General features: G+C 36.2%; 46 protein-coding genes and 2 riboswitches (1 of these 48 running past the window's edge). Of the genes, 33 read left to right on the forward strand and 13 right to left on the reverse strand.

Going from position 1 to position 57,671, the window contains the following annotated elements:
* The first annotated feature begins 177 nt into the window (after positions 1–177).
* Both ACERII_RS14455 and truA read left to right on the forward strand, forming a co-directional pair.
* Positions 178–1,875: a methyl-accepting chemotaxis protein gene (locus tag ACERII_RS14455; protein ID WP_373643225.1), complete on the forward strand. Its 1,698-nt coding sequence runs from the start codon at positions 178–180 to the stop codon at positions 1,873–1,875.
* Positions 1,876–2,141: 266 nt separating this feature from the next.
* On the forward strand, positions 2,142–2,894 hold the full coding sequence (gene truA, locus ACERII_RS14460; protein ID WP_373643226.1) for a tRNA pseudouridine(38-40) synthase TruA: 753 nt from the start codon (positions 2,142–2,144) through the stop codon (positions 2,892–2,894).
* Between the two features lie 302 nt (positions 2,895–3,196).
* On the opposite strand, the gene ACERII_RS14465 is transcribed toward truA, so the two are convergent.
* Complete coding sequence (locus ACERII_RS14465; protein ID WP_373643227.1) at positions 3,197–3,946, reverse strand: YqcI/YcgG family protein; 750 nt, start codon at positions 3,944–3,946, stop codon at positions 3,197–3,199.
* Positions 3,947–4,117: 171 nt separating this feature from the next.
* Positions 4,118–4,299: riboswitch (cobalamin riboswitch) on the forward strand.
* A gap of 194 nt (positions 4,300–4,493) precedes the next feature.
* Between ACERII_RS14465 and metE the strand changes: the two genes are divergently transcribed.
* From metE to ACERII_RS14490, 5 genes are all read left to right on the forward strand, one after another.
* Positions 4,494–6,785 (forward strand): 5-methyltetrahydropteroyltriglutamate--homocysteine S-methyltransferase, encoded by a 2,292-nt coding sequence (gene metE, locus ACERII_RS14470; RefSeq protein ID WP_373643228.1) that lies wholly within the window; start codon positions 4,494–4,496, stop codon positions 6,783–6,785.
* Between the two features lie 359 nt (positions 6,786–7,144).
* A complete protein-coding gene (locus ACERII_RS14475; protein WP_373643230.1) occupies positions 7,145–7,327 on the forward strand; it encodes a hypothetical protein in 183 nt (60 codons plus the stop codon).
* A gap of 194 nt (positions 7,328–7,521) precedes the next feature.
* Entirely contained in the window at positions 7,522–10,962 is a 3,441-nt protein-coding gene (locus ACERII_RS14480; RefSeq protein ID WP_373643232.1) for a glycoside hydrolase family 2 TIM barrel-domain containing protein, read from the forward strand.
* A gap of 18 nt (positions 10,963–10,980) precedes the next feature.
* Entirely contained in the window at positions 10,981–11,859 is an 879-nt protein-coding gene (locus ACERII_RS14485; protein WP_373643233.1) for a radical SAM/SPASM domain-containing protein, read from the forward strand.
* A 159-nt stretch (positions 11,860–12,018) separates the two neighbouring features.
* Positions 12,019–12,495, forward strand: a complete 477-nt coding sequence (locus ACERII_RS14490; RefSeq protein WP_373643235.1) for a divergent PAP2 family protein — start codon at positions 12,019–12,021, stop codon at positions 12,493–12,495.
* Between the two features lie 58 nt (positions 12,496–12,553).
* Here the strand turns inward: ACERII_RS14490 and ACERII_RS14495 are convergent, their stop codons facing one another.
* The gene (locus tag ACERII_RS14495; RefSeq protein WP_373643236.1) at positions 12,554–13,375 is read right to left on the reverse strand and encodes a DUF6612 family protein; all 822 of its coding nucleotides are present in this window, start codon (positions 13,373–13,375) and stop codon (positions 12,554–12,556) included.
* A 244-nt stretch (positions 13,376–13,619) separates the two neighbouring features.
* Between ACERII_RS14495 and ACERII_RS14500 the strand changes: the two genes are divergently transcribed.
* From ACERII_RS14500 to ACERII_RS14525, 6 genes are all read left to right on the forward strand, one after another.
* Positions 13,620–15,095, forward strand: coding sequence for a protein adenylyltransferase SelO (locus ACERII_RS14500; protein WP_373643238.1), 1,476 nt, complete (start codon positions 13,620–13,622; stop codon positions 15,093–15,095).
* A 167-nt stretch (positions 15,096–15,262) separates the two neighbouring features.
* Positions 15,263–15,472, forward strand: coding sequence for a hypothetical protein (locus ACERII_RS14505; protein ID WP_373643239.1), 210 nt, complete (start codon positions 15,263–15,265; stop codon positions 15,470–15,472).
* Positions 15,473–15,930: 458 nt separating this feature from the next.
* Complete coding sequence (locus ACERII_RS14510; protein WP_373643241.1) at positions 15,931–18,975, forward strand: efflux RND transporter permease subunit; 3,045 nt, start codon at positions 15,931–15,933, stop codon at positions 18,973–18,975.
* A gap of 93 nt (positions 18,976–19,068) precedes the next feature.
* Positions 19,069–19,509, forward strand: a complete 441-nt coding sequence (gene aac(6'), locus ACERII_RS14515; RefSeq protein WP_373643243.1) for an aminoglycoside 6'-N-acetyltransferase — start codon at positions 19,069–19,071, stop codon at positions 19,507–19,509.
* Between the two features lie 175 nt (positions 19,510–19,684).
* Entirely contained in the window at positions 19,685–19,855 is a 171-nt protein-coding gene (locus ACERII_RS14520; RefSeq protein WP_373643244.1) for a hypothetical protein, read from the forward strand.
* A 182-nt stretch (positions 19,856–20,037) separates the two neighbouring features.
* The gene (locus tag ACERII_RS14525) at positions 20,038–20,196 is read left to right on the forward strand and encodes a hypothetical protein (RefSeq protein ID WP_373643245.1); all 159 of its coding nucleotides are present in this window, start codon (positions 20,038–20,040) and stop codon (positions 20,194–20,196) included.
* Positions 20,197–20,356: 160 nt separating this feature from the next.
* Here ACERII_RS14525 and ACERII_RS14530 read toward each other — a convergent pair whose 3' ends face one another.
* Positions 20,357–20,926 carry a hypothetical protein gene (locus ACERII_RS14530; protein WP_373643246.1) on the reverse strand — a complete coding sequence of 190 codons (570 nt, stop codon included), beginning with the start codon at positions 20,924–20,926 and terminating at the stop codon, positions 20,357–20,359.
* A 98-nt stretch (positions 20,927–21,024) separates the two neighbouring features.
* Here ACERII_RS14530 and ACERII_RS14535 point away from each other — a divergent pair, with 98 nt between their 5' ends.
* The gene (locus ACERII_RS14535; RefSeq protein WP_373643248.1) at positions 21,025–21,963 is read left to right on the forward strand and encodes a phosphatidate cytidylyltransferase; all 939 of its coding nucleotides are present in this window, start codon (positions 21,025–21,027) and stop codon (positions 21,961–21,963) included.
* Positions 21,964–22,041: 78 nt separating this feature from the next.
* Here the strand turns inward: ACERII_RS14535 and ACERII_RS14540 are convergent, their stop codons facing one another.
* Positions 22,042–22,542 (reverse strand): hypothetical protein, encoded by a 501-nt coding sequence (locus tag ACERII_RS14540; RefSeq protein ID WP_373643250.1) that lies wholly within the window; start codon positions 22,540–22,542, stop codon positions 22,042–22,044.
* Positions 22,543–22,668: 126 nt separating this feature from the next.
* Between ACERII_RS14540 and ACERII_RS14545 the strand changes: the two genes are divergently transcribed.
* Positions 22,669–23,253, forward strand: a complete 585-nt coding sequence (locus tag ACERII_RS14545; protein ID WP_373643251.1) for a vWA domain-containing protein — start codon at positions 22,669–22,671, stop codon at positions 23,251–23,253.
* Positions 23,254–23,307: 54 nt separating this feature from the next.
* Here the strand turns inward: ACERII_RS14545 and ACERII_RS14550 are convergent, their stop codons facing one another.
* Positions 23,308–24,048: a gamma-glutamyl-gamma-aminobutyrate hydrolase family protein gene (locus tag ACERII_RS14550; RefSeq protein WP_373643252.1), complete on the reverse strand. Its 741-nt coding sequence runs from the start codon at positions 24,046–24,048 to the stop codon at positions 23,308–23,310.
* A gap of 315 nt (positions 24,049–24,363) precedes the next feature.
* On the opposite strand from ACERII_RS14550, the gene ACERII_RS14555 reads away from it, so the two are divergent.
* Positions 24,364–24,885, forward strand: a complete 522-nt coding sequence (locus ACERII_RS14555; RefSeq protein WP_373643253.1) for a sigma-70 family RNA polymerase sigma factor — start codon at positions 24,364–24,366, stop codon at positions 24,883–24,885.
* Positions 24,878–25,609 (forward strand): hypothetical protein, encoded by a 732-nt coding sequence (locus ACERII_RS14560; protein ID WP_373643254.1) that lies wholly within the window; start codon positions 24,878–24,880, stop codon positions 25,607–25,609. The genes ACERII_RS14555 and ACERII_RS14560 overlap by 8 nt, the downstream gene beginning before the upstream one ends.
* Positions 25,610–25,670: 61 nt before the next feature.
* Here the strand turns inward: ACERII_RS14560 and ACERII_RS14565 are convergent, their stop codons facing one another.
* The gene (locus ACERII_RS14565) at positions 25,671–25,877 is read right to left on the reverse strand and encodes a zinc ribbon domain-containing protein (protein WP_373643255.1); all 207 of its coding nucleotides are present in this window, start codon (positions 25,875–25,877) and stop codon (positions 25,671–25,673) included.
* Between the two features lie 228 nt (positions 25,878–26,105).
* On the opposite strand from ACERII_RS14565, the gene ACERII_RS14570 reads away from it, so the two are divergent.
* The 5 genes from ACERII_RS14570 (at position 26,106) to ACERII_RS14590 (ending at position 32,228) form a co-directional block, all read left to right on the forward strand.
* Complete coding sequence (locus ACERII_RS14570; protein ID WP_373643257.1) at positions 26,106–26,597, forward strand: YajQ family cyclic di-GMP-binding protein; 492 nt, start codon at positions 26,106–26,108, stop codon at positions 26,595–26,597.
* A gap of 244 nt (positions 26,598–26,841) precedes the next feature.
* Entirely contained in the window at positions 26,842–27,993 is a 1,152-nt protein-coding gene (locus ACERII_RS14575; RefSeq protein WP_373643260.1) for an MGDG synthase family glycosyltransferase, read from the forward strand.
* A 2-nt stretch (positions 27,994–27,995) separates the two neighbouring features.
* Entirely contained in the window at positions 27,996–28,952 is a 957-nt protein-coding gene (locus tag ACERII_RS14580; protein WP_373643261.1) for a metal-dependent hydrolase, read from the forward strand.
* A 422-nt stretch (positions 28,953–29,374) separates the two neighbouring features.
* The gene (locus ACERII_RS14585) at positions 29,375–30,754 is read left to right on the forward strand and encodes an MATE family efflux transporter (protein ID WP_373643262.1); all 1,380 of its coding nucleotides are present in this window, start codon (positions 29,375–29,377) and stop codon (positions 30,752–30,754) included.
* Positions 30,755–30,800: 46 nt separating this feature from the next.
* Complete coding sequence (locus ACERII_RS14590) at positions 30,801–32,228, forward strand: amidohydrolase family protein (protein WP_373643264.1); 1,428 nt, start codon at positions 30,801–30,803, stop codon at positions 32,226–32,228.
* 254 nt (positions 32,229–32,482) lie between these two features.
* Here ACERII_RS14590 and ACERII_RS14595 read toward each other — a convergent pair whose 3' ends face one another.
* Positions 32,483–33,367 (reverse strand): TetR/AcrR family transcriptional regulator, encoded by an 885-nt coding sequence (locus tag ACERII_RS14595; protein ID WP_373643265.1) that lies wholly within the window; start codon positions 33,365–33,367, stop codon positions 32,483–32,485.
* Positions 33,368–33,545: 178 nt separating this feature from the next.
* Here ACERII_RS14595 and ACERII_RS14600 point away from each other — a divergent pair, with 178 nt between their 5' ends.
* The 4 genes from ACERII_RS14600 to ACERII_RS14615 all read left to right on the forward strand — a co-directional run bounded on the left by ACERII_RS14600 (position 33,546) and on the right by ACERII_RS14615 (position 41,418).
* On the forward strand, positions 33,546–35,069 hold the full coding sequence (locus ACERII_RS14600) for an MDR family MFS transporter (protein ID WP_373643267.1): 1,524 nt from the start codon (positions 33,546–33,548) through the stop codon (positions 35,067–35,069).
* A 1,298-nt stretch (positions 35,070–36,367) separates the two neighbouring features.
* A complete protein-coding gene (locus ACERII_RS14605; protein ID WP_373643268.1) occupies positions 36,368–38,086 on the forward strand; it encodes an ABC transporter ATP-binding protein in 1,719 nt (572 codons plus the stop codon).
* Between the two features lie 5 nt (positions 38,087–38,091).
* Positions 38,092–39,939 (forward strand): ABC transporter ATP-binding protein, encoded by a 1,848-nt coding sequence (locus ACERII_RS14610; RefSeq protein ID WP_373643271.1) that lies wholly within the window; start codon positions 38,092–38,094, stop codon positions 39,937–39,939.
* Between the two features lie 159 nt (positions 39,940–40,098).
* A complete protein-coding gene (locus ACERII_RS14615) occupies positions 40,099–41,418 on the forward strand; it encodes a protoglobin domain-containing protein (protein ID WP_373643272.1) in 1,320 nt (439 codons plus the stop codon).
* Between the two features lie 72 nt (positions 41,419–41,490).
* Here the strand turns inward: ACERII_RS14615 and ACERII_RS14620 are convergent, their stop codons facing one another.
* Positions 41,491–42,714 carry a trypsin-like peptidase domain-containing protein gene (locus ACERII_RS14620; protein WP_373643273.1) on the reverse strand — a complete coding sequence of 408 codons (1,224 nt, stop codon included), beginning with the start codon at positions 42,712–42,714 and terminating at the stop codon, positions 41,491–41,493.
* 251 nt (positions 42,715–42,965) lie between these two features.
* Between ACERII_RS14620 and ACERII_RS14625 the strand changes: the two genes are divergently transcribed.
* Positions 42,966–43,421 (forward strand): cupredoxin domain-containing protein, encoded by a 456-nt coding sequence (locus ACERII_RS14625; RefSeq protein WP_373643274.1) that lies wholly within the window; start codon positions 42,966–42,968, stop codon positions 43,419–43,421.
* Positions 43,422–43,575: 154 nt separating this feature from the next.
* On the opposite strand, the gene ACERII_RS14630 is transcribed toward ACERII_RS14625, so the two are convergent.
* The gene (locus ACERII_RS14630) at positions 43,576–44,853 is read right to left on the reverse strand and encodes a tetratricopeptide repeat protein (protein ID WP_373643276.1); all 1,278 of its coding nucleotides are present in this window, start codon (positions 44,851–44,853) and stop codon (positions 43,576–43,578) included.
* Positions 44,854–45,058: 205 nt separating this feature from the next.
* On the opposite strand from ACERII_RS14630, the gene ACERII_RS14635 reads away from it, so the two are divergent.
* Complete coding sequence (locus ACERII_RS14635) at positions 45,059–46,123, forward strand: nitric oxide synthase oxygenase (protein ID WP_373643278.1); 1,065 nt, start codon at positions 45,059–45,061, stop codon at positions 46,121–46,123.
* Between the two features lie 40 nt (positions 46,124–46,163).
* On the opposite strand, the gene desB is transcribed toward ACERII_RS14635, so the two are convergent.
* Positions 46,164–47,291, reverse strand: a complete 1,128-nt coding sequence (desB, locus tag ACERII_RS14640; protein ID WP_373643279.1) for a Delta(10) desaturase DesB — start codon at positions 47,289–47,291, stop codon at positions 46,164–46,166.
* 532 nt (positions 47,292–47,823) lie between these two features.
* The gene (recQ, locus tag ACERII_RS14645; RefSeq protein WP_373643281.1) at positions 47,824–49,977 is read right to left on the reverse strand and encodes a DNA helicase RecQ; all 2,154 of its coding nucleotides are present in this window, start codon (positions 49,975–49,977) and stop codon (positions 47,824–47,826) included.
* A 180-nt stretch (positions 49,978–50,157) separates the two neighbouring features.
* Here recQ and ACERII_RS14650 point away from each other — a divergent pair, with 180 nt between their 5' ends.
* Positions 50,158–50,712 carry a hypothetical protein gene (locus ACERII_RS14650; protein ID WP_373643283.1) on the forward strand — a complete coding sequence of 185 codons (555 nt, stop codon included), beginning with the start codon at positions 50,158–50,160 and terminating at the stop codon, positions 50,710–50,712.
* A gap of 443 nt (positions 50,713–51,155) precedes the next feature.
* Positions 51,156–53,747: a winged helix-turn-helix domain-containing protein gene (locus ACERII_RS14655; RefSeq protein ID WP_373643284.1), complete on the forward strand. Its 2,592-nt coding sequence runs from the start codon at positions 51,156–51,158 to the stop codon at positions 53,745–53,747.
* Positions 53,748–53,834: 87 nt separating this feature from the next.
* Here ACERII_RS14655 and ACERII_RS14660 read toward each other — a convergent pair whose 3' ends face one another.
* Positions 53,835–54,242, reverse strand: a complete 408-nt coding sequence (locus ACERII_RS14660) for a DUF4870 domain-containing protein (RefSeq protein WP_373643285.1) — start codon at positions 54,240–54,242, stop codon at positions 53,835–53,837.
* A gap of 249 nt (positions 54,243–54,491) precedes the next feature.
* On the opposite strand from ACERII_RS14660, the gene ACERII_RS14665 reads away from it, so the two are divergent.
* The gene (locus tag ACERII_RS14665) at positions 54,492–55,184 is read left to right on the forward strand and encodes a response regulator transcription factor (RefSeq protein ID WP_373643286.1); all 693 of its coding nucleotides are present in this window, start codon (positions 54,492–54,494) and stop codon (positions 55,182–55,184) included.
* 224 nt (positions 55,185–55,408) lie between these two features.
* Positions 55,409–55,498, forward strand: a riboswitch (cyclic di-GMP riboswitch).
* A 32-nt stretch (positions 55,499–55,530) separates the two neighbouring features.
* A complete protein-coding gene (locus ACERII_RS14670) occupies positions 55,531–55,662 on the forward strand; it encodes an anti-repressor SinI family protein (protein WP_373643288.1) in 132 nt (43 codons plus the stop codon).
* Positions 55,663–55,726: 64 nt separating this feature from the next.
* On the opposite strand, the gene ACERII_RS14675 is transcribed toward ACERII_RS14670, so the two are convergent.
* Entirely contained in the window at positions 55,727–57,262 is a 1,536-nt protein-coding gene (locus ACERII_RS14675) for a methyl-accepting chemotaxis protein (RefSeq protein WP_373643289.1), read from the reverse strand.
* 179 nt (positions 57,263–57,441) lie between these two features.
* Between ACERII_RS14675 and ACERII_RS14680 the strand changes: the two genes are divergently transcribed.
* A protein-coding gene (locus ACERII_RS14680) for a hypothetical protein (RefSeq protein ID WP_373643290.1) crosses the window boundary here: on the forward strand, positions 57,442–57,671 show its start. 235 nt of this gene lie beyond the right edge of the window; only the first 230 of its 465 coding nucleotides appear in the window; the start codon lies at positions 57,442–57,444; its stop codon lies beyond the right edge, outside the window.

Raw genomic sequence — 57,671 nt, forward strand, 5'->3', positions numbered from 1 at the left:
CGGGTCTTAGTTGCCTAAGCATTACATTATAGTAAGAAAATAGATCATCTAATAATTATCTATTCATTTTAGATGCGTCATTAAATATTACAGTAAAAACTAAAAAAGACAATTCTATTGAAATATAGAAAACGCAAAACTATAGGGGCTATTAACATCGTTTAAGGAGAGAGCATCATGAAGGTAAAGTTGACGGTAGCAAGGAAATTGATAATTGGTTTTTTTACAGTACTAATATTATTTGGGATTGTATCAGTAATAACAAACAATGAATTTCATGATATAGATGGTGATTATACTGATTCAATCGAAGACCGTGGTTTAAAGTTACGTCTAGTAACAAATATGGAAAATGCAGTTCTATTAAAACAGATTGCTGTTAGGGGCTATTTAGTAACAGGAAATGAAGCTAACTTACGGAATTTAGAAAGTATAAGAGAACAGTTCCGAATAAATGCAGAAAAATATTTATCTCTTACCAATCTTACCGACTCAAGACAAATGGTAGAAGAGTATGTTGAATTAGAAGGACAATATGCTGAGGTAGCTCAAAAGTTAATAAATTATAGCAGACAAAATAATTCAAATCAGGTTGCAATTCTCATGAGAGAAGAGGGAGATGCTCTCACTACAAAAATTACAGAGGCGGGGGATAGTCTCCGCGAATTTCAGCTTCACCAACTTGCACTAACAAGTGATCAATTATCATCGAGCACAAGCAATGTAAGAAATTTCATCATGGGGATCAGTATTTTGGTTTTCATTGTAGGAACAATAATTGCTTTGTATATTAGTAGAATAATTGCTAAACCTGTTATTCTATTATCAGATGCTACAAAACAAATCTCAGAAGGTAATTTAACTATTGATGATGTTGTGGTAAAAAATAGAGACGAAATTGGAGAATTAGCTGTTTCATTTAATCAAATGAAAAACACATTACGCGAAGTAATTCTTGAGGTCAATACAACAGCAGAGAATGTTGCATCTTCAGCTGAAGAACTAACTGCCAGTGCAGAGCAAACGAGTTCAGCTACTAATCAAGTCGCTATTTCCATAGAAGAGGTTGCCAGTGGGGCTGAATTACAAGAAAAAAATACAGAAGAGAGTGCTAATGCTGTTGGAGAAATGGCTATTGGAATCCAGAGAGTTGCAGAATCAACTTCAAGTGTAGCAGAATCTGCTCAAGATACAACGCAGCAAGCAAGTAGTGGTAATAGTTCTTTGAAAAAAGTAGTGGATCAAATGAACTCTATTAATGCTTCTGCACAGGAAACTAGTGTAGTAATTCAGGAACTAGATAAAAATTCCGTAGAAATAGGTAAGATCATAGATGTAATAACAGGAATAGCAGATCAAACAAATCTATTAGCACTTAATGCTGCCATTGAATCAGCGAGAGCAGGTGAACATGGACGTGGTTTTGCAGTTGTAGCAGATGAAGTAAGGAAGTTAGCTGAACAATCAAAAGAAAGTGCAAATCAAATAGCTACTTTGATCGCAGCTATACAGCAAAGTACTTCACAAGCTGTAGTAGCCATGAATAGAGGAGCTTCAGAAGTGAGTGAAGGAATGAATCTAGTTGAAGAAACAGGAAAGAATTTTGAACAGATTCTATCATCTATTGAAAAAGTAAGTTCAGAAATTCAGGAAGTTTCTGCTGTAACGGAAGAAATGTCAGCAAGTGTGGAACAGGTGAATGCATCAATAGACGAAGTATCTAGCATAGCAAAAGTATCTGCACAGAATACTAGTGATATTGCTTCTGCTTCAGAAGAACAATTAGCATCAATGGAGGAGATTACTTCTTCTGCGAGTACTTTGGCAGAAATGGCAGAAAATATGAGGGTAATGATATCTAAATTCAGAATATAATTATTCAAAAGGCTTATGGTAAAGGACTATGTTGATTTTAATAATACCCCTCTTGGATAATGTCCATAGAGGGGTATTATATTAAACCCATTTAAACTTTTACTGAAACATCATCAGACTAAATGATAAAAATAATGGGGTAGCATTATTACACTTATGAAAATTAGGTGTTTGCGCAAAATAATAGTGAATTAATTAGGACTCCGTAGTTTATTCTGTTAACCTTATTGTTAGTAACGGAAATTACATAAAAAAAGGAGATAAACATGTTTAACTATAAATTACTTATTCAATATGATGGCGGGCGATATAAAGGCTGGCAGCGACTTGGTGATGACGAAAATACTATTCAAGGAAAAATTGAGAATGTATTATCGGAAATGGCTGGTTATAAAATTGAGATTATCGGCAGCAGTCGAACGGATGCAGGTGTTCATGCCCTAGCACAAATTGCAAATTTTAAGTTAGAAGAGGAAATGGCGGAGGCGGATATAAAAAAGTACCTAAATCGTTATTTACCACAGGATATTAGTGTATTAGATGTAACTAGTGTTCATGAAAGATTTCATTCTCGATACAATACAAAGGACAAGACATATGTATATAAGATCTGGAATGAAGAGCATACAAATCCATTTATTCGAAAACATAGTATGCATGTGGAAAAAAACTTAGATCTAGAAGAAATGAAAGAAGCTAGCAAACACTTCATTGGAGAGCATGACTTTACTGCATTCTCCAATGCTAAATCGAAGAAAAAATCCATGGTGCGAGAAATATATTCGATCGAACTAGAGGAAAAGGCTGGACTAATTGAAATAAGCATCCGTGGAAATGGGTTTTTATATAATATGGTTCGGAAAATTGTTGGTATTTTAATTGAAGTAGGTTTAGGAAAACAGGAAATTCATTCCATTGCAGGAATGTTAAAATCAAAGGAAAGATTTCCAGCACTCATGGCAGAACCACAAGGATTGTTTCTAGAGAAAATTAGTTTTTCGAGTAAAAACCTCAAATAACAATTTCTAAATAATGTAAAATAATCAGAAACAGAGTCAGAAAGCTTTGGACTCTGTTTTTTTTGTACGTTAGGAATTTTAGTTTCACTAAAGGATTAAAGTGTAAGAAAACTAAGCCTTTCGTCAATGAGGATTTGGCGATAAACCTTAGTTTTTCTTATTATAGAAATACCAAACCGAAATGTAAGATTGTAGTTATGTTAGTATTATGAATACTTCATCTATATGCCGAGTATTTGTCATCTTAGTCATACCGATTTTCTATACAATACATCATCCACTTTTTTTCACAGTAAAAATGACTAATCCTTCTTACTTGATTTCCATAGATGGCGAAAAGGACACTTCGTTAAAGAAGAATCATCATCTCGTAGAAAATATTGTTTCCACTCAAAATTATCACTTTCTCCATAGCTATTAAGATCAGGATGTATAGAAATAGAGTCATAGTTTTCAAGTCGAGCCCTTATATGATATTTTATATTTTGTGCATGGGTAGGAGAGTTATTGAACTCCGTTAAAACCCACCTCGGTGTGATTGCTAGCATCATTGTTGGAAAATATCTGCTTTTTCGATTTGTATGTGCTGGTGTGGCACAATACATAAAGTATTTTTCCCTATGAAAACAGAATTCCCAGAGGGAGTTATGAGGATCTGTAGGGATTTCTTCGGGCCATTTTTCTTTGTCCACGTTAGTTAAGTCACTTAAATGATTCCAAAATAATTGCTCATACTGTTCAATTGTGTAGGAGTCCTTCATCTCCTGTGGAATATCATAAAACACAATGAGTGATGTGTAGTTTCCTAGCTTTTTTGATGATTTCGAGAACTCCGTTAATACATGAGCTAATTCGTCTACCGTCTCAGTTTTCCTAGGATCGCCAAGAAAGCCATAGCAAAAATGATGTAAAGTATATCCGATTGTTGCCGGAATACAGGGAAACAGATTATCTTTATCTGTCATTGTTTCCTCAAACTTTTCTAGATAATATTTCTCTGTATTAGAAAGACTGTGGGATGAAAACTCGTCCTTTCTATATAATCGTTTCATTATACTCACCTCTGATTCAATTGATTTTACAATCTATTCAGAAAAGGAATCATATGGTGGATGTCTTACTAAAAATGGGCGTTTAGGTAGTTTATATTGCACTAATCTCATAGGAATAATATAAAATAACTGTATACAACATTTTATCTATATGATATAGTAAGTAAAATTACATATCGTGTAAGAATTGGTGCCAAGCAAAGGCTTGGCTTAAAAGGGAAGAACGGTGAAAGTCCGTCGCTGTCCCGCAACTGTAAATCGGAGCAAATCACGAAGACCACTATCATAATGATGGGAAGGTGTGAGGAGCATTGAAGATAAGCCAGGAGACCTGCCAACTTCTAGTACACACCAAATACCTACGTGGAAATAGGTGGTGAAATTAATTTGTACGACAAACGAGTTATGAGTTGCATGTGAAGCATGCTTTCTTAGGTGTACCCATTACTTGCTTGTATAGCCATTTCCCTTCCGTGGAGATGGCTTTTTGTGTTTGGAAAATATGTAATGAAAGAAAATAGTGCAAATATGAGGAGGAACTTTGGGAATGAAAGTAATTAGTACAGCTGTTGGATATCCGTATATTGGAGAGAATCGCGAATGGAAACGTTGTTTAGAAGCCTATTGGAAAGGTGAATTACAAGAGGAGACCTATCTAACAAACATGAAATCTATTCGATTGGAAAACTTGAAACGTCAGCAAGCATTGGGGTTAGAATTACTAACAGTAGGTGATTTCACCTTTTACGATCGTATGCTTGACCATGCGACTATGTTTGGGATGGTTCCTGATCGTTATCAGTGGAAAGACGACAAGGTAGATCTATCAACATATTATGCTATGGCTCGTGGGGCTAATAATGCAGTAGCTTGTGAAATGACAAAGTGGTTTAATACTAATTACCACTACATTGTACCGGAATATGAAGATCAACAACTTCGATTAACAAGAAACTATATTTTAGATTACTATCAAGAAGCGAAGCAAGAATTAGGAATAAATGCTAAACCAACGATAATAGGTCCCTATACGTTTGTACAGCTAACGAAAGGGTATGATGAAAAGTCGAAAGCTTTATTATATGTAAAGCTACTTCCTCTCTATGTACAATTATTGCAGCAACTTGTTGATGCAGGAGCAGAATGGATTCAAGTGGAGGAACCTGCTTTGGTCTTAAGTTTATCCGAGGATGATGTAAAGCTAGTGCAAGAAATTTATAAGCAAATAGCCACAGAAGTACCAAGAGCTCAAATCATGTTACAAACATACTTTGAGGGTCTTTCCGCTTATGAAAAATTGTCGCAATTACCTGTTGCAGGGATTGGGCTTGATTTTGTACATGGAAAAAAAGAGAATATGAACTCTATTCGAAAATATGGATTCCCTGAACAGAAAGTATTAGGAATTGGTATTGTAAACGGTCGAGATATATGGCGAGGCAATTTGGCAGAGATGTCAACGGATATAAATGCAATTGTAAAATTAACGAATGCAAAACATACTTGGATACAGTCTTCATGCAGTTTGCAACATGTACCTGTAACTACGAAAACGGAAACGAACTTAGATAAGACATTAACGAATGCTCTAGCGTTTGCAGATGAAAAAGTGTCCGAAATACTGGATGTTTCCATCTTCATAAAAGAAGGTGAGTGGTCGAATAAGAATTGCTTATCACAAAGTATGCAAGCAATCGATGCATTAGCAAATCATGAAAGTAGAAAAAATGAAGTAGTAAAAGAACTTCTATTACACGTGCAACCAGAAGATTTTCAAAGACCTATGTCTTATGTGGACCGCCAAGTCTTACAACAAAAAGTACTACAACTGCCGGATTTTCCAACAACAACGATCGGTAGCTTCCCTCAGTCACCTGAAGTAAAACGTACACGGACTGCGTGGAGGAAAAAAGAAATTACAGATGCAGTTTATGAAGAGTTTGTTAGAAAGGAAACAGCTCGTTGGATTCAGATCCAAGAAGATATTGGACTAGATGTATTTGTACATGGGGAGTTTGAGCGAACAGACATGGTGGAGTATTTCGGTGAGAAGCTAAGTGGTTTTGCATTTACTGATAATGCTTGGGTTGTGTCCTATGGATCTCGTTGTGTGAAGCCACCAATTATCTATGGAGATGTGGAGTGGACAGCACCAATGACAGTGAAAGAGGTAAAAGAAGCTCAGCAATTAACTTCGAAGCACGTAAAAGGAATGTTAACAGGTCCAGTCACGATTTTGAATTGGTCCTTCGTTCGGGATGATATTTCTCGAGATCAAGTGGCAAATCAAATTGCCTTAGCTCTAAGAGAGGAAGTCCGAGCATTAGAAAATGCAGGAATCGCTATTATCCAAGTAGATGAACCTGCATTACGAGAAGGACTTCCATTGAGGAAAGAAAATTGGGAAGAATATCTTTCTTGGAGTGTAAATTCCTTCAAGTTAGCAACATCTCGCGTGGAAAATGAAACTCAAATTCATACCCATATGTGCTATTGCGAATTTAACGATTTTATTGGTCCAATTCGTGCCCTTGATGCAGACGTTATTTCCATTGAGACATCAAGAAGTCACGGAGAATTGATACACTCATTAAAACAAAGAAACTATGAGCTTGGTATCGGCTTAGGGGTTTACGATATTCATAGTCCAAGAGTTCCAAGTGTAGATGAAATAAGTAAAATATTGAACGATGCTTTAGAGGTTATTACAAAGGAGCAATTTTGGGTAAATCCAGATTGTGGCCTAAAAACAAGAAAGGAAGAAGAAACGATAGCATCATTGAAAAATATGGTGAAAGCGGCACAGAAGTTGCGTAAAGAGCAAGAGTTAAGGGTCTAATTATAACAGCTATCCAGAAAATACACTAGTTAGTGGTAGTCAAATTTATCTAGTATTACTAATTTTGTTGGATAATATTCCATTCGCTCCAGTCCACTCCTTTCCTGTGGGGAGTTACCGAGCCACCTTCACGACTTCGTCACTACGGTGTCTCGCCTCTACTCTACTTCCCACTGGAGTTCGTGGACTTGCGCTCATTCCATATAAAGTGAAGAGTACTAACTATACTCATAACGTTTTTTCATCCGTCATGGTGAAAATTTTAACTTTCATGGAGGTCTATCATGTAATTTCCATTGTAAGCAACAACGTATATTCCTCTTGATAATTCTAATAATAAAGAAAAAGGAGGGATATTTATGGCGAAAAGAAGTGGGAAAACAGACGCAGACCAAAAGAATAAACAGGGATTTGACTCTAGTAAAACGGATTCTGAGTTCGCAAAAGAACCTGGAAGTGCTGCAGCTAACCGAAAACATAAAGAAAAAGCGAAAAAAGAAAAAGCATCCAAAAATCAGGGAGAATGGAAAGGGATGCACTAATTTCATTTTTAGAAAACAGTATGGGTGTAGAGATCAATACGATCTTGGAGCTCCTACTGTTTTTTGTTTGTGTAATCAATGTATAATAGAAACTACCATACAAGCATGGTAGTTTTATTTCGATAGTATTAATAGCTTACACAAACTAGATGGTGTCAAAAGGAATACAAACGGTTCGGTAAGGGAGATAGAATATGAGTGAAAATAACTTGAATAAAAAAGTTCTATTTAATGATGGTTGGGAATTTTCTAAAAGTAGTCTCGGAGTTTCGGATCATGAATCGTTACATTTTAAACCAATCGATGTACCGCACGATTGGCTTATTTATAACACATTGGATTTATATGAAAACAGTATAGGCTGGTATCGTAAAACATTTACATATACAAAAAAAGAGGACCATGTTCTCCTTTATTTTGATGGGGTCTATATGGATTCGTCTCTTTATGTAAATAAGCAGTTTGTTGGTGAATGGAAGAATGGATACTCTTCCTTTGAACACGAGATCACAGATGCTCTTGTTGAGGGAGACAATGAAATTATTGTGAAGGTTGTACACCAGAGTCCAAATAGTCGATGGTACTCAGGAGCAGGTATATATCGAAATGTTTGGCTTAAAACAAGAGCGAAAACGCACATCATCACAGATGGAATTTATGTTTCTACAGAACAGAGAGGTAATGACTGGTTTGTAGAAATCGATACAGAGTTAGAGATAGACCAAGATGTCCAACTATCACACGTTGTTTTTTATAAAGGAGAGCAAATAGCATCCTCTCACGCAACTGTTACTGCGGAAGGAGATTCAACTACTACGGACCGTCAATCCATAATCGTAAAAGATCCTTTATTATGGAATACAGACGATCCGAACTTATATCAACTTGACACGACATTGGAGCTATCTACTTCGGAAGTACTGGAAAGAGTATCTCAAAACCTTGGTTTTCGAACAATGGAGATGGACCCAAATAACGGTTTTAAGCTAAATGGGCAAAAAATGAAGCTAAATGGTGTTTGCGAACATCACGACTTAGGTGCGTTAGGAGCTGCGTTTAATACATCTGCGTTAAAAAGAAGGTTCCATATTTTAAAAGATATGGGTGTAAACGCTCTAAGAACAGCTCATAATATGCCCGCAGTTGAGTTCATGGATTTAGCAGATGAAATGGGATTCCTTGTTGTTACAGAAGCGTTTGATATGTGGGAACGACCGAAAACGCCTTATGATTATGCGAGATTTTTTAAGGATTGGGCATATAAAGATGTGAAAAGCTGGGTGTTACGAGATCGAAATCATCCAAGTCTCTTAATGTGGAGTATAGGAAATGAAATTTATGATACTCATGCAGATGAGCGAGGTCAGGAATTAACGAGAATGTTATTGGGGTATGTGAAGGAATTTGATCCAAAAGAAAATGCGAAAGTCACTATAGGATCGAATTATATGCCTTGGGAAAACGCTCAAAAGTGTGCAGACATTGTCAAAATTGCAGGATATAACTATGCGGAAAAATACTATGAGAAACATCACGAAGAGTATCCTGATTGGATTATTTATGGAAGTGAAACATCTTCTATTGTTCAAAGTAGGGGGATTTATCATTTTCCTTTTGAAAAATCCATTCTAGCTGACGATGACGAGCAGTGCTCGGCCCTTGGAAATAGCACGACAAGCTGGGGAGCAAAGTCGATTGAAGCCTGCATCTTGGCAGAACGAGATACGCCTTTCTCACTAGGGCAATTTCTTTGGACTGGATTTGATTATATTGGAGAGCCAACACCATATCATACGAAGAATTCCTATTTAGGGCAAATAGATACAGCTACGTTTCCGAAAGATTCGTATTATATTTATCAAGCTGCTTGGACTGATTATAAGACAAAACCGATGGTGCATCTTTTCCCGTATTGGGATTTCAATAAAGGTCAAATTATCGATGTTCGCGTTTGCTCCAATGCACCTAAAGTGGAGCTTCAGCTGAACGGGAAAACCATTGGAACGCATGATATTGATCATGAAAACGGTACACAACTTGTTGGATGGTGGAAGGTTCCATATGAAGAGGGAGAACTAAAAGCAAATGCGTATGATGAAGATGGAAATATTATTGCAACAGATGTGAAGTCATCCTTTAAAGATGCCAAAAAAGTGTGTTTACATGCTGACAGAGAGTTCATTTCTGCAAATGGTACAGACTTAATTTTTCTGGAAATATCAATGGAAGACGAAGCTGGAAACCCTGTACACAATGCAACAAACCGAGTCCGTGTGGATGTGACCGGAGCGGGTCGTTTACTAGGACTTGATAATGGAGATAGTACAGATTACGATGCGTACAAAGGCGTCAGTAGACGGTTATTTAGTGGGAAGCTAATGGCGATCATTGGGGCTACGCTTGAGTCAGGAAAAATAAAAGTAGAAGTATCATCGGAAGGGATGGAATCGAAAGTAGTGCACATCGATTCACTGCAAGTTGAGGGTGGACAGGTTATTGGTACGGCTCCTAAAAGTACTAATCAAGAAATCTCGGTTGTGATGGGGAAAGAGAATGAAATTCCTGTTCGAAAGATAGAAATCATTAGTGAATCTGGACAGGTGTTTGAAGAAACGAATAAAGAGATGGTTGTGCGAGCAAAATTATTTCCAGAAAACACTTCCTATCAAGAAGTGGAGTGGAGTGTTGTAAATGATGTAGGAATCGAGTCCAATATTTCAAAGGTAGAAGCCAACGGACTGGAAGCGAAAATAACTGCACTGGGAGATGGGATCTTTCGAGTTCGCTGTACAAGCAAAAATGGTACGGAAAAAACGAAGCTTATTTCTGAACTAGAAATGAAAGCAGAAGGACTCGGAACAGCATATAAGGATCCTTATGGCTTTATCTCTGCAGGTTTATATGATTATAGCAAAGGGGAAGTTAGTAACGGCAACGAACGTGGGGTCGCTACGAGTAGAGATGGAGAAACGCAAGTTGGCTTCCGAGAAATAGACTTTGGTAGCTATGGGTCTGATACCATCACCATCCCTATTTTTGCGTTATCAAGTGAAGAGTACCCCATCCAAATCTGGGAAGGTATGCCAGAAGAAGAGGGAAGCACACTTATTGCGGATGTTATTTATCAAAAAGAATCCAAATGGAATGTCTATCAAGAGGAATCATATCGCTTATCGAAGAGACTTCAAGGAATTACTTCCTTATGTTTTGTTGTGAATAAAAAAATTCATATAAAAGGCTTTTCCTTTGAGAAAAAGAATCGTGCCTTTGAACAAAATTCAGCTGCAGACTGCGATCATATATATGGAGATACGTATTTGGTAACAAATAAATCTGTTCAAGGAATTGGGAATAATGTATCTTTACAATATGAACAAATGGATTTCACAAGTGAAGGTACATCAACATTAGTTATCTATGGAAACTCTCCTATTGATAAAAATACGATTCATATTCGATTTGAGAATGAAGCAGGAGAGACCAATCAGCTTGTGGAATTTACACAGTCGGATGGATTTGAAGAACGAGTTTTCGATCTAGATAGCATCACTGGATTGCAAAAAGTTACTTTCATTTTCCTACCAGGCTCGAATTTCGATTTTGGTTGGTTCCGATTTAAACCGACTGAAGAGTAAAGAAGCGAGGAAACGCCATTGAAAAGGTTTAAGAAATTTTACGTGGAGATTACGAGTATATGTAATCTCGCATGCAGCTTTTGCCCTCCTACAGAACGGCAAAAACAATTTATTAGTGTAGAGGATTTTTCGAAAAGATTAGATCAAATTAAACCTTTTACAGACTATATTTATCTACATGTTAAAGGAGAGCCATTGCTTCATCCAAAGATTGATAAGCTATTAGATCTATGTCATGAAAAAGGATTTAAAGTTAACATTACAACGAATGGTACGTTAATTAATAAAAATAAGCATAAATTGATGAACAAACCTGCGTTAAGGCAGATGAACTTTTCTCTTCATAGCTTTGACGGGCATGCTGGGTCAAAGGATAAAGAAGGGTATGTTAGCAGTATTCTTTCTTTTATTAAAGAAGTTACGAGTGAATCCAATGTTATTTTTTCTTTGAGATTATGGAACCTCGCTCCAGATAATGCCACGAATCTAGAGAAACAGCAGAATCGTGACATACTTAGAATGATTGAAAGAGAATTTGACTTGGATTATAAGATTGAAGAGAAAGTTGTTCCTGGAAGTGGTGTGAAGGTTGCGGAACGTATCTATATCAATCAGGATTTGCAGTTTCAGTGGCCGGCTTTACATGAAGAAGAGGATGATGGAAAAGGCTTCTGTTATGGACTTCGTAATCAGGCGGGGATTTTAGCTAATGGAACAGTTATCCCTTGTTGTTTAGATGGGGAAGGAATAATAAACCTTGGAAATATAAACGAATCCTCTTTTTCCGAGATTATAGAAGGAGATCGCGCGAAAAATCTTGTGGATGGATTTTCGCGGAGAGAAGCGGTAGAGGAACTGTGTCGTAAATGCGGGTACCGTAAGCGGTTTGGGAAATAACTATCTTAGTGGGGGCTGAAATAAGTTTATTATTAACCTTTTCGGTGCCCTCTTTGTAGTGATGAGGAAAAAATTTCAAGAGAAAAGATAGATGAACTTTTAGTTGTGCTTTGTATAGTTTATAGGTGTTTCCCTAAAACTAACAAAGAGGTGATTACCGTGAGTAGAGGAATAGTAACATCGATACTTGCAATAGTAATAGCACAATTTTTGAAAATACCGTTAAAGCAATTGGAAACGAAAAAGTGGTCTTGGCAAACCCTATTTGCATCAGGAGGAATGCCTAGCTCTCACTCAGCTGGTGTTGCATCGTTAGCAACTTACACTGGTTTAAGGTTAGGTGGAAGGAAGCTTGATTTTGCACTAGCTGTAATCTTTGGTTTGATTGTGATGTATGATGCTCAAGGTATAAGAAGATATGCTGGAGAAACCTCCATGAGAGTCAATGAATTAGAGGCGAAAGTGGAACAATTAGCAGGAGAATCTACAGGTAATTATCACGAACGAAAAGAAAGACAGTTAAAAGAACAACTTGGTCATCAACCAGAAGAAGTAGCAGTAGGTGCCTTGTTAGGTGTTGTTGTTGGTACCGTAAGTTATCTGTTAAACAGGGGTAAACGGAGTTACTTGTTCTAATAGTTATTCTACAGGAAATCTCAATGGACGGTGCCCATTGAGATTTCCTGTACATTTTCTAAAATCCAAATAAATCTGTCTCAGACATCTCTACAGCGTTATTTATTACATCCTCTGGAATAACAAGAGATTCTATTTCATTAAACTTACTCATTTTCATTTTTATGTTCTGTGTTGTAGACAACGTTTCACCAAGCATTTCCATAGTTAGTACCATGTGTACATTGGTCGCAGTTTGATACAAAGTTTCTTTGTCTATTACAATTTCATATTGCAACTCATCTATTGTCATGTCTGGCATGAAAGTTTCTAATTCATCCATTCCTTCACCGAACATTCCATTAATTTCTTCAAAAAATGCTTGCATGTCAACGTCTTCTCCAGCTAGATTGAGGGTATAAAAGTCATCATCAGAACTTAATGATACATCTGTAATGTATTCCATTAAAGGCTTTAATTGTTCTTCTGGACTCATTTGAGTTTCTATATCAATTATTTCCGTAACAAGAGAATCTGGGTATTTCATCCATCCGCCCATCATCGGGTCCTCCATAAAGAAACCATGTTCTTCAGAAAAATACGATTCGTATGACAGTGTTTCTCCTAACATATCCATGGAAATTGTTTGAAAAAGAATCATAGGATCTTGGTGTACTTCTGAAACGCTTGACATATTCATCGTCATCGACTCGTCATCGGATAAATCTATCGTTTGTTCCATCTCCATTTCCATAGCATAACTATTAAGTTCTTCCATTGCTGAAATGGACCCATTCATAATGTCCTCAAGTGTCATATCTCCATCAACTTCCACATCATTACAGGCCCCTAGTAGTAAAACAAAGGAGCAAGTAGTAAGTAAATAAATTATTTTCTTCACGTAATAAATACCTCCCATTTTTTTATTCATCAAAGTATACGTAGCAACTGGAAGAAAGTTTCAAATTATCGAAATTGCTTTTGTCATTCTACCGTATGTGTATAGAACTTCGTATATTCAGGTATTATTAGTAAAAAATGTAGAAGAAATAGTCATAGAGGTTAAGAAATTATTTGAAGCATGAGATTTTTGTTTTTTACTAAAAGGACGTACCATAGATATAAGAGATAAAGGAGGGTCTGTAATGACGAATGGAAACGAAAAAAACGAAATGGGTTGGAACTTTGACCACAGTTACTCTCGGCTACCTGATATATATTTTAGTAACCAAAAGCCAACTCCGGTTGCATCCCCTGAGTTAATAATTTTTAATGATTCATTGGCTACGTTGCTAGGTGTAAATGGGGAGAAATTAAAGAGTGAGAGTGGGGTTGCTATTTTCGCTGGTAATGATGTACCTGAGGGGGGGAATCCTCTTGCACAGGCATATGCTGGGCATCAATTTGGACATTTTACGATGTTAGGTGATGGACGCGCCATTCTTCTTGGGGAGCAGATTACACCGCAAAATTCTCGGTTCGATATTCAGTTAAAAGGACCTGGTAGAACGCCATATTCCAGAGGTGGAGATGGACGAGCGTCATTAGGCCCGATGTTACGTGAATATATTATGAGTGAAGCAATGCACGCCTTACGTATCCCTACAACCCGTAGTTTAGCAGTAGTTACTACAGGTGAGGATGTGATAAGAGAAACGGATTTACCAGGAGCTGTCCTTACTCGTATAGCAGCAAGTCATATTCGAGTTGGAACGTTTCAATATGCTGCCAAATGGGGATCCGTGGAGGAATTGCGCCAATTAGCCGATTATACGATTGACCGACATTATCCTGAAATAAAGGATAAAGAAGCCCCGTATCTTTCTCTATTAAGAGGCGTGATTAAACGACAAGCGGATTTAATATCGAGATGGCAACTAGTTGGATTTATCCATGGAGTCATGAACACGGACAATATGACAATTAGCGGAGAGACGATTGATTATGGACCTTGTGCTTTCATGGATATGTATGATCCAGAGACTGTTTTTAGTTCTATTGATAGACAAGGGCGTTATGCATATGGGAACCAACCACCAATTGGAGGTTGGAATTTAGCGAGGTTTGCAGAAACGTTATTACCACTTTTGCATGAGGATCAAGACAAGGCAGTGGAAATAGCGCAAGCAGAGATTTCTGTTTATCCTGAATTGTATAAGGGAAATTGGCTCAAAGGAATGAGAGCGAAGCTGGGGATTTTTAATGAAGAAGATCAAGATGAAGGACTTATTGAAGAGTTACTTTCTATGATGAAAAAACATCGTGCGGACTTTACAAACACATTCGTCGCATTATCCTTTGACACGGAAAGACTCGATTTTTCCAAGACTGATGATTTTATTCAGTGGAATGAAAAGTGGCAGGAGAGACGAAGTAGACAACAGGATACAAAAGAAGAGTTGGATAAATTAATGCGGAACTACAACCCAGCTGTGATACCTCGTAACCATCGAGTGGAGGAAGCACTTGATGCTGCAGTGGAGGACAGAGATTACACGGTGATGGAAAAACTTCTAAAAGTCCTTGCAGATCCGTTTGCACACTCGTCAGAGCAGGAAGAATATGCTACTGCACCACCTGAGGAAATAAGTTGTGATTATCGGACGTATTGTGGGACTTGATGCAGGGTTAAAAAATCAAATTTTTATAAAACTGTGTGCTACTTCTATTTTCATAGAGGTAGCTTTTTTTGACTAGGTTAGAGTTTAATTTTACTTTTGAAACTTATATGAGAGCATAAACGTAAATTGATTTAATACAATTATCTAACTTCCTAGGAGGTGATCCGGTGGGCTTTTTTGAGTTTTTAATAGTAGTTTTTCCTTTTTTAACAGCAATCATAATTACCTTAGGTGTGCTATGGCATAAAAGAAGAACGATGGAATTAAAAAGTAGTGATACAGACATCGATGTGATTGATTTGAATAAAAAGATAGACCTTTTAACAGATAAAATTGAAAGGTTGGAACAAGCGATAAAAGATAATAAGAATACTTAGATGGAAGTCCTACGTTTTTAAGTAAACGTAGTGGCTTTTTTTTGTTGAAAGATAAGCGTATAACATTTTTGGACTTAGAAAGTTGTCTAGCTCCAAGAGCCATGACCTCGTGTCAAATAACCTGGCCGATTAAAAAGTAAAAAGCACTTTTCAACTGGAAGAACATTTTTCTTCGCAGATTGCAAGCGAATTTCGCTTTTCGTTCGTCCAGAACATTTGCATTTCGGTCATGAAAGGGCGCCTTGTATTTTCTTAGGCGGGAAAGATCGTATATGTTGGTAGAAGATCCCCATACGACCAAAGACTTATAGAAAATCAGTCTAAGGCTCATTTTTGTGAATCCGATCCTCAAGTAATATAAAGTATGAAAACGCTGGAGGAAAAATTTACAAATAATAAATATTTCTTTTCGGTATTCGTATGTATAATGAGTTTGTTTGATATGAGGAGGGAATACAATGGGTTTGTTACGTCTGTTAATGAGTAGAAAAATTGTTGTTGTCCTTATGGTCGTGTTTATTTTTATTCTAGGTATTTTTGTATCGGGGAAATTGGATCGTGAACTCTTTCCTGCTATGTCGTTTGATGGTACTCACATTTATGTACATGCAGGAGATATGTCAACTCTTGATGTAGAGCAAAATATCACGAAACCTATAGAACGAATCGTGTTAAATGTTGAGGGAGTAAATCATGTTAACAGTTCATCTTCTATCGGGGTTAGTACACTCCAGGTTCAGGCAGAAGAAGGTCAAGGAGAAGAGGTATTCAAAGAAATTGAAACTTCTTTAAAAGGAATAGAAAGCCAGCTTCCAGGAGTAACTTTTATTCAAGCGCAGCAATATTCTACGGATCAGCCATATGAGTTTTATATGACAATGAGTAATGGTACAGTGGACGCTATGTCGGAGTTTGGGAGGGAAATTCTAAAGCCACGGTTAGAAGCTCTTCCCGAGGTAAGAGAGGTTGGATTAGAGGGCGTAGAAAAAAAGGAAGTAATAGTGGAACTTGATGTCAACAAGTTGCAGGAGACAGGGATATCAACGCAACAAGTTGTCCAGTTGCTCCAGCAGGGAAATGTTGATACGTCTGTTGCTACTTTAAATGGAGATGCAGCAAAAACAACGGTTAGGTGGTCTGCGTCACTAGCATCCTTAGATGATGTGCAAAACATGGAGCTACCAACATCTGATGGATTTATCCAATTACGAGATATAGCTCGTGTTTACGAAGAAAAGCTAACTACAAATTCGGTAGGATGGAATAACGGTACAAAGGATTTTATATTTGTGCAAATTGGTCGAGCTAACAATGTAACACAAGTAGAAATGGCAGCAGCTGTTCGTGAGGAAATTGCACAAATAAGAGAAGAAGGTCTTGTTCCTAGTTTTGATTTTGAAGAGCTAGTTGCACAAGCGGATTACGTAACTGAAGCTATCGATGGGGTTAGCATGAATGTATTGCTTGGGGGAATTATAGCCTTAGTTGTCCTCATTTTGTTTTTACGAAATATACGCGCCATATTTATTATTGGATTATCCATTCCATTATCTATTCTGCTTACATTTATTGGGATGTGGCTCTTGGATTATAGCTTTAATATGTTGACTCTTATTGGATTAGGGCTTGGTATTGGGATGATGGTAGATTCGTCCATCGTAATACTGGAATCAATTTATAGGCAAAAAGAGAAGGGTCATCAAAAACTAGAAGCAGTATTATTAGGGGTGAAAGAAGTTGCTACTGCTGTTATAGCTTCTATGTTAACAACCATTGTTGTATTTGTGCCAATCGGCTTATTAGGTGGAGAGATGGGGCAATTCATGATCGTCTTATCCTTAATAGTAGTCATAACCTTAGTTAGCTCTGTTATCGTTGCATTTACGTTAATTCCAACATTAAGTGAAAACTTTTTAAAGGTGAAAAACAAGAAACGAGATATTCAAGAAGGTGTTATTGTTTCTAGCTATGGTAAGGTGGTGAGTTGGATTACAAGAAAGAAACGCCATCGTTACAGCTTGATCGCATTATTTATTGTTGTTTTTGTTAGTTCCATCCTATTAGTTACCAAGATACCAATGAGTGTTATGCCGGATGTGCTAAATCGCTATGCAGAACTCATGGTGGAGCTAGAGGATGGAATCACACCGGAAGATCGTGAAGCAATAGCTCTAGAAATTAATGAACGACTATCAAATATAAAGGATGTAGAAACTAATTTAATTATGAATGATATAGACTACTTTTACATCCTTATCAACATGACCAAAGGTGATAAAGTCTCAGTGGAGCAAAGTGTAGTGAATGAACAAATTAATAGTGAGCTCCGCGCAATGGAGGAGAATTACCCAGTTCAAAGTGTGTCAGGTGCAGATTTTGGTGGAGGCGCAGCCTTACCTGTTGTAATCGAAATAAAAGGGGAAAGCTTACACCAATTAAGTGAGATCACTAGAGATCTGGAAAAGGAACTTACGTCTGTAGATGGTTTAGTTGGGATCACTTCTTCAGCGAATAAAACCATAAAAGAGCAGGTTATTAGTTTGGATGAGGATCAAATGAAGCTTGATCAAGTGAGTGATCTTCAGTTATTATCTCAATTACAAGAATGGTCTGCAAAAATCCCTGCAGGAGAGTTGGAAGGGGGAGTAGATGTTAGACCAGAGATCTTCGTCACTTCCAATGTGTCTATTGAAAATAAACAAGACCTGTTGTCTCTAGAGGTCCCAACGATAAATGGGTATAAAGAGCTTTCTTCCTACCTATCTCTACAAGAAACAGAGGTTCCAATTAATATCTCCAGAAGAGATGGAGATAGAATGGTCACCATTTTAGCAGATATTGAAGGAAGAGATTTAGGTTCGGTAAATCGAGACATTGAGGAGTTACTAAAGAACTTTGAGACACCAGTTGGTTATACCGTCAGTACGGGAGGGAGCCTGCAGGAGCAAACGGAAGCGATGCAAGAAATGGTGATGATTTTAGGGATTGCAATTTTCTTGGTGTATGTGGTTATGGCAATTCAATTTAATAGCTTCCTTCACCCATTTATCGTGATGTCTGTGATTCCATTGACAGCAACAGGTGCTTTGCTCGGCTTACTTGTTACCCAGTCAGAACTAAGCATATTATCAGCAATGGGAATGGTATTTCTAATTGGTATTGTCCTAAATAACGCCATTCTTCTCATTGATAGAACGAAACAACTGAGAACAGAAGGGTTAGATTCGAAAGCAGCTTTAATTGAAGCTGGGAAAAATCGATTGCGTCCTATTTTTATGACAACTTTGACAACATGTGGGGGCATGCTACCACTTGCCATTGCAACTGGTTCAGCAAGTAATTACCAGGCTCCATTAGCTGTTGTTATTATCTCTGGTCTACTCTTTGCAACTGGTATTACGTTACTACTTATTCCTTCGATATATTTATTGTTTGAGGATGTGAAAACAGGAATAAAGCGTTTATTTAAACGTTCAAAGAAACAACATATGAAAGCAGCCTAAATATAAAGAACCTATCTGTTATAATGTAATGGATGGGTTCTTTTTATTCTAAACAGTAACACAATTAAATTGTTATCCGAGAAAGGTGAAGAAATGGATATAATCGAGATACGTCAGGGAACTCTAGATATAGTAGTATCAATGGCTTTAGAACTTTGGGAAGATAATACATATGAAGGTTTAAAAAAAGAATACGTACGAATTCTACATTCAAAGAATGAAACTGTATTTTTATCAAAAATAGAAGATTCGTTTGTTGGATTTATACATGTTTCTGTTAGACACGATTACGTAGAAGGAACTTCAACAAGTCCTGTTGGGTATGTGGAAGGCATTTATGTAAATCCTAATTTTAGAGGGAAAAAGGTAGCAAGAGAATTGGTGAATAAAGGGGAGCAATGGGCTGCATCGAAAGGGTGTAAGGAAATGGCTTCGGATATAGAACAAGATAATGCTGTTAGCTATGAGTTTCACAGAAACATCGGATTTAAAGAAGTGAACAGATTAATTTGCTTTGTAAAGGGTATAGATTAATAAAATGTACATATTTGCTCAATATAAAACGAATGTTGACATCAATTATCTGATGTCGAAGATTGTTATGGTATAATGATATTTAGAGAATGTATTATATAAGTAATAAACAAGTGGGCAAATGTGAAAGATAAGTTAAATGAGTGAATCAATATTTTTGAGGAATGGTGATACCATGAAGAAAAGTCAATTTTCCGTTGGAGAAGAAGTGAATATTAAAGAGTCCGGAGAATCAGTAACAATCTTAAAATGTCAGTATATCAGTAATATGAAACGGTATGCGTATACGGTGAATGAACATCCGAATACATTCTTTTTCGAAGAGGAATTAACGAAAAACTTATAGTTTCTTTTACCTTTCATTCATGTTGAAAGGTTTTTAGTTTATTCCTATTCTTTTATATGATAAAACTATATTTTTTACCAAATAAGAAACAGAAAAAGGAAAGAACCATTCCGCTGTTGAATAAATCACTAAAGTTAGAAAGAGAGTGGACTAAATAGAATGGGTCTGGAGTTGGTTATTCAATGAAGGGGAAAACAGTGTATCTAGGAATAGGAGTAGTGATCGGTATAGTAATTGGATTAGTAAGTTTTTCGAAAATCATTCTAGTTAATGTTGGTCATATCGATAAATTAACAATAACGAAGAACAATGATTTAGATAAAAAGCTTGATGATGTATAAAGAATAGAAACTACAAAAGGATATGGATTATCCACTAAAACTTCCATACATCCCTGTTTAAAAAAGACTGAGTACCATTCACTCAGTCTTTTCTCGCAATATAAGAAAGAATAACTTTTTTGGTCCTAGAAGATGTCTAGCTCCAGCGCCCCAATTCCTCCTAAGTACAGCCAAAGTCATCATCTATTTTACGTTTCCTTACAGCAGGATACTCCAACAAGAGTCCTTCATATATGAGCTTTGTTTTGTCTGACTTTCGAAAGTCATCTGGTGTAACAAGTGCAGGTATTTTATCCCAAAGCTTTACTCCTGATCGCTCTAAAAGTTCCGCCACAAATTGCGAGCAGAAGTATGATCCCCAAGGTTCCAAAGGCTCCTTTAATGCAATCCCAATTACACCGAAAATATTATAGAGCATCCTACTTTTATTTTTTTCAAATAAATTGATCATTCTTCTCATTTTTGCGATTTGTCTTTCACTTACATTTATTTCATATACAGCACAGGTAGTTTGAGGATATAATTTATAGGTACCTTGAAGAACATCTTCTTTTACAAACCCACCGTATAATGGATTCTTGGGGTTTCTCCTACCGAAACTATAAAGCTCTAATAATTCACTGTCTAAGGCAATGGAAGAATGATTGTAAGGGGCCCTTGTATATTGTTTTATGGTTTTTGTAAAAATCGTTCCTGTGTCGGTAAGTAGTACATAAACTTTTCTATCCAATGTTTTTTCTCCTTCGTTCCAAGGTGGTTCTTAATCTATTGAAATGGTTATGTTAAGAACGTTTAACAGAGCCTATTTAAAAAATAGGAGTGAAAAATGTGAGTGACATTTATACATATTTATACATTATTTTTATCGTACTTATTGTAATAAGTATAGTAGTTACATTAATAAATTATTTCAAAAAGAAAAATAATTATGACGAATTAGTTGTCCGAACTAAGCTGTGGTGGGGAATGGCTATTGTATATAGTATATCGTTAATATTTAGTCCAACGGTATCATTAATTTCTTTAGCTATTCTTTGTTCTCTCGCACTTAAAGAATACTTTTCCATGATAAAAACGAGAAAACAAGATCGACGATTATTTATTTGGGCATATCTCGCTATCCCATTACACTTTTATTGGATTTATATCGGTTGGTACGGAATGTTCATTATTTTTATTCCTATTTATGTTTTTCTTTTTCTACCAGTAGTTAGAATCTTTAAAAGTGGTAGTATTGGATTCTTAAATTCAGTCGCATCTACTCAGTGGGGCTTGATGTTAATGGTCTTCGGGATTAGTCACCTAGCGTTATTTCCTAAGTTAACGGTAATTGCCCCCCAGCACTTTGAATTAGCCCAACAATATGGTGGGTGGCTTGTCTTATATTTAGTCGTATTAACTCAAGCGAACGATGTCATTCATTATTTGGTTTCTAAGAAACTTGGAAAATATAAAATTATACCGTCATCCAATCCTAACATAACGTGGGAAGGGTTTGCAGTTGGGTTGCTTTCTGTTATTGTGCTTTCCTATTTTTTAGGATCTATATTAACACCTATGAATACAGTACACTCCATTTTTGCTGGAGTTTTAATAGGCTTTGGCGGATTTTTTGGAACCCTCGCTGTATCTGTGTTAAAAAGAAACTTAGCATTTGACCAGGATGCCAATAAGGCTATCAAACAAGATAAATTTATTAGTAAAATTGATAGCTTAACATATACGGCTCCACTATTCTTTCATTATTTGTATTATTTCTATTTTTAGGCTAGTTTCCTCGAGACTAGCCTTTTTGCTATGCATTAGGGCATCTTCTGCTTATGTATAGTGTGGATCTAGTATCCTTCAGCCTATCAATGGTTTCAGACTAAAATACTCCAAAGCTTCATTAACAGAATCAATATCATATATTTTCTTCTCTAAGCAAAATTGAATAACAAGGTCAGAGGTGTTGCTTTCTGTTAGGGTAAACCCTGCAGAACTCAATAGTTTTTCTGTGTCATCCTTGGAAAGCTCAAGAGCTAAAGCAAGTGCTATAATCGTATTTTTTTTAGGATGATAATTTTGATTCGAGCGTATCTTTGAAAAATGTTTCCGATCAATTCTAGCTTTTTTATAAACCTCCGTATCTAGTAAGTTTCTCTGATCGATGAAGGCAAATAATACTTGCTGAAGTGTTGGCTTTTTATTTAGGTCAATGTATTCCTCTAATTCGCTAGAGTGTAAGTCGTATAGAATCTCGCTATCGATACTATCAGACGTGTTATAGGATGCTTCAATAACTATTAATTCGAGGTGGTCATTTACATATTGTTCTAGTTGTTTCAGCATTTTTTTCTCAAGCATAAAGATCCCCCTTATATATGTCAGTAGAAAAAAATTCTAAGTCTATGAAATGTCGCTTACCAAGCGACCTAATTACTGTCTATCTTAGCTACAATTATATCATCAAGACTGTGAGGAGATGATGATATGTCTAGAAACATAACGGAAATAATATTTTTGCTTGATCGAAGTGGTTCTATGGCTGGGTTAGAAAGAGATACAATTAATGGCTTTAATTCGTTTGTAGAAAAGCAAACGAATTCGGATGGAAATACATTAGTTACAGCAGTTCTATTTGACGATGAGTATGAATTATTGTGGGATGGAATCGCTTCTCATGCAGTAAGACTTACAGAAAGGCAATACTATGTTAGAGGTAGTACAGCTTTACTTGACTCAGTAGGGAAGACAATCTTAGAGGTTGGGAATAGGTTGAGTAAAACAAAGGAAGAGGATAGACCCAATAAGGTTATCTTTGTAATCACAACAGATGGAATGGAGAATGCTAGCCGTGAATTTACCTACGATAAAGTAAGAGAATTGATTACTCATCAGAGGGAAAAATATAGTTGGGATTTTATCTTCCTTGGTGCAAATATGGATGCAGTTTTAGAAGCTAGTAATATAGGCGTTGAAGTCGATAATGCATTTAGTTTTGAGGCTACGGAAACGGGATTGGAGAATATGTATATGAAGGTTTGTGAGGTTGTTTCTGAGAAACGACAAAAATAAAAGAATTGGTAAATAGTATAATGTTAAAGGTGGGCACTGAAAAAGCATCTTTTTTCAGTGCGCCGTCTTTACTAGTACCTCTTTCGAAGAACAAGCAAGTGTAAAAGACTTAAAGAGTTGTCGGCTAGCTTCTTCTTTAGTGTAATTAAATTCAGGATGCCATTGAACAGCGAACACAAACTTTTTCCCTGGCATAATAACAGCTTCCACCATTCCATCTTCGGCTGTTGCAACAGGTTGCAATGGAGTTGCTAACTGCTTAATACCCTGATGATGATAACTATTCACCATCAACGTATCGGAGCCGATGATATCATAAAGAAAGCTATCCTTTACGATGGAAACAACATGAGCAGGTAGATCATAAGGTGGATGTTGTTTGTGAGCAACTTCTATAGCTGGGTGAAACTGTGTCGGAATGTCTTGATGTAGTGTGCCTCCTAATAAAACATTAAACAATTGTAATCCTCGACAAATCCCGAATGCAGGTTTATTGAGTCCTAATACCTCTTTAAAAAGAATGGCTTCCATTATATCTCTATCATCGCAAGGCTCCCCACAATAGCTCTCCATTGTCTCTTCATAAAGTTCGGGGTTTACATCATGCCCTCCAGTAAAAAGAAATCCATCAAATGTGTTTGCTATCTCATTGATAATCTCATTGTTTGTTGTAAGAGGTAACATCACTGGGATTCCTCCAGCGGCTTCGATTCCTTCCATATACCCAGGTAGCATCCAATAGCTTTCTTTTTTCTCGTCGTAAAGTGGAACAACACCAATCATAGGTTTTTTCATAATATTTCTCCTTTGCTATAAAAAAATTTTATTATTACCTTAACTTCTTTAATCAAAAAAAGCAACAAGTACAATGAAGTATGCTACATTTATTGGAAGTTGAAGGATAGTTCGGCAACTCGCCTTGGAACGCAAGCAGGCTGTAGTGAATGTAATACAAACCATCAAAGTTAGTAATACTAGATAAGTTAATCACTAATTGTAATTACGTATTTTCAGAGTAGCCTAAAAGTTAAATATTTTCATAAATATAAAGCTAAATGATAAAGCCGACAGTCTAATAAATAGAGAGACCTACAAGGGGGTGTTCGTTGCTTGCTGGAATTAGTGAAAAAAGCGCAAAAAGGCAATGATGAAGCATTTTTAACATTATTTCAAAAGTATGAAGAAGACATTTATAGGATTGCCTTTGTATATATGAAGAACCAGAATGATGCACTAGATGTGGTTCAGGAAACGGCGTACCGTTCCTTTAAAACGATAAAAAAACTAAAAGAACCTAGCTATTTCAAAACATGGTTAATTAGAATTGCGATAAATTGTTCGCTGGACTTACTGAAGAAACAGCGTAAGACGGTTCAGTTAATACCAGAATACGAGGAGTACATTTCTGGTGACGTGAAGGAGGACATCGATTTAGAACTAACGTTACACGACTTAATGGAATACTTAAATGAATTAGAGAAGAGTGTAGTAATTTTAAGGTTCTACGAGGATTTAACATTTAAAGAGGTTTCGGAAACGCTTGATATTCCATTAGGTTCGGCGAAAACGATTCTATATCGAGCATTAGAAAAATTGAGACGAAATATGGAAGAAGGTGATGTGGGTGAGTAATAAGATAAAAAAAGAAATGGATAAGATTGTTATACCGAAAAATATTAGTGAACGAAGTATGTTGGGAGTTAATCAAGCTAAAGCGAAAACTTTATTTTTTGTACTCCTCATCATTCTTTTGCCATTAAACTCATATATTTATAAATTTGTTTTTCAATACATATATGGAATTATCCCAATGACATGGACTGGAATTATGAATGTTTTTGTCATTTTGTTCTATTTACTAGTACTGATTCCATTAACAATTTACTTATCGGAAAAACTAGTGAAATACTCCCTAACGAACGGACGAAAAGGAAAGGTGTTTCTTTCCCTTCTAATTATCGTTCCAATTACCGTATTCTCCCTCAATCTTTTTGACGTATACAGAGAAAAGGGGTTGGATGAAGTTATTAACTATCGAGAAAGTAACTTCGAATCCTTGGTGTTTAATGAAGGGAACCCTGAGTATGAATGGAGAACAGATAATAAGGAACAGGCGGAAGAGATTAGGAACTTTTTAAGTCAATATCGAGTGAAAAGAATGAAAGATCGAGAGTGGGATAGTGATGTTTCGTCGGAAAAGGGCGTTCGGATTACCGTCTACACTAAAGGAAACCCTATAATAACCAGCATTTATGAAGAACGTGTATTAGATGTAGGTTCTGGCCCTTATTGGGTTGTAAATGGACCAATTGATGTGGAATGGCTTATCAATTATATGGAGGAACATTCACAGTAATGAAGAAGTTTCAAAGGCACGAGGAATTGCAAGTCGCAGTCCTTCGTGCCTTTATAATTGGTTACCCACCAAAGAAAAAGTCAATTACATTAGAAGCGGTTGAAGTTTGTTTATTATAGAGCTCGCTATAACCACAATTAGTGCAATATACTACTAAAAACTTATTATGTTGAATATCGAACATCTTTGAGAGACCTGTTCCTGTTGTAGCTATCTCCTTCGTCTCAGCACGAGTATGACCACACTTGATACATCCTTTTTTCGTCATTTTCATTCCCCCTTTTCCTACTGTTTACTACGTTATATTTTGGGAAATGTTTCATCTTTTGTGTAGTTAGTTTCCACAATTTACTGTTTAACATATCTGAGTTATGAAACAGATATTGTAATTCATTTTCATCGGCTAAAAATGCAATAAATCTTATACTCCAACTGAGAACTTGAAGCGTGTCTACCTTTTACCATATAATAAAAAGAAAATGCTGGAGGTTTTCTCATGGCGAAAGACAGTTCATTTGATATTGTTTCACAAGTTGATTTTTCAGAGGTAACGAATGCGGTAACAATGGCAACAAAGGAAATAACAACAAGATATGACTTCAAAGGTAGCAAGAGTGCTATCTCTTTGGATAATGAAGAACTAGTACTAGTATCAGACGATGAGTACAAAATGGAGCAGTTAAAAGACGTTTTACTTAGTAAGCTAATCAAACGTGGAGTGTCTATTAAGAGTCTGGACTACGGGAAGTTGGAAGGTGCATCAGGAGGTACGGTGCGTCAACGCGCGAAATTAATTCAGGGAATTGATAAAGAGCATGCGAAAAAGATTAATACGATTATTAAAAATAGTGGATTAAAAGTTAAAAGCCAAGTGCAAGATGATCAAGTTCGAGTTACGGCGAAAAGTCGTGATGACTTACAAGGAATTATAGCAGCGGTTAAAGCAGCAGACTTGTCCATTGATGTGCAGTTTATAAATTATCGATAAATTATGGAGAGGGTATTTATAAGGTTTTTATCTTATGAATAGCCTCTTTTTGCATTCTCTCCAAATATCCTATAGGAGACCCATTTAAGAAAAATAGAGAAATGCTCTAGTTATTTTTCTTTTTTCTTAACAAATAATTCATAAAAACAATCTTACTCTGATAATACCATAACATTAGATTAATATTTCCTTAACACTCCATTGCTACTATAAAGGTGAGAACATAACAGAAGGGGTGTACTGCATGACCAAGCCGAAAATATTAATATTAACTTCTAATTACGGAAGTGGTCACCTTCAAGTTGCTAGTTCATTGGAAAACCAGTTTAATCAGATGGGTAATCACAGTATTATTGTTAAGGACCTGATATATGAAACAAGTCCAAAACTGAATGAATGGACACGAAAAGCGTATTTGAAGAGTTACACTGCAAGTGGTAGACATTTATATCGAATTTTTTACTATAGTAGCATGAAAATGTCGAAAAAAAAGAACTTGAAAGTACTCTGTTATGGCTATTCAAAATTGAAGAAAATAATCTTAGAAGAACGTCCAGATATTATTATTAACACGTTTCCTTTTTTCGCTGCACCATTTCTACAGAACAAAATGAAGGTATATATTCCAACTTATAATGTTATAACGGATTATTGTTTGCATGATTTATGGTACCATCCACAAATTCATAAATACTACGTTGCTTCAAGACACTTAGAAAGTAAATTAATAGCATTAGGTGTAAAAGACAATCAGGTTGCTGTTACTGGGATACCAGTGAAAGAGGCTTTTGAAAAACCTCTTTCAAGAGAACGACTGGTGAAAGAGTATGGTTTAGATCATACAAAGAAAAATGTGTTAGTTGTAGCAGGTGCTTATGGGGTTTCAAAAGGAATCCAACAAATCTGTAGTTTATTAAGTATGGATAAAGACACTCAGTTGCTTATTGTTTGCGGAAAAAATAATGATTTATATCGACAAATGTCCTTATCATATGAAAATGAGAAAAACGTAAAGGTATTTTCTTATGTTAATAATATGGAGGAACTACTTAAGGTTTCAGATTGTATTATTACAAAACCAGGTGGAGTTATTTTGTCAGAGGCATTGGCAACGAACACTCCTTTGATTCTTCCGAAAGCAACGCCAGGACAAGAGAAAGAAAATGCGAAATTCTTTCAACAAATAGGAGCTGCTATTTGGGAGGAAAACCCAAGCCGTCTTTGTATGCTAACAAGAGAGTTAATTTGTAATGAAACAAAACTACTGGAAATGAAACATGCTATGGAGAAATTATATAGACCAAATTCTTCGAAGAAAATAGCGATGGATATTCTTACTGATTATCATAACCATTATAATATTCCTCCACTCATGAAGCACGTGGAGGAGGTATAATAATGGATACGACGACACATACAACAGTGGGAATTGGATTAGCAGGGTTAGCTTATCTAGACCCCGTAATCCCACATTATGAGTTAACATCAGCAATTCTATTATGCACTATGTTGGGGTCGAATGCACCTGACTTAGACTATATCTATAGATATAAGGATACGGAGACGTATTTGAAGCAGCATCGGGGAAAAAGTCACTCCGTTCCTGCAGTTTTCATTTTAACATTTATTATATCTATGTTCGTATCTATCTTCTTTGGTTTTTCCCATTTCTTTACTTATTTTTTCTGGACGTTTGTAGCGGTCGTACTACATGTAGGTTTTGATGTATGCAATATTTATGGAACACAAGCGTTACTTCCATTTAAAAACAAATGGTATGCACTGCATATTCTCCCCATTTTTGATCCATTCATTATGTTTAGTCATTTAGTGGGTTTTGTTATATGGGCAATGGGTGTACATCCAGGTTTTACGTTCCTTTCCATATATATTGTTATTTCTGTATACATTCTGATTCGGTATATTATTTATAGAAAAGTATTAAATATAGTTGCCACATTGGATGGAGCGAGTGAAACTCATTATACACTTTTACCTACTTTAAGATTGTTTACCTGGGGGATACTAGCATACACGGATGACCACTATAAATTAGGTCGCTATAGAGGAGGAATTGTAACCTGGTCAAAAGAATTAAAGAAAAATAACGAGGACAATATTGTAATTGAATCATCAAAGAAATACCACTTTGTAAATGAAATCCTAGAACACTCTAAGTTTTTACATGCAAAGGTGATAAGGAATTTAGATGGGTATGAAGTTCATTGGTTTGATTTGCGTTATCAATATAAAATAGATGAACCTTATATTGCAGTTATCAAATTGGATAAACAATTAAATTTAGTTCAAAGTTTTGTAAAGCGGGGGTTAATTGCGGCTCCAGAAAAAATATAATCATATAAGTGTATCGGAGCTAACATTACCTCTGGTGCACTTTTATTATTCTACCCTGAAAATACATAATCTCAACTAGTGGGTAACTTATCTGCTATTGCTAACTTTGTTGGTGAGTATTCCATTCGCTACTTCCCACTCTCTTTCCACCCAAGGGCACAAGCGCAACATCCGTTCACGCTTCTCGTTGTCTTCTATACTTAGGTAAGTTGGCGAGCTGTCTACTTCTTAGAGTAGCGGGAGTATATCGCCATCCTACGTTTCTTAAGATATTCCAAACCCCCAAAAGCACTTTTTTATTACAAGTTGTTTGAAAAAGGATGGAGTTTCTGCTACAAAGGGATAAGAGTTAAATAAGAAAAGATACTAAGTAAAATACCAAATGAATAAATACATCCTGTAATGGATTGAGGAGAACACACATGTATCATGCAGAAACAAAAAAAGAAAAAAGTAAGCTTTTATTGAAAATACTTTGGCCAATCATGGTAACACAAGTAAGTTTGTATGCGATGAATTTAGTGGACACGATGATGTCGGGAAGAGTGGGCACTGATGATTTAGCAGGTGTAGCCATTGGCTCAAGTTTATGGATGCCTGTATTCACGGGAATAAATGGTATTCTGTTAGCTGTTACTCCTATTGTAGCCCACCTATCGGCGAAAGGAAAAAAGGAGGAGATATCGCAATCTGTTACTCAAGCAATTTATTTAGCAATTATTCTTTCTATTTTTGTAATAATAGGTGGAGCATATGTATTAGATCCAGTATTGCATATAATGAATCTTGATCCAGCTGTTAATTATATTTCGTTCCATTATCTAGTTGGTCTGTCAGTTGGGATAGTTCCCTTATTCCTCGCAAATGTTCTACGTAACTTCTTTGACGGACAAGGATATACACGAATAACGATGATTATTACAGTCGCTGCCGTTCCGTTTAATGTCCTTTTAAACTATGGATTTATTTTTGGAAACTTTGGGTTACCCGCACTAGGTGGGATTGGAGCAGGCTACGCTACAGCGGCTACGTATTGGATCATCTTTTTCTTAAGTGTATGGATGACATTTCGCGTGGAGGTTATTCGAAGATACCGTATTTTTGTTACGTGGGCAACTCCATCATTGAAGGCGTGGAAAGAACAACTAGCCATTGGTATACCGATTGGACTTTCTATTTTCTTTGAAGCAAGTATTTTTGCAGTAGTTACGTTATTAATGGGAATGATGTTCTCAACAATTGCGATAGCTTCTCATCAAGTTGCCCTTAGTTTCACATCACTTATTTTTATGATTCCACTTAGCATATCCATGGCTTTGACGATTGTAGTTGGTTTTTCAGTTGGGGGAGGAAAACTACAGGCAGCCAAAGAATACGGGCGTTTAGGTGTGTTAGGAGGAATTGCATTCTTATCTATTTCTGCCATTTTCCTCTTCTTTTTCCGAGAGTCTATTGCATCTTTGTATACACAAGACCGTGAAGTAATTATGATGGCAGGACAGTTTTTTATTATCGCAATCTTTTATCAAATATCAGATGCAGCTCAAGCCAGTTTACAAGGGGTGTTAAGAGGATATAAAGATGTGAAACTCCCATTTATCATTGCTTTTGTTTCCTATTGGATAATTGGTATTCCAGCAGGTTACACATTAGCTGCATTTACTTCGTTCGGTCCATTTGGACTTTGGGTAGGAATCACGTTAGGTTTAACCTTTGCAGCAATCGGATTTCTAATTAGGTTACAATTAGTTCAAAGGAAATTTGTACAGCAGATTGAAATGGAAAATGATGGTTCCAAGTAAAAGTTAGAATGAAAATAACAATTTGAGATAGAAACGGGGTTGTTTCATGAAGGTAGATATTTTAATAGTTAATGGTTTTGTTGTAACAATGGAAGGGAAAGGCGTTGGAATGATTGAGGATGGAGCAGTTGCCATCAAAGGAAATATAATTGAAGCGGTTGGTCGAACGGAAGAACTGTCCAGGGATTATAAAGCTGAACGGATTATTGATGCGAAAAATAAGTTGGTAATGCCAGGGCTAATAGACGCACATATACACACAGGAATCTCGATTATTCGTGGTGTTGCTCAAGATATGACGAATTGGATGCAAAAAGGGATATGGCCTTTTATGAAGCATATGACCCGGGAAGATTCTGTGAAGGGCTCTATGGTAAATATCATGGAGGGAATCAGGGCCGGCACAACTACATTTTGTGATTACGACGGGTACATGACGGACATTGTACATAATTATATAAAAATAGGTGCTCGTGCAAGGGTAGCGGAAATGGTTAATGAATTACCACCGGAAATCAGTGACTTAGAAGTGGGGGAATTATATACATTCAACCCTTCTATTGGTCAGGAGAAATTAGCGAGAAATCTGGATTTGATGGACAATTACCACGGATTAGAAGATGGCAGGATTACTTGTATCTTAGGTCCTCAGGGTCCTGATATGATGAGTTTAGAGCTATTACATGAGATGAAATCTCTTGCAGAAATATATGATTCAAAGCTTCATATGCATGTTGCTCAAGGAGATAGAGAAATAGACCAAATGGTGAAGCGATATGGAAAGAGAAGTGTGGCTTTCTTAGAAGAGAATGGCTTTTTAAACGAACGTTTAATTGCCGTTCATTTAACAGAAGCAACAGATGAAGAAACGGAAATTGTGGCTAAAAGTGGTGCAAATATGATTTATTGTGCAGGAAGTATCGGCATTATCGATGGACTCGTTCCACCGATGTTAACATTCTTGGAGAGTGGTGGCACTGCTTGTTTAGGCTCCGACCAAGCTCCAGGAAACAACTGCAATAACATGATGAATGAAATGAAGTTTGCCGCAATTTTAAATAAAGTGAAGCGAGCGAATCCGGCAGTATTTCATGCAACCTTAGCTTTGAGATCTGCAACCATCGAAGCGGCGAGGGTTATGGGGATTGACCATGAAGTAGGATCACTACGAGCTGGAAAAAAAGCTGATATAATTTTACTAAACTTACAAGACCCTACCTTCTTTCCAGTTTTAACGAGTCCGATCCGAAATATCATTCCAAATCTTGTTTATTCTGCACGAGGTCATGAAGTAGAAACTTCCATTATTGATGGAAAAATCGTGATGGAAGACCGTAAAATTACAACCATTGATGAAAATAAAGCGATAGAAGAAGCTCAACAAGCTGCGGAAGGTCTTGCTGAAAGAGCGAAGGATGACATCCTACACGCGGAAAGCGATATTTTAACAATGATGCGGGAAGGAATGCTATAAAAAACATGAGCCTAGGACATAACGAAAGTGTAGATCTGAATAAACGAACGATAGGTAACCTTAGCGGAGGAAAGATAAGAAGACTCCGGCGGGATCAAAAGGCAAGGGTGAGACCCCATGAGTGCTTCAGCACTCGGCGGCTCACCAGCCGCCCGCGGAACGCGAAGCATATTTCCGTAGCGAATAGTATACGCAAGTATCATTTCGTTCGGATTTCTCAGCGATGGAAACACTTTTGTCTCAGCCACATCTCTTTACATACTAAGAAAGTTTTCAATTAGTACCTCCAACTGTTGGAGGTCTTTTTTCTCTATAGATGTCTTTCCTTGTTTTAAGGATAAGAGACAACTTTCAATAAGAAATTTGCGTGGGTGCTTTGTTTGAAGCAGCTCATCGTGAAGAAACTCAACTAATTCTAAGTATTTTGCGTTCTCCCCGTTATTTACTAGCTTTTTCTTCAATACAAAGATGGTTTCAGATAATTCTTGTTGGATCTGTCTATCACCATTGTTTTCCTTTGGAATCCATACATGTAACATACTCGGATCTAGCAATTGATCACCCGTATCTGCTACATGTTCCACGAGGTGTGCAATTCGCTCTACACAATAACGAACAACTGGTTCCGCATCCCCATTAGGACCATATGCCATTCTATAATATCTCAAATTCTGTTGAAGCATCCCAGTAAACATGATTGCGCAATCTAGCAAATACGTTTTTTTGTCCTCTCCAAACAGTTCTACAAACCTCTCATATTTCCAGTTTATATTTCTTAATTGTCCGCGCTTAATAAATTGCTTTAACTCTTCGTCTCCGGATGCACTTACTTCTTCAAAGAGAGGAAGTAAATTATATTTTCTATTAGTGGCAATTTGAAGTTCGATTTGCTTCCTGAATATCGAAATATCTGACCGGTCTTGTCCGATAAGTAATTCGTTGCGACTTTTATCTAATCCTAAATAAATAGTTTTTATAAGATCTATTAGTAGCTCATTTTTGGATGAAAAATAGTTATAAAATGTACCTTTTGATATTCCACTGTACTCCAAAATATCTTGAATGGAAGTAGCGTGGAACCCTTTGTCTAAAAACAAGCGATGTGCATTTTTAATTACTTCTTTTTTTCGATTCGTCATGTATTAACCAACTTTCCATTTGGACTCCTTGTATAGAATGATATTACAGTATTTGAGTTATGTATACAACGTTTGATTATATAGATACAATTTCATATTGAAATTTTTAGACTGGTGGTATACCATATGTAACATGGGTATAAAAAGATGGACTTGAAGTATACGAGGAGGACCAACCATGAGCAACACAATAGGTCAAGGAGACCGACCACCATATGGAATTATATCGATTCTAATGATTGGTGCATTTATTGCATTTTTAAATAATACATTATTAAATATTGCGTTACCTTCTATTATGTTAGAGCTAGAGGTAGGACCATCGACGGTTCAATGGTTAACTACAGGGTATATGCTCGTTAATGGAATTATGATTCCAATGACAGCATTCCTAATTCAAAAATATTCTGTACGCCGATTATTTTTGATAGCGATGTTATTATTTTCACTTGGTACGGTGCTCGCTGGAAGCGCAACAATGTTTCCAGTTTTATTAGCAGGAAGAATGATTCAGGCTTCAGGTTCAGCGATCATGATGCCATTGTTAATGAATGTTATGCTTGTTAGCTTTCCAGTAGAAAAACGGGGCACTGCTATGGGGATATTTGGTTTAATATTAATGGCCGCACCTGCAATAGGACCGACATTGTCTGGTTATATTGTGGAGAATTACAATTGGCGAATGCTATTCCATTTTGTTGCGCCTATAGCTATAGCTGTATTATTATTAGGCTTCTTTTTACTAAAAGATAAAAAAGAGAAAATAAATCTTCGCTTCGATTTTATTTCCTTACTACTGTCTAGCTTCGGTTTTGGAGGGTTATTATTCGGATTTAGTTCTGCCGGAGAACGTGGTTGGGATAGCCCCTTTGTCTATGTGCCTATTTTAGTTGGAGCTGGATCATTAATCTCATTTATTGTACGTCAATCAAAGCTTGATAAACCAATGCTCAATTTTAAAGTATATAAATATCCTATGTTTTCTTTAGCTTCTGCAATTTCAATGGTTGTAAATATGGCTATGTTTTCAGGGATGCTAATGCTTCCTATCTATGTACAAACCATTCGTGGCATATCACCATTGGATGCAGGGTTAATGATGCTACCAGGCGCACTCGTATTGGCTATTATGTCGCCAATTACCGGTAGATTGTTTGATAAATTCGGTGGACGTATATTGGCAATTACTGGTTTAGCGATAATGGTTGTAACAACCTTCTACTTTAGTCAGTTATCAATGGAAACGACTTATATATCGTTAGTGGTGCTGCATGCTGTTCGTATGTTTGGGATGTCTATGGTTATGATGCCGGTTTCAACGAATGGTCTAAACCAGTTGCCGGCTAGATTCTATCCACACGGTACGGCAATGAATAATACTTTAAATATGCTTTCCGGTGCTATAGGAACAGCATTATTAATAACAGTAATGACAACTCGACAGGTAACGCATGAAACGACCCTTACTCAAGAAGCAGTTGCTGCAGCTGGAGGGCAAGTTTCAGAAGTTACACTTGCTTCCATTCAAATGAGCGCCATGCTCGAAGGAATTAATGATGCATTTTTTGTCGCGACACTTATTGCCACGGTTGCATTCCTTCTTTCATTCTTTATTAAACGTGCAAAACCGATGGAGGATAGCGAAGATGAGCAAGAAGTGATATTACCTCAAACGAAAGTGGTAAAACTAGCAGAGGGTTGATTGGAGTAATTAGTTTCATAGATAATATGACCATTATAATGTTGCAGGAGAAGGGTTTGCGAGACATTTTGGAGCAAGAGGAAGCATTGAAATGTCGCGAGAGAAGGGTTTGCGCGACATTTTGGGCAAGAGAAAGCATTGAAATGTCGCGAGAGAAGGTTTTGCGCGACATTTTGGGCAAGAGAAAGCATTGAAATGTCGCGAGAGAAGGGTTTGCGCGACATTTTGGGTAAGAGAAAGTATTGAAATGTCGCGAGAGAAGGGTTTGCGCGACATTTGGAGCAAGAGGAAGCATTGAAATGTCGCGAGAGAAGGTTTTGCGCGACATTTGGAGCAAGAGAAAGCATTGAAATGTCGCGAGAGAAGAGTTTGCGCGACATTTTTGGCAAGAGAAAGCATTGAAATGTCGCGAGAGAAGGGTTTGCGCGACATTTGGAGCAAGAGGAAGGTTTGAAATGTCGCGAGAGAAGGGTTTGCGCGACATTTGGAGCAAGAGGAAGGTTTGAAATGTCGCGAGAGAAGGTTTTTGCGCGACATTTGGAGCAAGAGGAAGGTTTGAAATGTCGCGAGAGAAGGTTTTGCGCGACATTTGGAGCAAGAGAAAGCATTGAAATGTCGCGAGAGAAGGTTTTGCGCGACATTTGGAGCAAGAGAAAGCATTGAAATGTCGCGAGGAAGGTTTTGCGCGACATTTGGAGCAAGAGAAAGCGTTGAAATGTCGCGAGAGAAGGGTTTGCGCGACATTTTGGGAAAGAGAAAGGTTTTAAATGTCGCGAGAGAAGGGTTTGCGCGACATTTGGAGCAAGAGAAAGCATAGAAATGTCGCGAGAGAAGAGTTTGCGCGACATTTGGAGCAAGAGAAAGCGTTGAAATGTCGCGAGAGAAGGTTTTGCGCGACATTTGGAGCAAGAGGAAGGTTTGAAATGTCGCGAGAGAAGGATTTGCGCGACATTTGGAGCAAGAGGAAGGTTTGAAATGTCGCGAGAGAAGGATTTGCGCGACATTTGGAGCAAGAGGAAGGTTTGAAATGTCGCGAGAGAAGGGTTTGCGCGACATTTGGAGCAAGAGAAAGCATTGAAATGTCGCGAGAGAAGGTTACTCGCGACATTTCGCACAACCAAAAATTTCAGCCTCTCTATCTAAATGGAATTTTTGGAAAAAAGGCTCTTTTCTAAAAAAAATCATGAACTTATGGTATTGTTTTATAACAGGGAATTTATTTCGGCCAGCGAAATTTCGCGCCCATCCCCATACAATAACAAACAATAGAGAAGTAAACACCGTTTGGAGGACTCGTCATGAAAAAGGTGCTATCCTTTCTTGGACCTTACAAAGTTGCAGTATTTATCGCGTTATTTTTCACCTTAACAGAACTATCAGTAGAATTAATTCAACCATTGTTGATGCGTAGAATCATTGATGATGGAATATTACAAGAGGACTTATCTGTCGTTTTATTATGGGGAGGTATATTAGTTGGGTTATCACTAATGGCCTTTGCTTCAGGTATATTAAATTCCTTTTATGCAGCGCACGCAAGCCAAGGAACAGGTTATGACCTTCGCGAGAAACTATTTGATAAAGTTCAATCCTTTTCCTTTGCAAACTTCAGTCAGTACCCTACATCTTCCTTAATTACACGAATGACAAATGATGTTACGCAAATACAAAACACATTGTTCATGTCTTTGCGAATAATGTTAAGGGCTCCATTATTAGTCATCGGATCTGTCATTATGGCATTGTTTGTACATGTAAAACTAGCACTCATTCTTGTTATTGCAATTCCTTTATTACTAACCATTTTATTATGGATAATGAAACATGCTGGAAGGTTATTCCGTTCTGTGCAAGAAAAGCTTGATAAGGTAAACGGCGTAATGCAGGAAAACTTAGCAGGGATCCGTCTTATTAAAGCTTTTATACGTAGAAAACATGAGTCGAAACGCTTTACAGAAGCGAGTGGAAATCTCCGTGATCGAACCATCGCAGCTCTTAGACTAATAGAGATTGGGATGCCAATTATACTTTTAATTATGAATGTATGTATCATGGCTGTCTTATGGTTTGGGAGTTTTGAAGTAAATACAGGAGGGGCTTCTGTGGGAGATGTGGTTGCTATTGTGAACTATACAACTCGCATGACAGCTGCTATCGGAATGTTTTCCATGATCGTCATGATCTTTTCAAGAGCAAATGCATCAGCAACTCGTATTGCAGATGTATTAGAAACAGAAATCGATCTTGTGGACACAGATGAAAGTGAAGTGGGAAATCGAATATCAGAAGGAAAGGTCTCGTTTGAATCAGTGTCATTTAAGTACCCAGAAACGAGTACATATGTGTTAGAAAACATGTCGTTTCATGTGGAATCTGGTGAACGAGTGGCAATTATGGGAGCTACCGGTTCAGGGAAATCAACATTATTCCAACTCATTCCAAGGCTATATGATGTAGATTCAGGAAAAATAACTATCGACAACTTGGATATACGAGATATGAAATTACATGTACTTCGAAAGCAAATAGGCTTTGTTCCTCAGGAAGCTATGTTGTTTACAGGAAGTCTGAAAGATAATATTCATTGGGGGAAAGAAAACGCCACGATGGAAGAAATTATTACTGCAGCAAAAGCAGCACAAATCCATGAAACCATTATGGAGTTCCCAGATCAGTATGACACGCTCTTAGGTCAAAAAGGTGTAAACCTATCTGGAGGACAAAAGCAACGTTTATCTATTGCTCGTGCTTTAGTAAGGAAACCGAAGCTACTGCTATTAGATGATAGTACAAGTGCATTAGATGTAACAACAGAGAAAAGGTTATTAGAAGCATTAAAGGATTATTCCTGCACAACATTTATGATCACTCAAAAAATGAGTACGACGATGAATGCCGATACAATATTATTATTAGAAGATGGAAAGCTATTAGCGAAAGGAAGTCATGAGGAGCTATTAGAGCACTCATCTCTTTATCAAAAAATATATGAATCACAATTTGGAGAGGAGATGTAACCGAAATGAATAAACTCACGGAACCTTTCCATCATCCGAAAATAAAAATAGATACCCCCAATTTAGAAACAGGAAATAAGAAAAAAACCCGAGCGAAAAATTGGGGAGCTACGTTAAAACGTATTTGGTCCTATCTAGCTCAAAGTAAAGGGAAGTTAATACTTGTTATCATAATGATCATCACAAGCTCGGCTATGGTTTTACTAGGGCCTTATTTAGTTGGGATGTCCATTGATGATTTCATCGTAACGGGAGACTCGTCTGGATTAACAAATCTGCTAGTTTTTTTAGCGGGAGTGTATTTATTACATTCACTTTCCATATGGCTGCAAAACTATTGGATGATTCGAATTGCACAAAGAACAGTGTTTCAAATGAGAACAGAACTTTTTAGGCATCTTCACAAGCTTCCAATCCCATTTTTTGATAAAAGGCAGCATGGGGATTTAATGAGTAGAGTTACAAATGATATGGAAAACGTGAGCTCCACTTTGAACAGCTCAGTTATCCAAGTTTTTTCAAGTGTCCTGACGTTAGTAGGAACGTTTGCTGTAATGTTGTACTTAAGTCCAATACTAACAGCTGTAACACTTCTTATCATACCGTCTATGGTGTTTGGGATGAAGTGGATCACGAAGCGAACAGGGGTTTTGTTTAAGGCGCAGCAGAAAAATATTGGTAAGCTTAACGGGCATATACAGGAAACGATGTCTGGCCAACGTATCGTAAAAACATTTTCTCAAGAGCAAAAAGTAATTGCTGAATTTAAAGAGAGAAATGAATCGCTGAAACAATCGGGTTTTTGGGCACAAACAATTTCAGGTTTTATACCAAAGCTCATGAACATGCTTAATAACTTAGGATACGCACTTATTGCTGGGGTTGGTGGTGTGCTAGCACTTACTGGCGGTTGGGGCGGCGGAGTTACCATCGGTGTCATTGTTATCTTTGTGGAACTAGCTCGACAGTTTACTCGACCATTGAATGACCTTGCGAACCAGTTCAATACATTACTTTCAGCTATCGCTGGTGCAGAACGTGTTTTTGAAGTGATGGATGAGGAAGAGGAAATGAAAGATGAAACTACTGCACAGGAAATTGACAATGTTTATGGAGATGTGGAATTTTCCAATGTATCGTTTTCCTATGAAGAAGGTGGAGATACATTAAATGAAGTGAACTTTCGTGCTACACAAGGGGAAACTGTCGCACTTGTAGGCCCTACTGGTGCTGGAAAAACAACATTAATTAACTTACTCTCTCGGTTTTATGATGCTCATAGTGGAAGCGTATATATCGACGGTCGTGAGATTAAGAACATTAAACGAGAAAGTCTCAGAAGTCACATGGCATTTGTTCTTCAAGACTCGTTTTTGTTCCATGGAACTATCCGAGAAAATATCCGTTATGGAAGATTAGATGCAAATGATGTTGAAATAGAAGATGCGGCAAAGCTTGCTAACGCACATTCCTTCATTATGAAGCTGCCTAATCAATATGATACAATGCTTGATCACGATGGAGGAGGAATTAGCCAGGGTCAAAAACAGCTATTATCTATTGCTAGAGCGATTCTTGCTGATCCGAAGATTTTGATTCTAGATGAAGCAACAAGTAGTATTGACACAGTTACTGAAATTAAAATACAAGAAGCGTTGCATCGACTTATGGAAGGAAGAACGAGCTTTGTTATTGCACATAGGCTTAACACGATTCAAAAAGCGGATCAAATCCTGATATTAAATGCAGGAGAAATTATAGAAAGAGGAACTCATGAATCTTTATTAAGAGATGGCGGGTTCTATGCCGATTTATTTAATAGTCAATTAAGGCAGAAAGTAATGAACGGATAAGATTTTGATTAGGAGTCTGACTTTTAAGGTCGGGCTCTTTTTGCATTTAACCTTATGATAAAAAAAAGAATGAAGAAAGTGTCATAATATTGACGAAATTTGGCGAATTATTACTTGTATAATAAAACTAAATAAAATGTTTGAGAATAGGGGTAAATGATGGAGAACTTTTTGGAAATATTTAAGTTGAGTAAAATAAAAAGTAATGATGTTTTTCAACTATATCCACTCCCCCCAGAAGATGAAGTTGTTTTAGAATCTCCATCAAAAGAGATTACTCAACAGCTAGCACTCACGGGGATTACAAAAAGAGACCTACAAATTGTGAAAAAAGTGTCACCTATTTTGATTGAGGACATGGAAAATCTGGTAGATCACTTCTATGAGATGATACTTAAGGTGGATAAATTAAAATTGATAATTGAAACCTATAGTAACACAGAACGTCTTAAAGGAACATTATCTCAACATTTAACAGAGCTATTCAGTGGAGTAATGGACGATGCGTACTTTAAAAAAAGAGAACGAATAGCTTTAATGCATTATAAAATTAAACTTTCTTCTAATTGGTATATGGCTTCTTTTGAGAATATATTGACATTTATAATCGATATACTCCAAATAAAAGTTTCTATTCCCACAGAAAGAGATGACATAATAAAATCAATTACTAAGCTTTTAAATTTTGAACAACAGCTTGTTCTAGCTTCATATGATAAAGAAAATTTGATGCAAAAACAAATAGAACATAATCAAGTGAAAAATCATTTGAAGAATCAGATAATGGACAGTACTGAAGAATTAGCGGCGCTTTCACAAGAAACAAACGCATCAGTAGATCAACTCATCAACAACAGTCTAGAAGTGAAGGATAGAGTGTTAAAAAGCTCTCATATTAGTAGAGAAACGGACCGAGTAGCTCAAAATGGAAAAAATAAGATGGAAGAACTAACAGTCAAAATGGAACAATTAAAGAATCAATCTGTTAGTATGAAAAATCTTACAAATGATCTTTCAAAATCGTCAAGTGAGATTCATCATGTCATTAGTATTGTAAAAAAAATCGCTGAACAAACAAATTTACTAGCTTTAAATTCCTCCATAGAAGCTGCTAGGGCTGGAGAATATGGTAGGGGATTTGCTGTAGTGGCTGGTGAAATAAGAAAGCTGTCGGAAGAAACAAAAATATCAGTTTCCTCAATTGAAGAATTAATTGATCACTCAACAAACTATATAAATAAGGTTAAAGCTGCTATAGATGAAATGAGTATTACCGTGGAGTTAGGAAGTAATGAAAGTGAAAACACAAAGAACTCTTTCCTACAAATATCAGAATATCTTAGAAATAGTATCGATATTGTTTCAAAAGTAGAAGGAGATGTGAAAGGGTTAGTATCTGTTATTGAAGAGATAGGAGAAGCATCTTCACGAGTTGCAATAAACGCAGAAAATTTAAATGAAAAGACAAAGGATATTTAATTTATCCGCTGCATATTAAAGAAGAGGCCGTCAAAAGTGAAATGTACCTTTTGAGGCCTCCTATACTAAATGTTAATTCTCATAATACCATCTGTCCATCCATTCTTCATACTCAGAAATAAACTGATCGTACCAACTTTCTCGGTCATTTTCATTATAATAGTCGTCACCTTCGTACTCTTCCCAAAATTCGTGAAAGCGAGCTTCAAACCATTCTTCGTCGTAGTCTTCATCATTCATATAATAATCCCAATACTCTGCTCCAAACTCATCCCAAAATTCGTAATACTCGTACTCATAATAATGATAAAAGTCATCATCCTCGGAGAAATACCCACCATCGAAATAACCATCATTATGAAATTCGTCAAAGAAGTAACGACCAAAAGCATCATAAAATTGGTCGAGGATATCTTCCTCATTCATGGGAGATAAAATCCAAGACTCAATAATGTCATGTACTTTATATATAGGAATACTGAATCCTATAGCTCTCTCCTCTATGTTTTGCGCAGAGTTTATTGCAATAATTGTCTCTGATGTTTTCGAGAGAAGTGGTCCACCGCTGCTACCAGGAGAGATAGGGGCAGATATTTGGTAGAGATCCTCATATATATACGTATCAATAATAAAATTCCGATTGGATCCTGTAACATAGCCCATCGTAGCGGTGTTTTCTAATCCTAGTGGACTTCCGAGGGCAATAACTTCTTCACCAATACGAACACTTTCTTCTTTTTCAATTGGAAAAGGTTCAATTCCTTCTAAATCAGGAACGTCAATAACAGCTATATCCGTTTGATTAGAGTAACCTATTACTCTTCCAGGATACTCAACACCATTCACTGTCTTTACCAATACATTGATTTTTCCTTCTACCACATGAGCATTTGTAACCACTGCACCTTCGTTATTATACAAGAAACCAGAACCTTGGCTAGTGTCACTAAATATTGTATAAACAGTTTCCTGAGCATCAGCAATAATTTCGGTAAGCTCTCGTTTTTGTTGATCCTCGAGCTCTCGCCTAACTGCTACAGGTAATATTGCTTCTTCATATTTTGTTAAGTGGTTAGGTCTATTTGGATTTAAGTCTGAGGAAGTAAGAAACACTTCTGATTCACTAGTAGATTGGTAAAAGAGAACGTACGAGATTCCTAGTGTACTAATCGTTAATAGTAAAGAAAAGAACACAGAAAGGAAGATTATTTTATTTTTTTGTCGTTTAAGGTCACAATGTGGGCAAAAACGAGATTCATCCATTCGTTGATTGCCACATTTTGAACAATAATACATAATTCTCGCATCCTTTCTTTGAAAATATGTATTAAATATTAATTCTATCATACATTTGAATAAAAATAATAAAAAAAGATACAGATTCTGTCGAAAAAAATTGGAAACAGAAAAATGTTTCTTTTGTCCAAAAAAAGAGACAAGTTTTCCGAGACCACTTGCATATACATTAAATAATACAGATAAAAAAAGATATTCACTTAACATGAACTCGTTCAACACACGAAATTAGGTCTTGGAGGGAATGAATAATGAATTTTTTAGTCGTGAAAAGAAAAACAATACTTGCATTTTTCGTATTTGGTTTAGCACTCGTTTCGGTTTGGGTTTCATCAAACGTGTTTCGAAGTGATGTTCCTGTAATGACTAGTGTAGCTGGTAAAGAAGAAGTGAGAGAAATTCATATGATCACAGCAGAATTTAGTACCAAAACGAACGATGGAAAGGAAATTGAATCTTACCGTTGGGATCCTGGCACTATTTTTATGAAAGCAGGAGAGCGCGTAGATTTAATTATCTATGGTGTAAATGGGGAGAAGCACCCATTTATCATTGAAGGTACAGATATAAAAGGAACGGTAAAAAAAGGACAGGAGACTACCGTTTCTCTCCAATTTAAGGAAGAAGGTATTTACAGACTTATTTGTCCAATGCACGCGGATAAAGAGAGCAGTGGTCCAATGATTGCTTATATTGTTGTTGATTAATGAAACAATGCAAACCAAAAGAGTGATGCATGGGACATCACTCTTTTGGTTACATGACAACAATATTTATGTTCAATGGATAAGAACATACAAATTTAGAAAAGATAGTAGCTCATTTCTTTCGGTTTAGAGCTAAGTTCATATGCCAACCTTATTAAATTGACATTTCTCTATATAATTTGGTAGTAGCTTCTAATTCTAGCTCCAAGTAATAGTATGCCTTCTTATATCTTCGTTGTGAATAATGATACTGACTTAATTGCTTTGCATTATCCACAATTTCATACCAAATTTTATTTTTATGTAAATACTTTAGAGAATTCTCCATTATCTGCACATAAAGGTCGTAATTTTCTAACCTATACTCCATTTTTCCTTCAAGTACTTTCAATTGATGAAGTTGATAATCATTCTTACAATACTTCGCTGCTACCTTCATGTAAACATTAAATTCATCAAAATTATCGTTTCTAAGGTGAACTAACAGGATACCAATATATGATAAAAACAAATTGTTTGGATCGCATTTCATTTTCAGTTCCAGTCCTCGGTTAAAGAACTGAAGGCTTCTTTCATACTTACCTGTATTTAAATAAACAAGACCTAGATTATGAAGTGCTTTTGATGCAGAAAAATTATTGTTTCCTTCTGAAGATAGCTTTAAACCCTTATTCAGTACTTCTTCTGCATTTGTATATTCTTTAATATCCGTATAAATAATCCCAAGTAAAATATATGTTTCAATAAGTTCTCGCCAGGAATGTAGTTCCATAAACGTTTTTTTGGCATCCAAAGCATAACGTAATGCCTTTTGATTATCATTCGTTCGAAAACATACAAGGGAGAGGTTGAATTTAATTTTTGCTTCTTCTACCTGCGAAGGACTATATAGTAATGTATTATTATAGAAATCATAGCTTTCAAGGTATTTGTTTTCATAAAAATGTAAAAGTCCGGAGACATAATAGTAATAGAATTTAGCCTTATCCGGAAATATCATTACATTCTTATTATTTATATAGAATAAAATCTCTTTATACTTTCTTTTTGCATCTGGGATATTATATGTTTTTAATAAGTAAAAACAATAAAGCAATAGAAATTTCAATTCAAGTTCCATAGAAGAAATGTAATCGAAGTTATCTTTTTGCTCCTCGTAGAAGGCTTTGGCTTTCTGTATATCCGTAAATAAAAGTTGCTCAAATTGTTCTAGCAATACAGATAGTTCGTCATCACTTTTAGAAAGACATAATAAATAATTTGTCGGAACGTCTAGTCTTTCTGCAATTGTATTTAGTATATCGTTTGAAGCATCGTAGCGTCCACTCTCTATGTTACTATAGTGGGAAGGAGATACAATTCCTTTGCAAATATGTAATTGTGAAATGCCTTTTAAAAAACGAAGTCTTTTTAATCTATTGCCAATATGCAAAAGTTTCCCTCCTATGGGGTAATTAAAGTAGGTGAAAATAGAAAAGTATTGTTTTCGATTATATTTGTTCCATATAAAACAATAAAGTATAGTTATACTTACTATCATCATATATAATCCATACTTTTGTCAAAACTTATCAGAAGTTGTAAAGAAGAGGAAAAGTATAATTGGTAAATTTTTTATAAACGGATGTGTACATTGTATGAGTGTATTGTTTGAAAAAGCAAAGAGTTATATTGTTGATTGTTATAGAGAGTTACAGATGACGGATCATATTCCAACCAGAATCCAAGAAATTGAAAGAGAAATAAGTTCAAAAGGTACTTACCAACATACTTTTACCGAACTTGAGCATGGTGCAAAAATGGCGTGGAGAAATAGTAATAAATGTATTGGAAGACTTTTTTGGGATACGTTAACTATTAGAGATGCAAGGCACTTAGAACAGGCCGATGATATATTTATAGCGCTTGAACAACACCTGAATGAAGCCACAAATGGTGGGAAAATCAAACCCACAATTACGGTGTTTGCTCCAAAAACAGAGGGAGAAGAAATAAAGATCTTAAATCATCAATTAATTCGATATGCAGGCTACGAATCTGGCTTAGGCGCAGTTGGTGATCCTATTTCTATTTCATTTACAAAAAAATGTGAACAGTTAGGATGGGTAGGTGAAAAGACGAACTTTGATATTCTCCCCCTTGTTATTCAATTGAAGAGCGGTGAAATAGTTTGGAAAGAAATTCCTCATGACACTGTATTAGAAGTAGAAATTGAACACCCTGAATTCCCGGAGTTTGCGGATCTAAACTTAAAATGGTATGCAGTTCCTGCGGTGTCGGACATGATGTTGGAAATCGGAGGGCTTGAATACACTGCTGCTCCTTTTAATGGGTGGTACATGGGAACGGAAATAGGAGCTAGAAACCTTGCAGACATAGATCGATACAATATGTTAATAAAGGTAGCAACTATCTTAGACCTCGACACCAAACGTAACTCATACTTATGGAAAGATCGAGCGTTAGTAGAATTAAACAGAGCTGTTTTATACTCATATCAAAAAGCTGGAGTTAGTATTGTGGATCATCATACAGCGGCGGAACAATTTAAAAACTTTGAAATGAGGGAAGAGAAGAGTGGTAGGGATGTTACGGGAAGATGGAGTTGGCTAATACCACCTATTTCCCCTGCAGCAACCCATATTTTTCATAAACGATATGAAGATAAAATAAAAACTCCTAATTTCTTTCATCAAAAATGAAAAGAGGGTGAATCATAATCTGATTCACCCTCTTACTTATTTATTCGTGATTTGATTTTGTTTGTGTTGTCTGTATGTTCAATGGTGTTGCTTCCATTTTGGGAGACTGAAATTTGGTTTTGTCAAAATTTCTGAATTTTAAATTGTCTGGGTCTAATCCATTCCCGAGAGAACTAATCATTCTACCACCGCTGACATCAACTAAATCGTTATGTTGAAAGTAAACCCGAGGAGTTTTTATTAAAGCCCAAAGAGCTTTTGTTAATGGCATTTCATGATAACGATCTGGCCACATTTCTTTCAGGTGCTTTTTTACCAATGGGTAGTATTTTGAACTCATAGCCGGAAATAAATGATGCTCTGTATGGTATGAGAAATTAAAGTGCATGATATCAACCCATTTTGGAACTGTAACAGTTAGACTGTTCGCCAAAGGATCGTTAACTGGAACGAGTGGGTTCAATCGGTGATTGGTTGAAATATATGCCATCACAATAAAATTGGCAATGAGTAGTGGAAGAAGAAAAGCAAAAAACCAATTTCCAAATCCCATTACGAAAAGTAAACCAATCCATGTTGCCCACGGCAGTATCGCTTGTAACCAAACTTTAGGTTGTGTTTTTGGGTTGAAATCTTTTATATAAATAGCGAAACATTTTAGTGTGTGTGCTGTAAATTGGACAGATAGGGATAAAAATGCTGACAATGATCGTACGATAAATGGAAGTTTATAAATCCATCGTAAGAATTTTGTTTTTGAGATTTTTTCTAGTGTCGGCCAAGCATCAGGATCATTTTCATCATGCTGTGTATGTACGTGGTGATTCATGTTGTGCCATTTTCTCCAAAGCTGCGGCCCAGTACTAAGTGGCCAAAATGCAATAGCTCCAAGAAAATTACGTAACCATGGTTTTCTAACAACAGTTCCATGCAGTATCTCGTGACCTAAAAACCCGAGTGAAGCAAAGCTTAAACCTAAAACAATGGAAATGAAAAGGTTTATTAAAGGATGAAGATTAAATAAACCAATTGCTAAAAATCCTCCCACTACTATAATTAAATAGGCTAGCCCACCAAATAGTCTTGTAGGAACTGGTTGGAAAGCCTCCTTAGGTAAATGTTTTGAAACACGTGCAGCGTACCAACCGAATGAGTGAAGATCTTTCATTTGTTAACCCCTTTCAAGATAAACCTTATTCTAGCTATTTTTTGTACTTTTTTAAGGAACTGTTAAGCGTTGATGTTGATTTTTACTACACGTTGTTCGCTTTCCCTGGGCGCATTTCATGCCTCATCCCAATGTCTGCCCATATCCTGTGGGTAACGGCCTCATGTCGCCATCGTGACTCCGCCTCTCTGCAGGGGTCTCGCCTAACTGGCTATCTCCCAGGAGTGTGTAAAAATCAACATGGCATAATATTAACAATGTCCTTTAACAGAGCTTTTTTAAAAGCTTGTATACTTAATATTTACAGTGTGTAAATAATTATTATAAGTATCGTAACAAAAATAAACATTCGAAGTCAATGGAAAATTAGTACTAGGTACTAAAACTAGGTTATATATAAGGAGTTCACTTCTCTTAAAAACAAAAGAAGGTCTCTCTCCTATAGGGTTGGAGGTAGGCCTTCTTGTATTTCTAAAAGGTAAGAAATGATGAAATAACGTCTACGTCTAGTATCAGGTGCATTGCACTATTATTAATTTGTTGCTAATTGTTGTAGAACTATTTTAATGGAGAAATAGCTAATATCTTCAGGTAAATCTTCTTTTATTGGTCTTAAACCATCTTCCACGCCTATTAATTCTACTGATTTACTAATGCGATCCTTGTCCTCATCGCTAACTAATGAGTATAAATTAAGTTCGTCTCCTTCTTCCATGGCACGAAGGAGATGGCTTTCCACAGTCATAGGAGTTATGCTTCTTATTTCTGCAATTTCTTTTATTGTTTTCCCCTCTTTGTATAGAGAAGAACTGATAAAATGACTTGGTGTTTTAGAATGTGAGATTGGTACATCCGCATTTTTATTCCTTATAACAGGAGAAGTATGGTATTCTCTATTGTTTTTTTCTATGTCTGGGTTTTCTTCTAAAAATTCAGAGATCGCTTTTATAAATATGTTACCGTATTTTTCATATTTTTGTTCTCCTACTCCTTTTACCTTTAACATGTCGGATTGGTTAGTGGGAAGAATAGCACACATTTCATTTAATGTTTTATCAGAGAAAATGACATAGGGTGGAACATTAGCATCCTTTGCAAGTGATGAACGAAGTTCCCGTAATTTTTCAAATAAAGGATGACTCTTCACAACGGTCACTTTCTTTGTTTCTTGTTTGCGTTCTACTCGTATTTCGCCTTTTAATACTTGAATAGCTTTTTCTGTAAGCTGAAGAGTAGGGAAACTTCCATCACTTAACGAAACGTATTGAGATGCAATGAGAAAATCAATAAATTGACTGACGTCTTTCTGAGTTCGATCCTTCATTAATCCATATGTTGATAGTGTATGGAAAGAAAGGTCTTTTACTCTTTTGTTTCCTGAACCAACTAGAACCTGAGCTACTATCGTTTTCCCGAAGTTTTCTCTCATTCTTTTAATACAGGAAAATACCATTTGTGCATCTGTCGTTACATCCTCTGAATCACGCTCGTCTCTACAGTGGATACATTTTCCACAAGGTTCAATAATCGAGTCACCGAAGTAGTCAAGGATATAAGATTGTAAGCAACTTTCTGTATGACAGTAGTTTGCCATTGCTTGTAGCTTTCGTAGTTCGTTATCTTTTCTCCCTTCGTGAAGAGTAGATTGTTCAATGAGAAATTGTTGAATGCGTATATCTTGAGGAGAAAATAATAAAATGCATTCACTTTCTTCCCCGTCTCTGCCTGCACGTCCAGCCTCTTGGTAATAACTTTCTATATTTCGAGGAATTTGATAGTGAATAACATAACGCACGTTGGACTTATTAATTCCCATTCCAAATGCATTCGTCGCTATCATTAGTTGTAGTTCATCATATACAAACAGTTCTTGCATGGACTCACGTTCTTCGTTTGTCATCCCACCATGATATTTTCCTACAGATATTCCTCTTGATTCTAAAACCGTATAAAGTCGTTCTACTTCTTTTCGTGTTGCAGCATATATAATTCCAGATTGTCCTTTGTTCGTCTCGACATAGTCTAGAATGTAGGAATCACGATCTTCTCCTTTTAATATGTTAAAGGATAAGTTTTCACGAGCAAATCCGGTCTTCACTAAGAAATCGTTATTTATAGAGAGTGCACTGCAGATATCTGCTGTTACTTCAGGAGTAGAAGTGGCAGTAAGAGCAAGAATAGTAGGTTGATCGTGTAGTTGTTCTATCATATTAGGTATTTTCATATAACTTGGTCGGAAGTCGTGACCCCATTGTGATAAACAGTGAGCTTCGTCCACTGCAATAAGAGAAACATGAAGCTGACTTAACGCATGTAAAAAGGACGGTGTCTCTAGTCTTTCGGGAGCAATATACACTAACTTATATCCCCCCTGTTTCATTTGTTCGAGACGCTCGTTTACTTCATTATTTTTAAGGGAACTATTGATGAATGTTGCAGCGATCCCAGCTTCATTTAATTCATCAACTTGGTCCTTCATTAAAGAAATCAGGGGCGAAATAACCAAGGTTATCCCAGGTAACATAAGAGATGGGATCTGATAGCATATTGACTTTCCCCCACCAGTTGGCATTATCCCCATTGTGCGGTGGCTATTTAATAGATTTATAATAATCTCTTCCTGACCTGGACGAAAAGAGTCATACCCAAAGTGCTGTTTAAGAAGAGTAGTAGCTTCCGTAATCATTGTATTCCTCCCAGTACTTTCATTAATCTATCCTTCTATTGTACATGAAGTGAGCAACTTTACACGACATAATGAAAGAAAAATAATACGAAAGGGTAATAGTGAATTTTTCCAATTGATTGTAAAATCATTAGTTGAAATTAAGAAACTACAAATCACATAGAGGGAAGAGGGAAAAGAGTGAAAAAAAAGCTAGTTGTTATACATGGGCTAATGTTGATGTCACTACTTGTTCTTACCGGATGCTTTAATGGAATTACCATTCCTATAGGGGATGGTAATACTATGTCTATTGGTGGAGAGGAAGGGGCATTTAGCATATCTGTTCAAGGGGAAGATGGATTGGTAGAGCTTTCTGGAAATGAGGATGGCATTTTATTTTCCTCCGATGAAGGGAGTTTGCAAACTTACAGAGAAATACCAGACCATTTTCCAAGTGATGTGCCAACTCCGAAGAGTGATGATGTAACCGCAGTAGGAAGCTTTGTAACCGAGGTGGAAACAGAAGAAAGCAATGGGTTTATATTGTCTTTTAAAGTTGAAGGGGATGAGAAGCAGAAGTATATTGATATGTATATGGAGTATTTAGAAAGTAATAATTTCGAAATAGAAAAATCAGAGGAAGAGTATGAAACAATTATCGTGGCTGCTAAAAAGGGGAAGGATGTCCTTAATTTTCACGCATTTGGTGGGGATGATGCAGTTTTTACCATTCAAATTTTAGAGAATAAGTAAAGTACTTGTAAATAGGATACTTGTTAGAGCCACTTGAAAACGGAGGTTAGGTTACTCTTATCAGTGGTCTCTTTTTGCATTCATTCAACATACTTGGAATGCCCACGGAACTCCAGTGGGAAGAAGAGCAGAGGTGAGACACCGTAGCAGACGAAGTCGTGAAGGTGGCTCAGTCTCTTCCCCAACAAGTATGGGAGTTGGCAGTAGCGAATGAAATGTAATGCAAACCAATAAAATTAGTAATTTAGATAAGATAACCACCAAAAAAGCTCGCGTATGCTTACAGTAGAATATCTAACAAAACCAATTTTTTACAAAAACACAAAGTAAATTTTGTTATTTAAATTAGATTTAACCTTTTCCAATTATATTGGAAGGAACACTGTTATTAATCTATATAACTTGGATAAGGTATTAAGTGATTGGTATAGGGGGAAAAGATCATGGAGGATGTCTCACAAACATTTACTAATTTGTCAAATGAGCAAGATTTGAGTCAGTTGGTAAAAACAAAGTCGAAGATACCTAAAATCTGCAACAACATTATAACGCGTAGGAGGATTGTTTCAAAAATTGAGGAGGGGATGTTTTACAAACTTTTGTTAGTCTGTGCACCAGCTAGCTATGGGAAAACAACGGTTTTAATAGATTGGGCTGCGCAAACACCATTCTCAGTACATTGGTTTACGCTAGATAAAGAAGATAATAATGAGACGTACTTTTGGATGTATGTAATACAATCTTTAGAGAATGTACGTCCACCACTAAGAACAAAATTACTGAATAAACTCACAGAAATGAAAGAGCCACCATATAAAACAATTATCATGAACTTAATAAATGAACTTTCTACTTTAGAAGATGACATTGCAATAGTGCTTGATAATTATCACGTAATAACAAATCAATCTATTCACAACAACATAGCCTATTTACTATCATACCTCCCTCCAAATGTTCACCTTTGTATTTCTACAAGGATTCTTCCCAATTTACCCTTATCATTATTAAGGTCAAAAGATGAACTTTTTGAAATAAATAGAACAGATTTACGCTTTACAATTGGAGAAGAACAACTATTTGCAAAGAGAGCGTTAGGTCGTGCACTCACGAAAGAGGAAGTTAATTATATAGACAAAAATACAGAAGGGTGGGTTTGCGGATTAAAACTACTAAATATTTCTCCAAACATGGATGATAAAGATTCGAAAGACATAACTTTAAAGATAAGTGAAACGAAAATAAAGGAATTCTTCACCTATGAAGTGGTTAATAAGCAACCGGAAGAGGTTAGGAACTTTTTATTATATACATCTGTAGTCAACTCTTTTAATCCATCATTATGTAAAGCCTTAACGGAAGAGATCAGCATGCTTCCCCTTTTAGGAACGATAGAGAAATCAAACTTATTCCTTATTAAGTTGGAAGAACCGGAGTGGTACCGCTATCACAATTTATTTAAACAATGCTTATATAGTCTTCTAAAAACTACCGATATAGTTGCTTTAGAACAATTACACAATAAAGCTAGCAAATGGTATGAAGAGCATGGAGATAGTAGGGAAGCAATAAACCATGCAATAAAGTCGGGTGATTTTGAAAGGTCGATATTGCTCTTAAAGCAATATCAATTACAAAGCCACTGTCTAACTGAGGTTGAAATATACCGGAGTTGGCTGAAAGCACTTCCTAATCACCTTATAAAAAAATCACCGGTTCTTTATAAAAATTCAATTCTTTTATTAATGGAAGAAAAACAATTTCAAGATGCGAAAGGCGCACTAGAGGAACGTAGGAGTCTAAAAGAATATGATAGTAAGGATGAGAATCTAGAAATGGAGTTATTGTTTTTGGATGCAAACCTCTCCATCTTTCTTAGAGAAAGTAATGCATTCTCTAAAGTAAAACAAGCAACTGATTATTTCAATAAAAATAGATTGAGAATGAAGCCATCATTTATTTATGACATATATTCACCACCATTAATTCAAAGTGAATTCGGAGTGAAAGGTGATTTACTTTATTTAAAAAATTTACTTCAAACTATGTATGAGGAAAATATTAATTCAGAATTTATACTCGCCTCTCCCTTCTGGAATTTATCTATCATCATTAGTGAATTTTATTATGAGCGCAATGAAAAGGAAAAAGCATTGACTTATATAAAAAATGTTAGTGAGCTACTAGTTCATAAAGAGTACACTGGACTTCACCTGTCATTACAAATGATCAATTGTAAAATAAAAATTGCTGAAGGCGATCTAATTTCTGCTATGGAAATTATGAATATACTAGAAACAAATATCAATTCAGAAGGTGATAAATGCCGAAGATTGATAGCAGCTCAAAAAGTCCGAATCGCGATTGTGGCAAATAATATAGAGAATGTCTCAAATTGGCTTAACCAGTGTGAATTAGATGTAAATGGTGAGATAAGTGATCAGAATTTATTTGATTATATCGTCTTAGTAAGAGCATATATGTTTATTGATAAAATAGATGAAGCTAAATTTTTACTTGAAAGATTAATTCCACTGGTTGAACAGAAGGGAAGTATTGGAATTCTAATTGAGGTATATAACTTAAAGTCCCTTTGCTGTTATAAAATGGAAGATTATGAGCGGGCAAAAGTGCTATGTAAGCGAAGTTTAGTTTTAGGAGAGAAGTATGGATATTATCGGATATATATAGACGAAGGTAAGGGGATGTTAGAGCTATTACAGTTTTTGGTTAATACTTATCTTCCAACAATAAAAGAGAGAGGGTTAGAATATGCAACGCAGTTAGTTAAAGGATTTCCTGGTACAAATAATAATAGGTTAGATATTACCTGTGATAAATATAAATTAACTAAAAGGGAGCGAGAGGTGCTAAGTCATCTTTGTAACGGATGTTCTAATCAGGACATCGCAACAAATCTTTTTATTAGTGTAATAACAGTTAAGGTTCATCTCAAAAATATTTATCGCAAATTAGATGTGAAAAATAGGTCTCATGCGATTGTCAAGGCGAATGAACAAAACGTGATAGAATAGAAACTAGATACAAAGGATGCAACAATATACATGTGAGCACTGATTAAGTAAGACTTTCTACTTTTTACAGTGCTCACGAATGTATCTTTATTCCATTTTCTCATTTTCAAATAATTTACTAACTTGTTCTTCTGCAAATTCTCCTACTATTGGTAGTTTATACAGTACACCGTTATATGCTTTATACATGAGAAAAACCCATAATACGAGCCAAAGTGGCATAATTAGTAGTGTTGTAAGTATCCCTATAATTGGAATAATTCCTAAAACCATACTTATGATGAAAAGTCCTCCGAAAGTAATAGTAGATTGAAGTGCATGAAATCTTATAAACTTGTTCTCTTTCTCTATAAAAACTAAGATTAATCCCGAAAGAAACGTTAATACATATGCAACAAGACCCCCAATATTCTCATCTAAGCCAGTAGATGATTTCTTTTTTTCATTAGTTGATACTTTTTCCGTTGAAGTGGTTTTATTCGTTTCTGTATCCATGAAAAACCTCCTGAAGTATTTTTTATATTGTCATCGTAGCAAACAGGAAGACCGAAGCATATTATCCGAAAGTATAAATTTTTTGTAAAAATGGAAAAAACAATTTGAATAATTCACAAAATGAGCCCATAATAGAGATATTAAAATGGTAATTAATACAATTCCCACTAGGGGTTTGGTTAGGACAATAGATGTTTGGAGTAGCGTTTTTTCTATAGACAATTAGATTGTAAGTAAGGAGGAAAAGTTGTGGTCAAAGTATTAATTGTGGAGGATGACCCAGATATTCGTGAACTAACATCCCTTTACTTACGTAAAAAAGGCTTTGATGTGTTTACTGCCGCGAATGGGTACTCAGCTTTGACAATTGTAAATGATAACTTACCCGAAATAATTTTATTAGATATTTTGTTGCCCGGAATGGAAGGGTATGAATTATGCAAGAAAATAAGAAATATTACAAATGTTCCAATCCTTTTCTTAAGTTGCAAAAGAGAAGCTTGTGATAAAATAAAAGGTTTTGAAGTTGGTGCGGATGATTATATCACAAAGCCTTTTGATCTTGCGGAGTTAGAAGCGAGAATAAAGGTTCATTTACGAAGGTCACCAAATGTTTCAAATCCAAAAGGAAAGATATTTACATGCGAACATTTAGAAATAAACTTGGACAGCTGTGATGTTATTGTTGATGGTAAAGTAATTTCATTGTATAAAAAGGAATTACAGCTACTGATACTTCTAGTGGAAAATCCCAATCAAGTTTTTAGTGCCGAGCAGTTGTACAATCAAATCTGGGGAATAGATAGCTTAGGAGATTTAAAAACTGTGATGGTACATATAAGTAATTTGCGCCGAAAAATAGAGAAAGATCCTACCAAGCCAAAGTTTATTCGCACTGTTAGAGGGTTTGGGTATAAGTTTACTACACCGATAAAAAAATGATAATATATATATTAATGTCGACAAGTGCAATGAATTGTTAGTAAATTCTAAATTTTTTACCCAGTTTTAACCTTTGGTGCGTATAGTATATGTAGATGTGTCTTGTATAATGTCGGTACTTGTTGGACGCTTATTGAAGGGTGGTGGAGAGAGTTACGTAATTTTTTGTGGTTTGGTTTGTTGTTTCGACGTTGGTGTTTATCTTGAGTACATGAAGGGCTCCTTCTAGATAAGGGCAAATCTATTGAAAAGTAGAGGCGCAAAGCTTAGGGTCTAAGGGCTAATGCATTGCCTATGATAGCCGAGTTACCTAGCAAGGTACAATGCTGAAGGGAGACTATGGGGAATGGAAAAAGTAAAAGAAAAGCCATTAGTTCTAGACAAGGAATGGGTTTTGCTATTAGAAGAAGCTAGGAAACTTGGGGTTACTCCTAGAGACGTTCGGATGTTTTTATTGAGATCGAAAAATGGGCAATAATACATCTACATAAAATTACAATATAAGCTGTCATGTAAGGGGCCTTACATGACAGTTTTGTGGTTCAATCCTTTTTGGATATATCCTGAACTAGCTGATCTAATCTTTCCATCATATTTTTAAGGGAGGTAGTAGTTTCATTGAAGTTTTCTAACATAGCCAATTGTTGTTCTGAAGAAGCAGATATATTCTCGGTACTTTTTTGATAGTCTTGAGATACAGTAGTCATTGAATTGATAGAATGCTTTACTGCATCTACTTTACCAACAATTGATTGTGATTTTTCATAGGTGTTGTTTACGTCTTCATACACTTTTTTTGAATCTTGTACAATCTTTTCAAATAATTGTCTTGTCATTGAAACTTGATCCAATCCTAATTCTACTTGTTTATTTGTCTCTTGCATAACTCCATCTGCTTCTTTCGTATCCACTAATAAATCCTTGATTATATGAGATACTTGGTTTGCGTATTTACTTGATTGATCGGCAAGTTTCCTTACTTCATCTGCAACAATTGCGAATCCTCTTCCAGATTCTCCTGCACGTGCTGCTTCAATTGCTGCATTTAATGCTAGCAAATTTGTCTGCTCTGCAATATCAGACATATACACTAAAGTTTGCTCAATTTCAGAAGATCGTTCTTGAAGGTGTTTGATTACATCATTCATTTGTTCTACGGCTTTTGAAATACTTACCATTTGATCTTCTGTATTATTCATACTGGTTTGTCCTGTCTGAGCAACGGCAAGGGTATGCATCGACGACTCTTTTGTTTCGTTTGATTGTTTAGATATACTAATCATATCCTGCGATACTTCTTCCATTGCTTGATGACTTGACTTTGCATGATGTAATTGATCGTATGCTCCTTGTGCAATGGTTTGAATAGCCTCAGAAATTTCTCCAGTTGCTGCCGCTGATTCCTTTGAACCTTGTTCTAAATGATTTGCACTAATGAGAACTTCTTTGGAAGTAGTGGATAAGTGATCAATAATATCTTTTAATACACTTCGTTGGCTTGTTTCTCGTATTTCTACTTCAGATCTATAGCTTGTTTGTGCTGCTATTTGAACGATGATCACAGCGCTCGTAATAAGCAAGAATACAGCATGAATCATTAGGAGTACAAATGAATACTCACTCGTTCCAGCGATTAATTCTGGTGCTAAAAAATATCCCCCCACATGTTGAACGGCAAAAATAATCGTGCTCGCTACGATTAAACGTATACTCTGAAAAAAGGCTAATGCAGCTAGTACCATAAAAATAGAAAAATGATATTCTACTAAGCCGTCACCTACAGCAATAATGGATATACTTCCGAATGTTAGTCCTAGCATTAACACCGGTGGTAAATAAGGATGCTCTTTGTTTTTCGTATATATGAGTAAAGCTAATAATAAAAGTAGGATAGGAATACTAAAGAAAATGTAAAATAAAATTGGCGTTATGGAGCTTTCTGTGAAATGAGCGTGATGAGAAGTTTGGATTACTTCATCTAGGAAGTGAAATTGATGGTGTAGAAAATAAATGATAATAGATAAAAGTGCAACGAAACCAGTGAAACACAGCATAAGTAGATTTTTTCTTTGCTCCATGTGGACCTCCTGAGGCAATGCCATGATAGATAGTATTGTTAGTATATCTCACATGAGAGTATTTGAGAATGGTACCATTCTACAGTGTTTTGCTATGTGGAAAAAAGTTAGTGTGGAATGGTGCATTGAAATTTTGTCCAATCCTTGTTTAAATAGGGGGAGTGAGGTGAAGATCTGTTATGGAAGAAAAGAGTAGAAATAAGAGTAAATTTCAATCGTTTACACTACTAGGAATGGGAATTCTATTATTAGTTGTATTTAGTGCGATAAATTTATTCGGTCTATATCCTAATAACTATAGTTACGAAGAAACGAAGGAACAGTTTATTGTATATGAAGGAGTAGTTCCCACAATCTATACTGTCGAACAAAGTGAAGTAGATGAATTGTCTAAGGTTCTAGCGATACA

It is taken from the genome of Evansella sp. AB-rgal1, assembly GCF_041820985.1.
GTDB lineage: Bacteria > Bacillota > Bacilli > Bacillales > Salisediminibacteriaceae > Evansella.

Coding starts and splice junctions, on each gene's coding strand:
- ACERII_RS14455 (WP_373643225.1), top strand. CDS start 178: ATGAAGGTAAAGTTGACGGTAGCAAGGAAATTGATAATTGGTTTTTTT.
- truA (WP_373643226.1), top strand. CDS start 2,142: ATGTTTAACTATAAATTACTTATTCAATATGATGGCGGGCGATATAAA.
- ACERII_RS14465 (WP_373643227.1), bottom strand. CDS start 3,946: ATGAAACGATTATATAGAAAGGACGAGTTTTCATCCCACAGTCTTTCT.
- metE (WP_373643228.1), top strand. CDS start 4,494: ATGAAAGTAATTAGTACAGCTGTTGGATATCCGTATATTGGAGAGAAT.
- ACERII_RS14475 (WP_373643230.1), top strand. CDS start 7,145: ATGGCGAAAAGAAGTGGGAAAACAGACGCAGACCAAAAGAATAAACAG.
- ACERII_RS14480 (WP_373643232.1), top strand. CDS start 7,522: ATGAGTGAAAATAACTTGAATAAAAAAGTTCTATTTAATGATGGTTGG.
- ACERII_RS14500 (WP_373643238.1), top strand. CDS start 13,620: ATGACGAATGGAAACGAAAAAAACGAAATGGGTTGGAACTTTGACCAC.
- ACERII_RS14510 (WP_373643241.1), top strand. CDS start 15,931: ATGGGTTTGTTACGTCTGTTAATGAGTAGAAAAATTGTTGTTGTCCTT.
- ACERII_RS14520 (WP_373643244.1), top strand. CDS start 19,685: ATGAAGAAAAGTCAATTTTCCGTTGGAGAAGAAGTGAATATTAAAGAG.
- ACERII_RS14525 (WP_373643245.1), top strand. CDS start 20,038: ATGAAGGGGAAAACAGTGTATCTAGGAATAGGAGTAGTGATCGGTATA.
- ACERII_RS14540 (WP_373643250.1), bottom strand. CDS start 22,542: ATGCTTGAGAAAAAAATGCTGAAACAACTAGAACAATATGTAAATGAC.
- ACERII_RS14545 (WP_373643251.1), top strand. CDS start 22,669: ATGTCTAGAAACATAACGGAAATAATATTTTTGCTTGATCGAAGTGGT.
- ACERII_RS14550 (WP_373643252.1), bottom strand. CDS start 24,048: ATGAAAAAACCTATGATTGGTGTTGTTCCACTTTACGACGAGAAAAAA.
- ACERII_RS14565 (WP_373643255.1), bottom strand. CDS start 25,877: ATGACGAAAAAAGGATGTATCAAGTGTGGTCATACTCGTGCTGAGACG.
- ACERII_RS14570 (WP_373643257.1), top strand. CDS start 26,106: ATGGCGAAAGACAGTTCATTTGATATTGTTTCACAAGTTGATTTTTCA.
- ACERII_RS14575 (WP_373643260.1), top strand. CDS start 26,842: ATGACCAAGCCGAAAATATTAATATTAACTTCTAATTACGGAAGTGGT.
- ACERII_RS14580 (WP_373643261.1), top strand. CDS start 27,996: ATGGATACGACGACACATACAACAGTGGGAATTGGATTAGCAGGGTTA.
- ACERII_RS14585 (WP_373643262.1), top strand. CDS start 29,375: ATGTATCATGCAGAAACAAAAAAAGAAAAAAGTAAGCTTTTATTGAAA.
- ACERII_RS14590 (WP_373643264.1), top strand. CDS start 30,801: ATGAAGGTAGATATTTTAATAGTTAATGGTTTTGTTGTAACAATGGAA.
- ACERII_RS14595 (WP_373643265.1), bottom strand. CDS start 33,367: ATGACGAATCGAAAAAAAGAAGTAATTAAAAATGCACATCGCTTGTTT.
- ACERII_RS14600 (WP_373643267.1), top strand. CDS start 33,546: ATGAGCAACACAATAGGTCAAGGAGACCGACCACCATATGGAATTATA.
- ACERII_RS14605 (WP_373643268.1), top strand. CDS start 36,368: ATGAAAAAGGTGCTATCCTTTCTTGGACCTTACAAAGTTGCAGTATTT.
- ACERII_RS14610 (WP_373643271.1), top strand. CDS start 38,092: ATGAATAAACTCACGGAACCTTTCCATCATCCGAAAATAAAAATAGAT.
- ACERII_RS14615 (WP_373643272.1), top strand. CDS start 40,099: ATGGAGAACTTTTTGGAAATATTTAAGTTGAGTAAAATAAAAAGTAAT.
- ACERII_RS14620 (WP_373643273.1), bottom strand. CDS start 42,714: ATGTATTATTGTTCAAAATGTGGCAATCAACGAATGGATGAATCTCGT.
- ACERII_RS14625 (WP_373643274.1), top strand. CDS start 42,966: ATGAATTTTTTAGTCGTGAAAAGAAAAACAATACTTGCATTTTTCGTA.
- ACERII_RS14635 (WP_373643278.1), top strand. CDS start 45,059: ATGAGTGTATTGTTTGAAAAAGCAAAGAGTTATATTGTTGATTGTTAT.
- desB (WP_373643279.1), bottom strand. CDS start 47,291: ATGAAAGATCTTCACTCATTCGGTTGGTACGCTGCACGTGTTTCAAAA.
- recQ (WP_373643281.1), bottom strand. CDS start 49,977: ATGATTACGGAAGCTACTACTCTTCTTAAACAGCACTTTGGGTATGAC.
- ACERII_RS14655 (WP_373643284.1), top strand. CDS start 51,156: ATGGAGGATGTCTCACAAACATTTACTAATTTGTCAAATGAGCAAGAT.
- ACERII_RS14660 (WP_373643285.1), bottom strand. CDS start 54,242: ATGGATACAGAAACGAATAAAACCACTTCAACGGAAAAAGTATCAACT.
- ACERII_RS14670 (WP_373643288.1), top strand. CDS start 55,531: ATGGAAAAAGTAAAAGAAAAGCCATTAGTTCTAGACAAGGAATGGGTT.
- ACERII_RS14675 (WP_373643289.1), bottom strand. CDS start 57,262: ATGGAGCAAAGAAAAAATCTACTTATGCTGTGTTTCACTGGTTTCGTT.